The 54,967-nt window shown below is 61.4% G+C and carries 50 protein-coding genes and 4 pseudogenes; 22 read left to right on the top strand and 32 right to left on the bottom strand.

The genetic code is table 11. The features are described from left to right. From XH80_RS05565 to XH80_RS05575, 3 genes and pseudogenes are all read left to right on the top strand, one after another. Positions 1-676, top strand: a pseudogene (locus tag XH80_RS05565) (tyrosine-type recombinase/integrase); the annotation flags it as partial. 113 nt (positions 677-789) lie between these two features. Next, positions 790-942 (top strand): annotated as a pseudogene (locus tag XH80_RS05570) (transposase domain-containing protein); the annotation flags it as partial. Continuing rightward, positions 939-1,541 (top strand): plasmid pRiA4b ORF-3 family protein, encoded by a 603-nt coding sequence (locus XH80_RS05575; protein WP_271597693.1) that lies wholly within the window; start codon positions 939-941, stop codon positions 1,539-1,541. The pseudogene XH80_RS05570 and the gene XH80_RS05575, both read left to right, overlap by 4 nt. 1,173 nt (positions 1,542-2,714) lie before the next feature. On the opposite strand, the gene XH80_RS05580 is transcribed toward XH80_RS05575, so the two are convergent. From XH80_RS05580 to XH80_RS05590, 3 genes are all read right to left on the bottom strand, one after another. After that, entirely contained in the window at positions 2,715-3,089 is a 375-nt protein-coding gene (locus XH80_RS05580) for a helix-turn-helix domain-containing protein (RefSeq protein ID WP_271597694.1), read from the bottom strand. Continuing rightward, the gene (locus tag XH80_RS05585) at positions 3,089-3,400 is read right to left on the bottom strand and encodes a type II toxin-antitoxin system HigB family toxin (RefSeq protein ID WP_130370874.1); all 312 of its coding nucleotides are present in this window, start codon (positions 3,398-3,400) and stop codon (positions 3,089-3,091) included. Before XH80_RS05585 ends, XH80_RS05580 begins: the two co-directional genes overlap by 1 nt. 467 nt (positions 3,401-3,867) lie before the next feature. Further along, complete coding sequence (locus XH80_RS05590; protein WP_271597695.1) at positions 3,868-5,046, bottom strand: branched-chain amino acid ABC transporter substrate-binding protein; 1,179 nt, start codon at positions 5,044-5,046, stop codon at positions 3,868-3,870. Positions 5,047-5,224: 178 nt separating this feature from the next. On the opposite strand from XH80_RS05590, the gene XH80_RS05595 reads away from it, so the two are divergent. From XH80_RS05595 to XH80_RS05605, 3 genes and pseudogenes are all read left to right on the top strand, one after another. Next, on the top strand, positions 5,225-5,884 hold the full coding sequence (locus XH80_RS05595) for a CGNR zinc finger domain-containing protein (protein ID WP_271597696.1): 660 nt from the start codon (positions 5,225-5,227) through the stop codon (positions 5,882-5,884). Between the two features lie 196 nt (positions 5,885-6,080). Next, positions 6,081-6,281, top strand: a pseudogene (locus tag XH80_RS05600) (ATP-binding protein); the annotation flags it as partial. Positions 6,282-6,753: 472 nt separating this feature from the next. Then, on the top strand, positions 6,754-7,605 hold the full coding sequence (locus tag XH80_RS05605; RefSeq protein ID WP_271597697.1) for an alpha/beta fold hydrolase: 852 nt from the start codon (positions 6,754-6,756) through the stop codon (positions 7,603-7,605). 514 nt (positions 7,606-8,119) lie between these two features. Here XH80_RS05605 and XH80_RS05610 read toward each other — a convergent pair. The 12 genes from XH80_RS05610 to XH80_RS05665 form a co-directional block, all read right to left on the bottom strand. Continuing rightward, positions 8,120-9,097, bottom strand: a complete 978-nt coding sequence (locus tag XH80_RS05610) for an MBL fold metallo-hydrolase (RefSeq protein WP_271597698.1) — start codon at positions 9,095-9,097, stop codon at positions 8,120-8,122. Positions 9,098-9,193: 96 nt separating this feature from the next. After that, positions 9,194-10,867: an N-acyl-D-amino-acid deacylase family protein gene (locus XH80_RS05615; protein WP_271597699.1), complete on the bottom strand. Its 1,674-nt coding sequence runs from the start codon at positions 10,865-10,867 to the stop codon at positions 9,194-9,196. 57 nt (positions 10,868-10,924) lie between these two features. Beyond that, on the bottom strand, positions 10,925-11,632 hold the full coding sequence (locus XH80_RS05620) for a TetR/AcrR family transcriptional regulator (RefSeq protein ID WP_271597700.1): 708 nt from the start codon (positions 11,630-11,632) through the stop codon (positions 10,925-10,927). Between the two features lie 234 nt (positions 11,633-11,866). Next, the gene (locus tag XH80_RS05625) at positions 11,867-12,691 is read right to left on the bottom strand and encodes an MBL fold metallo-hydrolase (protein ID WP_271597701.1); all 825 of its coding nucleotides are present in this window, start codon (positions 12,689-12,691) and stop codon (positions 11,867-11,869) included. Positions 12,692-12,694: 3 nt separating this feature from the next. Continuing rightward, positions 12,695-13,495 (bottom strand): creatininase family protein, encoded by an 801-nt coding sequence (locus tag XH80_RS05630; RefSeq protein ID WP_271597702.1) that lies wholly within the window; start codon positions 13,493-13,495, stop codon positions 12,695-12,697. Between the two features lie 21 nt (positions 13,496-13,516). Further along, positions 13,517-14,569, bottom strand: a complete 1,053-nt coding sequence (locus XH80_RS05635; RefSeq protein WP_271597703.1) for a dipeptidase — start codon at positions 14,567-14,569, stop codon at positions 13,517-13,519. Positions 14,570-14,611: 42 nt separating this feature from the next. After that, positions 14,612-15,580, bottom strand: a complete 969-nt coding sequence (locus XH80_RS05640) for an ABC transporter ATP-binding protein (protein ID WP_271597704.1) — start codon at positions 15,578-15,580, stop codon at positions 14,612-14,614. Between the two features lie 7 nt (positions 15,581-15,587). Beyond that, entirely contained in the window at positions 15,588-16,598 is a 1,011-nt protein-coding gene (locus XH80_RS05645) for an ABC transporter ATP-binding protein (RefSeq protein ID WP_271597705.1), read from the bottom strand. 5 nt (positions 16,599-16,603) lie between these two features. Beyond that, entirely contained in the window at positions 16,604-17,473 is an 870-nt protein-coding gene (locus XH80_RS05650) for an ABC transporter permease (RefSeq protein ID WP_271597706.1), read from the bottom strand. Further along, positions 17,460-18,413, bottom strand: coding sequence for an ABC transporter permease (locus tag XH80_RS05655; RefSeq protein WP_271597707.1), 954 nt, complete (start codon positions 18,411-18,413; stop codon positions 17,460-17,462). The genes XH80_RS05650 and XH80_RS05655 overlap by 14 nt, the downstream gene beginning before the upstream one ends. A gap of 28 nt (positions 18,414-18,441) precedes the next feature. After that, a complete protein-coding gene (locus XH80_RS05660) occupies positions 18,442-20,046 on the bottom strand; it encodes an ABC transporter substrate-binding protein (RefSeq protein WP_271597708.1) in 1,605 nt (534 codons plus the stop codon). A 350-nt stretch (positions 20,047-20,396) separates the two neighbouring features. Next, positions 20,397-21,329, bottom strand: coding sequence for a LysR family transcriptional regulator (locus tag XH80_RS05665; protein ID WP_271597709.1), 933 nt, complete (start codon positions 21,327-21,329; stop codon positions 20,397-20,399). A 72-nt stretch (positions 21,330-21,401) separates the two neighbouring features. Between XH80_RS05665 and XH80_RS05670 the strand changes: the two genes are divergently transcribed. After that, positions 21,402-22,412, top strand: a complete 1,011-nt coding sequence (locus tag XH80_RS05670) for a zinc-binding alcohol dehydrogenase family protein (protein ID WP_271597739.1) — start codon at positions 21,402-21,404, stop codon at positions 22,410-22,412. Between the two features lie 81 nt (positions 22,413-22,493). Beyond that, positions 22,494-22,937, top strand: coding sequence for a GlcG/HbpS family heme-binding protein (locus tag XH80_RS05675; protein ID WP_271597710.1), 444 nt, complete (start codon positions 22,494-22,496; stop codon positions 22,935-22,937). A gap of 249 nt (positions 22,938-23,186) precedes the next feature. Here the strand turns inward: XH80_RS05675 and XH80_RS05680 are convergent, their stop codons facing one another. The 4 genes from XH80_RS05680 to XH80_RS05700 form a co-directional block, all read right to left on the bottom strand. Then, positions 23,187-23,906, bottom strand: a complete 720-nt coding sequence (locus tag XH80_RS05680; protein WP_271597711.1) for an SDR family NAD(P)-dependent oxidoreductase — start codon at positions 23,904-23,906, stop codon at positions 23,187-23,189. Positions 23,907-23,916: 10 nt separating this feature from the next. Further along, positions 23,917-25,161 carry an acyl-CoA dehydrogenase family protein gene (locus tag XH80_RS05685; protein ID WP_271597712.1) on the bottom strand — a complete coding sequence of 415 codons (1,245 nt, stop codon included), beginning with the start codon at positions 25,159-25,161 and terminating at the stop codon, positions 23,917-23,919. A 111-nt stretch (positions 25,162-25,272) separates the two neighbouring features. After that, the gene (locus tag XH80_RS05690) at positions 25,273-26,211 is read right to left on the bottom strand and encodes a helix-turn-helix domain-containing protein (protein WP_271597713.1); all 939 of its coding nucleotides are present in this window, start codon (positions 26,209-26,211) and stop codon (positions 25,273-25,275) included. A 704-nt stretch (positions 26,212-26,915) separates the two neighbouring features. Further along, a complete protein-coding gene (locus tag XH80_RS05700) occupies positions 26,916-27,467 on the bottom strand; it encodes a TetR/AcrR family transcriptional regulator (protein WP_271597714.1) in 552 nt (183 codons plus the stop codon). A gap of 73 nt (positions 27,468-27,540) precedes the next feature. Between XH80_RS05700 and XH80_RS05705 the strand changes: the two genes are divergently transcribed. The 3 genes from XH80_RS05705 to XH80_RS05715 all read left to right on the top strand — a co-directional run bounded on the left by XH80_RS05705 (position 27,541) and on the right by XH80_RS05715 (position 30,948). Next, on the top strand, positions 27,541-28,518 hold the full coding sequence (locus tag XH80_RS05705; protein WP_271597715.1) for an SDR family NAD(P)-dependent oxidoreductase: 978 nt from the start codon (positions 27,541-27,543) through the stop codon (positions 28,516-28,518). A 118-nt stretch (positions 28,519-28,636) separates the two neighbouring features. Then, positions 28,637-30,019: an MATE family efflux transporter gene (locus XH80_RS05710; RefSeq protein WP_271597716.1), complete on the top strand. Its 1,383-nt coding sequence runs from the start codon at positions 28,637-28,639 to the stop codon at positions 30,017-30,019. Positions 30,020-30,081: 62 nt separating this feature from the next. Then, positions 30,082-30,948, top strand: a complete 867-nt coding sequence (locus XH80_RS05715; protein ID WP_271597717.1) for an SDR family oxidoreductase — start codon at positions 30,082-30,084, stop codon at positions 30,946-30,948. Between the two features lie 21 nt (positions 30,949-30,969). On the opposite strand, the gene XH80_RS05720 is transcribed toward XH80_RS05715, so the two are convergent. The 11 genes from XH80_RS05720 to XH80_RS05770 form a co-directional block, all read right to left on the bottom strand. Continuing rightward, the gene (locus tag XH80_RS05720) at positions 30,970-31,671 is read right to left on the bottom strand and encodes an SDR family NAD(P)-dependent oxidoreductase (protein ID WP_271597718.1); all 702 of its coding nucleotides are present in this window, start codon (positions 31,669-31,671) and stop codon (positions 30,970-30,972) included. Positions 31,672-31,718: 47 nt separating this feature from the next. Beyond that, entirely contained in the window at positions 31,719-32,525 is an 807-nt protein-coding gene (locus tag XH80_RS05725) for a glutathione S-transferase family protein (RefSeq protein WP_271597719.1), read from the bottom strand. 53 nt (positions 32,526-32,578) lie between these two features. After that, on the bottom strand, positions 32,579-33,778 hold the full coding sequence (locus XH80_RS05730) for an ABC transporter substrate-binding protein (protein ID WP_271597720.1): 1,200 nt from the start codon (positions 33,776-33,778) through the stop codon (positions 32,579-32,581). Between the two features lie 72 nt (positions 33,779-33,850). Then, on the bottom strand, positions 33,851-35,011 hold the full coding sequence (locus XH80_RS05735; protein ID WP_271597721.1) for an iron-containing alcohol dehydrogenase: 1,161 nt from the start codon (positions 35,009-35,011) through the stop codon (positions 33,851-33,853). Between the two features lie 98 nt (positions 35,012-35,109). After that, positions 35,110-36,120: an NAD(P)H-dependent flavin oxidoreductase gene (locus XH80_RS05740; RefSeq protein WP_271597722.1), complete on the bottom strand. Its 1,011-nt coding sequence runs from the start codon at positions 36,118-36,120 to the stop codon at positions 35,110-35,112. Positions 36,121-36,139: 19 nt separating this feature from the next. Beyond that, positions 36,140-37,327, bottom strand: a complete 1,188-nt coding sequence (locus XH80_RS05745) for an acetyl-CoA C-acyltransferase (protein ID WP_271597723.1) — start codon at positions 37,325-37,327, stop codon at positions 36,140-36,142. Positions 37,328-37,340: 13 nt separating this feature from the next. After that, entirely contained in the window at positions 37,341-38,471 is a 1,131-nt protein-coding gene (locus tag XH80_RS05750; protein ID WP_271597724.1) for an acyl-CoA dehydrogenase family protein, read from the bottom strand. A 24-nt stretch (positions 38,472-38,495) separates the two neighbouring features. Further along, positions 38,496-39,677: an acyl-CoA dehydrogenase family protein gene (locus XH80_RS05755; RefSeq protein WP_271597725.1), complete on the bottom strand. Its 1,182-nt coding sequence runs from the start codon at positions 39,675-39,677 to the stop codon at positions 38,496-38,498. Positions 39,678-39,688: 11 nt separating this feature from the next. Beyond that, positions 39,689-40,426 (bottom strand): SDR family oxidoreductase, encoded by a 738-nt coding sequence (locus XH80_RS05760; protein ID WP_271597726.1) that lies wholly within the window; start codon positions 40,424-40,426, stop codon positions 39,689-39,691. A 45-nt stretch (positions 40,427-40,471) separates the two neighbouring features. Next, a complete protein-coding gene (locus tag XH80_RS05765; protein ID WP_333968647.1) occupies positions 40,472-42,016 on the bottom strand; it encodes a class I adenylate-forming enzyme family protein in 1,545 nt (514 codons plus the stop codon). Positions 42,017-42,078: 62 nt separating this feature from the next. Beyond that, entirely contained in the window at positions 42,079-42,717 is a 639-nt protein-coding gene (locus XH80_RS05770) for a 2-hydroxychromene-2-carboxylate isomerase (RefSeq protein WP_271597727.1), read from the bottom strand. Between XH80_RS05770 and XH80_RS05775 the strand changes: the two genes are divergently transcribed. From XH80_RS05775 to XH80_RS05820, 10 genes and pseudogenes are all read left to right on the top strand, one after another. After that, positions 42,716-42,880 carry a hypothetical protein gene (locus tag XH80_RS05775; protein ID WP_271597728.1) on the top strand — a complete coding sequence of 55 codons (165 nt, stop codon included), beginning with the start codon at positions 42,716-42,718 and terminating at the stop codon, positions 42,878-42,880. The genes XH80_RS05770 and XH80_RS05775 overlap by 2 nt on opposite strands. 41 nt (positions 42,881-42,921) lie before the next feature. After that, positions 42,922-43,404, top strand: coding sequence for a winged helix-turn-helix transcriptional regulator (locus XH80_RS05780; protein WP_271597729.1), 483 nt, complete (start codon positions 42,922-42,924; stop codon positions 43,402-43,404). A gap of 83 nt (positions 43,405-43,487) precedes the next feature. Continuing rightward, positions 43,488-44,006 (top strand): annotated as a pseudogene (locus tag XH80_RS05785) (helix-turn-helix domain-containing protein); the annotation flags it as partial. A gap of 232 nt (positions 44,007-44,238) precedes the next feature. Continuing rightward, entirely contained in the window at positions 44,239-45,216 is a 978-nt protein-coding gene (locus XH80_RS05790; RefSeq protein WP_271597730.1) for an NADPH:quinone oxidoreductase family protein, read from the top strand. Positions 45,217-45,284: 68 nt separating this feature from the next. Beyond that, positions 45,285-46,037 carry a hypothetical protein gene (locus XH80_RS05795; protein ID WP_271597731.1) on the top strand — a complete coding sequence of 251 codons (753 nt, stop codon included), beginning with the start codon at positions 45,285-45,287 and terminating at the stop codon, positions 46,035-46,037. Between the two features lie 198 nt (positions 46,038-46,235). Continuing rightward, positions 46,236-46,532, top strand: coding sequence for a hypothetical protein (locus tag XH80_RS05800; RefSeq protein ID WP_271597732.1), 297 nt, complete (start codon positions 46,236-46,238; stop codon positions 46,530-46,532). A gap of 250 nt (positions 46,533-46,782) precedes the next feature. Continuing rightward, complete coding sequence (locus XH80_RS05805) at positions 46,783-48,156, top strand: hypothetical protein (RefSeq protein WP_271597733.1); 1,374 nt, start codon at positions 46,783-46,785, stop codon at positions 48,154-48,156. Between the two features lie 261 nt (positions 48,157-48,417). Beyond that, on the top strand, positions 48,418-48,876 hold the full coding sequence (locus tag XH80_RS05810; protein WP_271597734.1) for a hypothetical protein: 459 nt from the start codon (positions 48,418-48,420) through the stop codon (positions 48,874-48,876). Between the two features lie 142 nt (positions 48,877-49,018). Continuing rightward, the gene (locus tag XH80_RS05815; RefSeq protein WP_271597741.1) at positions 49,019-50,755 is read left to right on the top strand and encodes a type I secretion system permease/ATPase; all 1,737 of its coding nucleotides are present in this window, start codon (positions 49,019-49,021) and stop codon (positions 50,753-50,755) included. Positions 50,756-50,805: 50 nt separating this feature from the next. Further along, a complete protein-coding gene (locus XH80_RS05820; RefSeq protein WP_271597735.1) occupies positions 50,806-52,224 on the top strand; it encodes an HlyD family type I secretion periplasmic adaptor subunit in 1,419 nt (472 codons plus the stop codon). Here XH80_RS05820 and XH80_RS05825 read toward each other — a convergent pair. Continuing rightward, positions 52,221-53,114: a response regulator transcription factor gene (locus XH80_RS05825; protein ID WP_271597736.1), complete on the bottom strand. Its 894-nt coding sequence runs from the start codon at positions 53,112-53,114 to the stop codon at positions 52,221-52,223. The genes XH80_RS05820 and XH80_RS05825 overlap by 4 nt on opposite strands. Before the next feature lie 260 nt (positions 53,115-53,374). Between XH80_RS05825 and XH80_RS05830 the strand changes: the two genes are divergently transcribed. Next, entirely contained in the window at positions 53,375-53,926 is a 552-nt protein-coding gene (locus XH80_RS05830) for a hypothetical protein (RefSeq protein ID WP_271597737.1), read from the top strand. 410 nt (positions 53,927-54,336) lie between these two features. On the opposite strand, the gene XH80_RS05835 is transcribed toward XH80_RS05830, so the two are convergent. Beyond that, positions 54,337-54,967: hypothetical protein (locus tag XH80_RS05835; RefSeq protein WP_271597738.1), on the bottom strand; the 631-nt coding region annotated here is incomplete at its 5' end.

Genomic DNA, 54,967 nt, shown 5'->3' on the forward strand with positions numbered 1-54,967 from the left:
CGCGTGCTTGCCATACCGAGCAAGCGCCATGACAAGCGACAGGTGCACTTCCTGACGCGCCCTGAGATCGAGGCCGTTCTCGCAGCGCCCGATCGAACGACGTGGCTTGGTCGCCGCGATCACACCTTGCTGTTGGTCGCGGCCCAGACGGGCTTGCGCCTCTCAGAGCTGACTGGCCTTGACCGGGATGCCGTCCACCTCGGGTCTGGTGCACACGTACGATGCGTCGGCAAAGGGCGGAAGGAGCGGACCACTCCGCTGACCACACTCGCTCGGTGTGCGCTCCAGGCATGGCTCAAGGAACCGTTGCGGAAAGGAGCAACAGCGTTGTTCCCGAACGTGCACGGGGGTCGGCTCAGTGCCGACAGCGTCCAGTCCCTGCTGGGAAAGCATGTTCGTGTCGCTCACAAAAGTTGCCCGTCTTTGAAGGCCAAGAGCGTGTCGCCGCACGTGCTGAGGCACAGCGCTGCGATGGAACTGTTGCAAGCCGGCGTCGACTGTTCCGTGATCGCGCTGTGGCTCGGTCATGAATCGGTCGAGACGACGCAGGCGTACCTGCACGCCCACCTCGCCCTCAAGGAAGCTGCCCTGGCGAAGCTCAAGCCGTACGAGCGCGGCAAGCGAACCCCGCTTCCAGCCGAACGACCGCCTACTCGCCTTCCTCGAGACGCTCTGAATGACCAGACTATGCCGAATGGAATGGGGCTGCCCTGCACGCGATCGACGGCGCCAGTGTGACAACGGCGTGCCATACCAAATCCGTTCGGCATAGTTCGGCGGGCGGCATAAACCTGTAAGCTCAATGGCGTCAGTGCCGAGCACTGGCTCGCTGATGTTCTCGCGAAGCTCGTTAATGGCTGGCCTGCGGCGCGACTGGACGAACTGCTTCCCTGGGTATCGACCTATACGATGCATGCGCTCGATCCGAGACTGGCAGCATGAGCCTTAACACGACCGCCGTCCGGATCAGGGTAACCCTCAAGGACGTGAAACCGGAGGTGATGCGGTGTCTTGTCGTACCCATCACCCTGCGCCTTGATCGGCTGCATCTGACGCTTCAGGCGGCGTTTGGCTGGACGAATAGCCATCTCTTAGAGTTCCTAGCCGGCGACGGCCGTTGGGGTATCCCTGATCCCGATGGAGATTTTGACCCTCAGCCCATCGATGCCCGCAAGACGCGGCTCTCCAATATCGTTCAAGAGACCGGCGCCAAGACGATCCATTATCTCTACGACTTCGGCGACAGCTGGGATCACGTGATCAAGCTTGAAAAGTGGTTCGACAACACGACAACGGAGGGACTTCCCCTCCTGCTCGAGGCCGCCGGCCGTTGTCCTCCGGAAGATGTCGGTGGTGCGTCAGGCTATGCCGAATACCTCGACGCCATCAGCGACCCCACCCATCCGGAGCACGAACAAATGCGCCTCTGGGGCCCCGAGCAGTTCGATCCCAACGTCGTCGACCGGAAGGCGCTCGAGGCCGCCGTCAATGCATTGTCGGAAATATGGAAGCCTCGGCGACGCACTACGCGCTCAAAATAGGCGTCAAGCGCCGTTCAAAAGGGCCGCAGAACTACGCTTACGGTGATGAGATACTTGGTCATGTAACACACTCCGTCGGATGAGAGAGAATGCGGACAAAAAAAATGCCCTCCGCAGGATGGGAGGGCTCGGGTCCGCTATCCGATCGGCGCGCGCGCCTTCAATCCCTCCGGCAGATATCCTGCGGGCGGGGCATTCGCGTCCAGAATTTGGTCACGGCGAACGTCATCGGGTTTCCTAGCGTACTACCATCGTATCTAGCGCGACGAATGGCGAGGAACAAGGCCTTCGCGGCGGCGGCCGTAGGGAAGTGCTTTAGCAGAACTGGTTGCCGGACCGACCTGTGCAGATTGGGGAGTGTTTGTCGTCGTCGCTTGAGATCCAGTGGGCGCTGCCACCACGTCGGCTCCTAGGCTTCAACCTTCCTTGGATACTATAAAGGCCCGTGACGTGGGCCCGGATACCGGCGCGCTGCGCAGGCAAGTTCGCCGCAAACGCCGCCGTGTCAAAGGCCGACATCCTGGAAGGCACGGTAAGATCATTCAGTGTGCTCTACCAGCGCTCAATCTCAGATTCGATTTTCGCCGGCCGCAACCAAAAACATTGGCTCGATCGCCTTCGCCCTTGTCATCATCATCATCGATGCCGTCGATCACGTGAAGATCGAGCAAATGCTCCAGCGTCCGCTCATATAGGAATTTCTGTACCTCCTTGTTAAGTCTCATCGGCAAGGACGCGAATCCGACACTTGAATACATTAAGCAAGGCAACGAACGTTCTTGGCTACAAGCTAGCTCTTGTGCCGAAAGATCGGAGCGCTCGCGCGTCGGCAATTGGCCGTCTAAGCGGTCAGCGCGCTACCGTCGAAGCGAAGAAGCGCGCTTGAGCGGAGAAGCCGGCCCCAGTCAGATAGGCCGCATCGAGCTGTGGTGCCGCGGCTACCCACGGCGACAGCAGACTCCGATCGAAGCAGACAGACTCAAATCGAACGAGTGTCGTTTCTGGTTCAATCGGAGTCTCGGAGCGAGAAAGACCCAGTAGTTTCAGTACGCGGATTATGACCCTTCAGAGTCCATTCTGGTTCCACTTGAGTCGGTTGGCCAGAACTGGAGTTCCATCAGAGTCTGCTCCTTGCCGGCAAATTCAACTCAGGCCGTCACGGTCCCGCTTGACCTAAGCAGCAACACTTCCACTCGCTGAAATCAGCAAATCCGCCGGAATATGGAAACGCTCGCGCAGACGCTTCACCATCGTCATGCTCAATTCGCGCTTGCCGGACATGATCTCACTAACGCGACTCGCAGTGCCCAGAAGCGGAACAAGATCAGCGCGCGTCAAACCATGTTGCTCAACCAAATAGGTCAGCAAATCGGGCAACGGCAGCGCTTTGCGCGGCCAACGCGCGCGTTCATACGCCTCGATAAGGCGAGCCTGCGCGACCATGCGCGCTCGATCGGCAACCTCGTTTGATTGCATCAGCTTGCCGACAAGCGCCTTAGCCGCCTCATGATCGGCCTGGTTCTGGATAATTATCAATGTTGCCTTCATCACACCGTCTCCGCGTTGACCTTGTCATAGTCTTCATGACTGCCGAAGAAGCGGATCATCAACACACCATCACGATATTGAACTATGGCGATCAGGCGGTAGTCATTTGCCTTGATGTTGAACACCACACGTCCGCCTTTTAGGATGCTCGCCTTGGGATGCGATCGCTTCACCTGTTGCGGCGTCCGCCAGTCCGAACTCTCCGCAATCGCAAGCCATGCCCTGTATTGAGCGCGCGCCGCATCGATGCCCCGATGACCAGAGCGCTCGGCAAAATAGCGCTCCACAATGTCCGTGCCGATCACCAGCATGAAAGGATACTACCGTGGAGTTCCCAAAAATGGAAGAGGCAATTCCATTTTTGGGAAGTTTTGTCGTGCGACCGAACGCGAGCTGCGGGCCGTCCCTGTAGGAAGAAGAAATTGGACCTTCGGCCGCCACCGCGGGCAGCGCCATGACGGCATCCGAAAAGATTGGCTTGAGTGTTGCCAGCCCAGATCATAGGAGACTGTCATTACCTCGCGTGGATCGAAAAAGCTCTTTGAGCGCCATGGCTTAGGCGCCCAAAGTTCAACCGCTGGATCGGCCCGACAGACTCCAATTGAACGCGAATGACTCAGATCGAACAGGAAACGACAACGAGAAAGGACAACACACCGGACTTCTTCGGAGATGCCTCCTTATGCGAATATCGCAGGGGGAGCCGGCCCGATCCTGCTCCCTGCGGAGTTCGTCACCCAGGTTCGCCAGATCAGGGACCACGGCGCGGCAACGATCCCTATTCGCGGATCTGATCGATCGGCTTGAAATAGTCGCCCTCGACCGCATTGACGAAGATCACGGCGGACTTGTTGTCGCCCTTCTCGGTCCACTGCACCGGCCTCGCATAGGCGATGCCCTGGAAAGTCAGCTTGCGAAGCGCCGCCACGACATCGGCGCGCGTCGGCACACCTTCCTTCGCCTTGGCGGCATCAGCGATCGCAACCATCAGCACGCGCGCCGAATCGTAGGAGCTTGCCGCATAGTTGTTGATCGGCCCGTACTTCGCCGTGTATTTCGCGCCGAATTCGGCGCTGCCGGGAACGGTCCCGATCGCGGGCGCGGCGGAGAGAACGCGAACACCTTCTGCTTTCGTGGCGGCGCCTTCGGATGCCTGAATGAACGCCTTGGTGTCCCAGCAGCCGTCCCCGCAGGTGAACAGTTGCGTCAGTCCTTCTGCGCGCATCTCTTTCAGGATCAGCGCGCCTTCGCGAATGCCAGCAAAGAACACCACGTCGAAATCCTTCGGCCACGACTTGACGAAATCGGCAAAATCCTTCTCGCCCACCTTCACTGATTTGCGCGCCACCACCGTGCCGCCGCTGCCAAAACCGGCGACGAACTGATCGGCCAGTCCGACACCATAGGACGTGCCGTCGTCGACCACGAGCGCGCGCTTCTTGCCCATCTTCTCGATCAGATAGCGCGCCAGACCCGGCCCCTTCCTGTCGTCGCGGTTGGTCAGGCGGAAGATGGTGGCAAAGCCACTCTCGGTCACTTTCGGGTTCGACGCCATCGGCGTGATCACCGCAAGCGAGCAGTCCGCGTAAATCTGCCCCGTCGCGATGGCAACGCCGCTGTTGACGTGGCCGACCACGCCCAGAATGGCCGGATCATCGCAAAAGCCCTTGGCCACCGCCTTTCCAGCCTCGGGGTCGGCCTTGTCGTCGACCGCCACGGCCAAAACCCTGGCGCCGGCGATGCCGCCGACCGTGTTGCGCTCATCGACGGCGAGGTCGACGGCCTGTTTCATCTCGACGCCGAAACCGGCCGAGGTCGTCGTCAGCGGCCCGCCAATGCCGATCTTGACCTCCTTGCCGGCCATTTGCGCGGCGGCGGGGGCCGCGACCGCCAAGGCGACGACAGACACAACAAGAACGGACACAAGCAGGGGGAGAGCGCCGCGACAACGGGTCATCGTAACCTCCAAATGACGTTTTGCAGGAACAGGCTGTCACGCACCTCGCTTCCAGTCAATCATCGATAGATGGTTACGATTCCCCCCTTGCGCCGCCGCGCGAAAACGCCTGAGATGGACCGCTTTCGTCGCGCGGTGGATCAGCGCTGGCTCCCAACACGCAGTTTGATGGTTACACATGAGCGCCCAAAGCCGGACCAGAACCGCCCTCCCGCCCTCACGTGCCGGCAGCCTCGATCTGGTCGGCGGGGAACTGGCGTGGGATTTCACCAACACGTCGTCGGCGCGCGGCTTGGCAGCCCACCAGGAGCACTTGAGGGATTTCGACACGCTGATGCAGTGGGTCGAGCACGCCCGCGTCATGCCGCCTTCCGACTGCGCCTACATACGTTCCACGCTGTCAGGCCATCCGCGTCGGGCGCGCCGCATCTTCGAACGCGCGATCGAGATTCGCGAGCTGATCTGGACGATCGGCACCGCGCTTGCCGAGCAACGTCCGGTCTCGGCCAGACTGCTCGACCTGCTCTCAGCCGCGCACGCTGCGAATCTGCGCCACGCCGAGATGCGGATGCGTCTCGGCAGCTACATCTGGGTCTTTGATCCGCGTCGCGACATCGAAGCGGCGATCCTGGGTCCGATCACGCTGTCGGCCCTGACACTGCTCATGGAAAAGGACCTCTTGCGCACCAGGCGCTGCGCAGGCCAGGAATGCGGCTGGCTATTCTTCGACACCACCAAGAACAACGGCCGCCGCTGGTGCGAAATGCGCGTCTGCGGCAATCGTGCCAAGGTGCGTGCCGCCCGCGACAGGCAGAGACGCACGCCGCGGCAAGATTGATAGAGTTCACAAAGTGTCTGGCTGGACTTGACGCGTCGGCGGGTCATCTTCACGGCACGCTGGTTCTCAAACGATTGGTGCAAACTATGCGTAACCTACCCCAACGGCAGCGTCGAGCCGTTGAACGCGCAATATTGGACCTTCGGCCTCCGGAATACCCGGTCCGGGACTCCTCAAGACAATCCCGGGCGAATCTTCGACCAAAGCAAGCGGTCTCGGGATGGGGTTGTCGATCTGCCGCTCCATCGTCGAGGCGCATGGTGGACGGCTCTGGGCAGCACCGAACAAGCTCCGCGGGCTATCTTTCGTATCGTCCTGCGGCCACGCTCGAAAACACTGTAACGCCATGGTCGGCGACAAGACCAGAGCTATCCGGACACGGCGCCAAGCCCCGTGATGAGCCTGAAAAGCACGACCTTCGTGTTGGCCGCTTATGCGCGGTCAACGGGCCACTCGCGACGTTGCTCTCCGAACAGTATTGAACTTCGCACGTCCGCACGCGGTCCAGCTCAGCGACGACCGCGATTGAAGACGTTCTGTCTCGACACTTCGGAAGGCTGACCATCTGGATAGGCAAGCCAAAGCCGGGCTTAATGTGCCGTACGAGACCATCAGGAGATGTGCGACATGATCCGAAAAGCAAACGCAATTTGGCGCGGCGCGGGTCGCTCCGGCCGCTAGGCCGCGGGCGCACCTGATGAAGTTCGAGCTGATCCCACTCGGCCCATTGATGCCACTTCGGCAACTGCTAGGGCCCCACTAAAGAGCAGCGGACACAGATGGATTCTCCATCTCGGTTCGCACGCAAATCCCCATCAACCGCCAGCTGCATCGCGCGTAAATCGGCTCGAACTCATAGGAGAAATCAGATGCTCAGCGTAAGCAGACCCGAACCCAAGCTTCTCAACTTGTCGGGCACGCTCAGCATGCGTTACCAAGAAACTGGCGGCGGCCCGCCGTTGCTCCTCATACGTACCATTCGGACCCAGCTCGAATATTTTCGCAGTCTGGCGCCCCTCCTCGCCAAGTCGTACACGGTGTATACCATCGACCTTCCGGGTCATGGACACTCACCGATAGATCCGGCCGCAAGCTATGACGAGCCCTATTTCAGGCGGGCCGTTATCCGCTTCATCGAAGACCTCAATCTCTCGGACCTCACACTCGTCGGCGAGTCGATCGGCGGCGCTTTGGCCCTCACAGTGGCCGGATCGATTCCGCAACTGATCAAACGGGTCTATGCGATCAATGCCTACGATTACGAGACCCGCTATGGAGACGGTATTCGACGTGGCAACTGGTTTGCGAATTTCATCATGGGAAGTTTGCAGATCCCAGTGCTCGGCGCGATCAATGCGTCGCTCGAAAACAAGGTAGTTCTCGGCAAGATCATGGGCGGCGGCTATCATGATCCTCGCAAACTCCCTGATGATCTACTTACAGAGTTTGACAAAGTCGCTCATCGCCCTGGATACAAGAAAGTTGCGCGCAAAGTGCTGGCCGGATGGCGATCCTGGAGCAAGGCGCGCGACTATCATCAATCGATCGCGGCCCCCGTCACCCTCATATACGGCGACAGCGACTGGTCCCGGCCAAATGAACGCGAACGCACCCGGTCGCTGATTCCGGGCGCTCAGATGGTAACCTTCAAGAATACTGGCCACTTCTCGGCGGTCGAGAACCCGTCAGAGCTGGCACGCGTGATATTAGGGCCAGCATGATTGGGATGACTGAGCCTATCTGAGCTGTCACGGGTTTTGTCTCCTGGCTGGCACCCGAAGACCTGATTCGTTAGCAAACAACAATCGACGCAAAGCCAAACCGGTCGGATCGAAGAAACTCCCCTCGCGACAACGCCCGGCTGGCCGATAGTCTCGCAATCCCGCAGACCTCCGCGAGATTCGGTGGGAATGGGGGCGGCGCGCGCTCAAGCAGGCACGACAGATCGTAGGTGAACAGACAATCGTTGCGTTCGATAGGAGGTAATACGATTCAAGCGCGGACACACGACGACTACAGCCATGGCCGCGCCGACATCACGATACAGGCCGCCCCCAACGTCGCAAACGATCATTTGCACAGCGGCATCATGGGCAGCTGCCGAGGCCTTCATAATCGCCAATCGTCAGAGAGGCGGAACCAGCGTGGCTGATTGCATGGTGACCGGTTGCGGCATTCGAGTGGCTTGGGCTCAACGCCCGTTTCGGGACCGAAGCTCGGATTGGCCGCGTCTTCTCAAGGTCTCGCCTCATATGGCGCCGGAACCCACTTGAAACCACTGCCAGCCGCACTGACATGACCAATCCCTGGGAACGAAAGATGGGCGCCTCCCACCAAATAGGCATTGGTGGCTGCGTCTGTGAGGACGCGCTTTCGGGTAGCAGCCGCTTCTCTGGGATCGACATCGTAGTCGATCGTGATTGACGGGTCGGCGAACTGCGCCTCGGTTGCGTGAATGATGTCCCCCCACAGAAGAAGGCGTTGCCCCTTGCTCTCGATCATGTAGCCTGTCATGCCGGGAGTATGACCATATTCTGAGAGACTGCTGATGCCGGGAAACAACTCGGTCGGCCCATCGAAGGTCTTGAGACGTTCCGCTTTCACGTAGGGATCTACCGTCTTGTGCGACTGCTCAAAGGTCGTTCGGCGGTTTGCCGGCGCTTTTGCCTCCTCTTCCGCACTCAACCAGTAAGCAGTATCTCGCCTGTCGATATACACTGTGGCTCGCGAGAAAACCGGCCTGCCCTCCACGCTCAGGCCGCCGGAGTGATCGCCATGAATATGGGTGAGCAGGATGGCGTCCACATCCGCAGGGACGTAGCCGGCAGCGCGGAGATTGGCGACGATGTCTCCCGATGTCGATCCGAATAGCTCGCCCGTGCCGGTGTCGACCAGAATGCGCTTTGTTCCAGTGTCGATCAGGTACGCATTGATCGACAATTCCACTGGAAGCATCTGGTGCGCGTCGACGAAGCTCGCTCGGACGACATCCGGGTTGCTCATGATTTTGGGGAGATCGCGTGGAGCCGTACCATCGGAAAGAACCGTGATGCGGAAATCGCCCAAGCGGAAGCGATAGAAGCCCGGCGACTGCGTCGCAACCCATCCCGAGGAAGCAGCCGGACGCGGCTCGTCCGCCGACGCGATGGTCGGCAGGACCGCGGCGGCGCTGGCGACAACGGATGCGATAATTGCGGCGGGAACAACACGCATAGTGGATTACCTTTCGTGCGGAAGTGAATGTCGAACAAGACGCCACGCAACGAGCCAGGATCAGTGTGGCAGACTGCAAGAGAAGGTCGGGCAACGCTATTGGGGGCACGTTCCCACAGATGGCGTGTGCTTGAGAGCTCGTCCAGCAGCGAGGCCGGTCAGTTTGCCGTCTTGGACAGACACTGCACCGTTGACCAGCAACGTTCGCACGCCGACGCTCAGCTCTCGCGGGTGTACATAATCCGCCCTCGGAGCATAGCGCTCAGGATCGAACACGGCGATATCGGCAAAGTAACCGGGCCGCAGATAGCCGCGGTGGTCCAGCTTAAAGATGTCAGCCGAAAGGCCTGCCGATCGGCGAACAAATGTTTGCAGATCGATAACATGTCGCTCCTGCACGTAAACGGCATACTTTCGGGAGAAGGTTGCGTATTGGCGAGGATGGCCATCGTTGCCATCAGAACCGGTGACCACCCATGGCTGCTTCATGACGAGATCCACATCGCTGTCGATCATGTTGAAGGAGGCAATAGTGTCCCTAACATTGGTCCGAAGGATCCTCACCGCGGCATCGACGGCCTCAACCTTCCATGTCTCTGCCATTTCCGAAAGCCGTTTGCCTGTCCATGCTCGCCCGACGCTTGTCAGCAAAATCGATTCCGCACCGCCGCGGCGCCGCAGGTTTTCGATCATCTCAAGGCGGATCTTGGCCATCGCCCCGGGATCGTCGAAGCGCTTGATCATGGCCGGATAGCCGCCGTCGACTGCCCAGCGCGGCACAAGCGCAGCGTCGAGGCTGGTGCTAGACGCCAACCATGGATATTGGTCGGCTGTCACGTCAAGGCCATCGGCCCGCGCCGCCTCAATGAGACGTATCACTTCCGGGATCTGCCCCTGCAGATCGACGCCGAGTGCCTTTAGATGCGCGAAATGGACCGGAATCCGGGCCTCGCGCCCAATCTGCAAGACCTCCTTGACCGAGTTCATCAGGCCGATGGAGTAGGAGCTCTCGTCGCGTTGATGGGTATCGTAGACGCCGCCGCGCCGCGCAGCCTCCTTTGCCAGAGCAACCACCTCATCGGTTTTCGCAAAACTCTGCGGCGCGTAGAACAGTCCGGTGGAAAGACCTAAAGCGCCCTCGCACATGCCTTGGGCGACGAGCTGCTTCATGCGTTCGAGTTCCGGCCCATCGGGGGCGCGAGCATCTTTGCCCAGCACCAACTCGCGTACGGCGCCGAAGCCGACATAGCTGGCGACGTTTGTACCGATTTTTTGGGACTCAAGCCGGGCGTGATCGGCGGCAACCGCAGGCTCGCCGAAGCCGTCGACGCCGGTGAAAACGGTCGTGACACCCTGCAGGAGCCATGGAGCGTTCAGACGCTCGGTCGCGACGGACGATCGGACGTAGCTTTCGGGGTGTGTGTGGACATCGATGAAACCCGGCGCAACGATCATGCCTTGGGCGGCGATGTTGTTTGTCGCGGCTGGCGCGCCAGCAGAAGAGCCGACATAAACGATCTTGTCCGCCGTGACCGCGATGTCGCCGACAAACGGCGTCTCGTCGCCACCCGTGTAGATCGTGCCACCCCGAACAGCAAGATCGGCGGTCTGCGCCGAGGCAGTGTCATTGCTCAAGATGACTCCAGCCGTTAACGCAACAACCAAGACAGCAATGTTTTTCATCCACGGACTTTCCAGCATGCAATCGGTAGGGATCGCGCCAAGAATAATAGACTGGACAGTAAAGTCAAATACGCTATCAAATTTCACGGCGCCTCCATCGCCGTGGCTTCAACCAAGGCCGTCGTCTGAAACGAGTGACGAACCTCAGGATCTGCGGTAACGCGCCAAAAACATCGTGATCGCCTCCCCGACCACCAATTTGTTTGGCGGGAGATCGCGCAGACCCTCACCGATCGCCATCACCTTGGGCCAGATGATGAATTCTTGCACCAAACCCATGAATTGATGGGCTGCCAACTCCGGGTCCTTGCAAGACAGGCGCCCCTTTTTGGTCATCGCGGCGAGTGCTTTGGCAAATGTTTTGAGGACCGGTTCCTTGCCCGCGCGATAGAATTCAGCAGCGATCCAAGGAAGGCGTCGCGACTCCGCAATCACCAGGCGGGTAAATGCGATCTGGTCCGTTTCGTCGACGAACCGGAGCAACGCTTCCGCGAACCTTGCCAGCATCGCACCGGCGTCGTCGTCCGGATCGCTCGTGGATTGAAATACCGACTCGGTTTCAGTGCGAATTGTAGCCCAATGCCGTCGGACGACCTCCCTGAACACGGCATCCTTACTTCCGAACTGGTTGTAGACCGTCTGGCGGGAGGTACCGGCCGCCTTCGCGACCTGGTCCAGATTGACTCCATCGAATCCCCTTTGAAGAAACAGGGTACGCGCAGCATCCAGGATGGCGACCGAACTCGCAGATGCATAACGAGCCGCGGAGGAGCTAAAGGCAGGCTCGCTTGGCGCTGCGCGCCTTTTTCGTCCCGCGCCCGCAACCTTGGTTGATCCGACGTTTGTCTTCACTCGCGTCTCCTGAAGCCTACAATTTGCGTCACATCCGGCAGGATTAAGGGCGAAGGCCGAACAACGCAGCAGGGACGTCCCCCGAATCATGCTTACAACGCAGGAAATACACCATTCGTGGATGGACGTCCCGGCTCCGAGCACATCCCCCTCGGATTGCGCGCCGGCCCCACACCACATGGTCCACAACGAAAGGCACGCCAGCGCAACGACGACCGACGTCAGCGGGTGAGATCAAACGAAATTCCAGGCGAAACCGCAATTCGATCGTGTCACCTTGCCCACGGATGAGCCAGGGAAATGCGAGCTGAAATAGAGGGCACGGTGATCAGCCGCAAATGCGAGGATCTTCATCCTGGATGCATACGCGGCCTCCGCGTCCGCACAAAAGACGGAGTTCAGGTGGGGGTGCTGAACCTGAACCGGATGATGCATGATGTCGCCGGCGAAAAGCCCCATGCGCTCGGGAGTGCGGAGGATGATCGAACAATGATCGCGCGAATGCCCGGGCGTGGAAATATACGTAAATCCCTGTAGCGGCTCTACGTCCGGCTCGATCAGGATCGCTTGGCCGGAATCAATAACCGGCTTGATGCTGTCGACGTAGAGTGGCGTTAGCGGATCCTTATCCGTTCTTTCGAGATGATCGATGCTGGCTCGGGGCATGATGTACGTCGCGTTCGAAAAGGTCGGGAGCCAGCGGCCGTTCTCCTGAACGGTATTCCAGCCGACGTGATCTCCGTGAAGGTGCGTGAGCAGAACGTGCGTCACATCTCTCCTCCCGAAGCCTGCGCGTTCGAGCCGTTCGAGGAAATCCGAGTTCTGGTCGTTGAAGACAGCTTGGGCCCGCAGCTTGTGGTTTCCGATGCCAGTATCAACAATGATCCTCGCGCCTGTCGTTTCGATGAGCCAGGAATGGACGCTCACCGTGAGATCGCCGGCACCGGCGTAGCTGGCTTCAGCATCTGGCAGAAGCTTCGCCGTCGGGAAGGCGAGCGTCTTTTCGGTGATCCTTCGCACATGAAAATCGCCCAGCGCTTTGGCGGAATGGTCTGTCATCCGTCACCCCTTTGCCGATGTCAGCCAGGGCTCACCTGAAAGAAGCCTGCGCGCGAGAGCCGATGCAGCTGCCTCGAGGATGGCTGCTCCTTTGGCCTCGGACGCCCTTTTCGCCGTGCCGGCGACGCCGGATGTCGTCAAGTCACGGAAATCGCGGGAAATTTTCAAGGACGGTGTGAGTGACTCAACAATGTCGAAGTGAGCTCCGCAAGCCTCGTCGAGGCGGGTGCCATCCACGAGATCATTTTCGATGGCCATCATCATTGAGGTCTCGCCTTCGCAGGCGTGCATGATGCAATCCTGATCATCGAGGATCGCGGCAATTTCAGGAAGGCACTCCATAAAATAGGTTGTTGTCGCGACTTCCACACCCAGCTCGCGCGTGAGCTCCTGCTGCAATGCGCTCAAGCCACCCATGTTTCCTCCATGACCATTGACGACGACAATCCTGCGGAATCCAGCATCGACAATCGACCGGCAGAGATCGTGCAATAGGGCATGGAAGGTAGAAAGGCGCAACGAGAAGGTGCCGCCAAACGAGACATGATGATCCGCGAGGCCGCACCATACGGTGGGCGCGACGACGATCGGCTGCCTTGTTAGGATCATCTGCGCTGTTCGTCGACAGACCTCAGTACTCAAGAAGTTGTCGACGCCGGTCGGAAGATGCGGGCCGTGCTGCTCGGTCGAGCCGACGGGCAGAAGGACGATGGCCTCTCGCTCAGCAAGTTTGCCCAACCGCTCGGCGCTGAGCTTGTTCCAGAAAACTTCGTCGGTGGTGTCAAGGCCGGCGCTGTCCGACATGTGTCACGCTCCTTTCGAGCCTTAACCGATGGTCTGCTGCAGGACGCGAAGCCAATTCGAAAAGGCGATCTTTTCGATCAGGCCATCATCGAACCCCTTGGCCCTCAAGGCCGAGAAAATCGCCTGACTCCCGGCGACGGATCCGATCGCCTTCGGCACGACGGCACCGTCGAAGTCCGACCCGAGCGCGACGCGCGTCTCACCCAGGTGTTCGACCAGGGCTTCAACGTGTTGAACTACGACTTCGATCGAAGTGTCCTCGTCCATCTGCCCGTCGGACCTCAGAAAGCATGTTGCCAGGTTCAAGCCGACGATCCCGTCACTGTCCCTGATCGCGTCGAGTTGACGGCGCGTCAGGTTACGTGATGACGGCGACAGGTCGTGGACATTCGAGTGCGTGGCGACGAGCGGCGCATTCGTCAGGCGTGCGACGTCCCAGAATCCTCGCTCCGTCAGATGAGACAGATCGATCATGATCCGCAGGTCATTACAGGCCCGGACCAGTCGCTTTCCGGCGTCCGTAAGCCCTGCCCCGGCATCGGGCGAGCTTGGAAAGCGCATGGGAACACCGTGGCCGAAGATGTTGTTTCGGCTCCAGACCGGCCCGATCGATCGCAAGCCAGCGGCGTGGAGGACGTCGAGCATGTCGAGATCTGCATCGATGGCCTCAGCGCCCTCCATATGCAGGACGATTGCAAGAGCGCCGCGCTGACGTGCGTCGCGAATGTCAGCCACTGTCCTGCAGAGCGAGACGGATCCATTCGAAGCCGCGACCGAACGCAACAGTATCGCGATCTGTCGCATCATGATCCGACTGGCGTCGGCGAGCGGCACTTCCGGCGGCAATGGACAATCGTAGCTCTTGCCTTTGAAGATATTGAGATCGAGTCCGCTCTTCGAAGGCGCGTATAGCGCAAAGATGCCGCCAACCATCTTGCCCTCCCGGGCGCGAGGCAGGTCGATATGTCCGTCCAGGCGGCCGTTAAGGAAAAGCAGGTGGGGGTCGGCGCCCTGACTTTCCGAGAGCCGAAACAGAGCATCATTGTGCCCGTCAAAAAATGGAACTTGTGGCATTTGACCCTCGTCTCGTTACGTGGCGGCGCGCCTGGGCAGAAATCAGTCGTTGAGGTGGCAGGCGGCCAATTGGCCCCCTTTCCGGGGAGTTAGCTCGGGCCTTTCGACCCGGCACCGGTCGAAAGCGAATGGGCAACGGGAATGGAAGGCGCAGCCTGCGGGTGGATTGTCGTGCGAAGGGATCTCTCCCTCGAGCAGGACACGTTCGCGACGTAGCGCGGGATCGATGACGGGAGCGGCCGCGATCAGCGATCGCGTATAGGGATGGGCCGGTTGATCGAAAACAGCCTTCTTTTGCCCGATCTCGACGATCCGGCCGAAGTACATCACGGCGACCCTGTGGGCGATGTGTTCGACGACACCGAGATCGTGTGAAATGAAAAGGTAGGCGACGCCCAGCTCCTGCTGCAGATCCATCAGCAGATTGATCACCTGTGCCTGGACAGATACGTCAAGGGCCGACACTGGCTCGTCCGCGACGATCAGTTCCGGTGAAAGCACAAGAGCACGCGCAATGCCCAGGCGCTGCCGCTGTCCACCCGAGAATTCGAATGGAAACTTCTGCATCGCTTCGCGCTGAAGCCCTACCTTACCAAAGAGGTCGGCAATGATAGAATCGAGCTCCTTGGCCGGACGCCAGTCGAAGTTTTCGAGCGGCTCGCGGACGATTGCACCGGCCCGCATGCGACCGTTGAGCGAGGCGTAGGGGTCCTGAAAGACCATCTGGACTCTGCGGCGCAACTGCCGCAACGGCTCGCCATGCGCGTGGGTAATGTCCGAGCCGTCGATGCGGATCATGCCTCCGGTCGGGTCGGAAAGACGCATGATCAATTTCCCGACGGTCGACTTGCCGCATCCGGATTCGCCGACGAGTCCGAGCGTCTCGCCAGAATAAACGCTGAAGCTCACGCCATCGACGGCCTTCACCCTAGTGCCGGGATGACCGAAAGCACCCTTGGGGGCGCCGTAGTGTTTCTTTAGATCGCGTACTTCAAGTAAGGCGGTGCTCATCACGTGGTTACCTTGCGGCAGTCGCCAGTTCGACATGGTGGCAAGCGACGAGATGCCGCTCGTTTGCAGACCTCAGCTCGGGGCGCTCAACGCGGCATCGCTCGGTTGCGAGCCCGCAGCGAGGAGCGAACGCGCACCCACGGATCACTTCGCGAGGCGAAGGCACGGTTCCAGGAATTTCGACCAACCTATGTCCTTGCCGTTGGGTGCCGACCTGAGGTTTCGACGCAAGCAGGCCCTGCGTATATGGGTGCTTCGGCCGTTGAAAGAGCTCGCTCACACGCGATTCCTCCACTTTCCGTCCGGCGTACATAACGATCACGCGATCGCAGGTCTCCGCGACCACGCCGAGATCGTGCGTGATGAGGATGATCGCGGTGCCGGTGCTACGTCTCAGATCCAGCATGAGCTTGAGTATCTGCGCCTGGATCGTCACATCAAGTGCCGTGGTCGGCTCGTCCGCAATGAGCAATTTGGGTCGGCAGGCCAAAGCCATCGCGATCATCACCCGCTGGCGCATGCCGCCGGAAAACTGATGCGGATAGTCGTTCAGGCGGCGTTCGGGGTCGGAGACGCGTACGAGACGAAGCATCTCGATAGCTCTCTCTCGCGCAGCCTTCCTCGGAAGGTTCTCGTGCAGGAGCAGAGCTTCCATGATCTGATCGCCGATCGTCAGCACCGGGTTGAGCGACGTCATCGGCTCCTGAAAGATCATCGAGATCTGTCCGCCGCGCAGTTTGCGCAACTCTCGGTCGTTGAGACCGAAGAGGTCGAGGCCGGCGTATCGGGCAGTCCCTCCGACTACGCGGGCGCTCTTAGCGGGCAAAAGGCCCAGTATCGAGAAGGAAGTCATGCTCTTTCCGCAACCCGACTCGCCGACGACGCCGAGCATTTCGCCGGGCATCACGTCGAACGATACGCCGTTGACCACGCGAGCTTCGCCGTTCTCATTGAAAATCGACGTCCGCAGGTCCCGGACGGAGAGGATCGGCTCTTGAACCACGGAAGAACTGTCCATAATCGTCACATCCGACGGGAGAGGCGAGGATCGAGGTGATCCCTCAATCCGTCGCCGATCAGGTTGATGGCCAAAACGGTCAGCGCCAGTTCAAGACCGGGGCCGAAGATGGTCCACGGCGCTTTGGCAAGATACAGGCGGTTTGAGGCGATCATATTGCCCCATGTCGGAATGGACGGCGGCGTGCCGGCTCCCAGAAAGGACAACGCCGCCTCGATCAGGATGGCAGACGCGCAGATGTAGCTTGCCTGAACGATCAGCGGAGCGATCGTGGACGGCATTATATGCCTGATGATCACCCTCGGCGTCCTGGCGCCACCAGCAATCGCAGCTTGCACGAAGGGCTGTTCGCGCACCGACAAAACGACCGCGCGCACCAAACGCACGACGCGCGGGATTTCGGGAATGGCAATCGCGGCGATCACGGTGACCACGCTCGCTTGCGTCAGAGCGACCAAGGCGATCGCGAGCATGATCGCCGGGATCGACATCAGCGCATCCATGATCCGCATCAGCGGCGCATTGGCCCGGCGGAGGTAACCCGCAATCAAACCCAGGGTGAGCCCGATCAGAACCGAGATCGCGGCAACGCAGATGCCGACCGTCAGCGAAACCCGGGCGCCATAGATGGTTCGCGCGAACACATCCCTGCCGAGAGGATCGGTGCCGAGAGGGTAACCTGGCCCGGCCGGAAGGAGGCGCCGGCTTGGCATCATCGCGTAGGGATCTCCGACCAGCCAGGGCGCGAAGATCGCGGACATAAGGATGATCGCCAGCAGGAGGATGCCCAGGACCAGCATGGGATTCCGCTTGATGAAGCGGCCGGCCTTTGAACGGCGGAAGGGTGTCGCAGCACATGCATCAAGCGTGCTCATTGCGTCCAATCCTCGGATCGATGAGACCGTAGCTGAGATCCACCATCAGATTGATGAAGACGTAAACGGCCGAGAAAACCAGCGTGACACCCTGAATGATCGGATAGTCCCGCTTCGAGATGGCATCGACGACGAGACGCCCGACTCCCGGAATGTTGAACACCGATTCGGTGATCACGACGCCGCCGATGAGCAGGGCGACCCCGATACCGACGACGGTCACGATCGGAATGCCGGCATTGCGGAGCGCGTGCTTGATCAGGACCCGATCCGGAGCGACGCCCTTGGCTTTTGCGGTTCGGATGTAGTCTTCGGCGAGCACGTCCAGCATGGCGGTCCGCGTGATCCGGGCAATGAGCGCCACGTAGGCGAGGCCGAGGGACAGTGCGGGCAGGATCAGATGTTGCAGCCAATCTAGAATGCCGGCTGATAGCGATGCGTAACCCTGCACCGGGAGCCATTTGAGCTGGATTGCGAAGACGTAGATCAGGACGTAGCCGACCACGAAGATCGGGGCTGAGAAGCCGAGAATTGAGAGCGCCATGACGGCGCGGTCGATCCAGGAGCCGGCATTCGCCGCCGCAAGCACGCCGGCGGTTACCGCAATCACCAATGCGATGATGATCGTGATGAGCGTCAATGAGAGAGTCGGCTCGAGACGTTCGCAAATGAGCCCGAATACGGGTACGCCCGAGAAGATCGATAATCCCAAGTCGCCCCGGCTTGCGGCGAAGACCCAGTTGAAGAATTGCAGGGGTAGCGGGTCGCGGAGGCCTAACCGCTCGCGAATGGACGCGATCTGCTCACTCGTCGCATTGTCGCCAGCAATGATCGCCGCGGGATCGCCCGGAGCCATATGGATCAGGGAGAAGACCATCACAGCGACGAGCAACATGACGATGGCAATCGACCCGATGCGGTTGACGATGACGCGCAGCATCGCTTGGCTTCCTCTTTGCGATCCGGAGTCAGGCCTTCTCGACGTTCCAGAACGGAATGAGATCGGGGATGCGCAGAAAGCCTCTGACGTTGGCTCGATACGCGACCGGTGCCACGAATTGCCCGGTCAATATCTCCGGTACAAAGTTCCAGCCGTTCGCCTGCATTTTCTTTGCGATCTCCTGACGTTCGGAGAGGGTCTCGGCACGCGTCCACGCGCGACGCGAGGCCTCCCATTCGGCGTTTTCCGGCCAGCCGATAAATCCCTTCGTGCCATTTGCTGCGTGTCCTGGAAACGATACTGGACTGGCGAAGGTCGAAGTCGGATTCCAGGTTGCGAAGATATTCCAGCCGCCCTGTTCTGGGGCCGCCTGTACGGCACGTCTCGCCACGACGCCGCCCCAATCGGACGCGGCAAGCTGGGCATTGACACCTGCCTGCTTCAGCCATTCCGCCAGCAACTGAGCCGTGGTGTTCAACAGCGCCAGGTTCGTCGGCTGCAGGATCACGACGGGGCGGCCGTCATAGCCCGACTCCTTGAACAATGCTGCTGCCTTCTTTAGATCCTGCCCGTGATCGGACCAGCCGACATTCTCGTGATTTTCCATGTTCGTCCCGCAACCGAAGAGCGAGTTGCAGGTCCGGAAGTATTTCTCGTTGCCGAAAGCCGCCTTCATGACGTCGGTCTGATTGACGACGTACAGCATCGCCTCCCGGGCCTTCTGATTGTTGAAAGGAGGGTGTAGCCAGTTCAGGCGAATGAACCCGACGTTGCCGAGCTTGTTGAGGACTTCGGTCTTGATGCCGTGATCGGATTCGAGCTGGTCGATGAATTCGATCGGCGGAGTTTCGTAGAAATCGATCTCGCCCGCTTGTAACGCGGCAATCGCCGTCTGCTCGTCCGCCATGTTCTCCCAGACGATCCGATCCAGTTTCGCGATTTTCGCGCCAGCCGTTCCGGACGGAGCGCCGTCGCGCGGCCTGTAGCTATCGTTCCGATCGTAGACGTAGGTCGCGCCCATCTTCGTGGCGTTACGATTGAAGACGTAGGGTCCTGAGCCCACGATTTCGGAGATTTGCTGGGTCGGGTCGGTATCGGCCTCCTTCTTGCGCATGATCCAGAGGGAGTTGCTGGTCTTGCCCAGGGTATCGAGCACGAGCCCGTAGCGCTCCCTCAGGACAATCTGGAAGGTTCTCTCGTCCTTTGCCGGCGTGTCCGCGACACTCTGGAACAGGACCTGCCCGGCCAAATCGCGCGCGGCCCAGCGCCGCATCGATGCAATGCAGTCCGCGGAAGTCACTGGCGAGCCGTCGGAAAACCTTAGACCATCGCGAAGCTCGAAAGTGTAGGTCAGCTTGTCGTCCGATAAACCATATCGGCCCACCATTTGGGGCTGGGGGGTCTGCTGCTCATCGAGTCCGAAAAGCGTGTCGTAGACAAGAGCGGCATGGCTTCCGGTGATAGTTGCGGTCGTCCAGACCGGATCGAAGGAGCGCAAGTCCGCTTGCATGACGGCTTTGAGCGTTCCCTTGTTCCTTGCCGATGATTGAGCGCGGACGCGGTCCGGGCCCGAACGTAGCAGGACGGCGGCGGCCGCCGCACCCTGAAGGAAATGTCGCCGTGAGGCACTCATGGCCCTCTCCTCGCTCATATCGATGCAGATCAAAATCTCGTTGCCGAATTGCCGCAATATTAACTTAGACTGTACTGTAAAGTCAAGTCCGGATTCGCGGGTTTCTCCTGCGCGGGCATAGACTATTAAGCGCGGCCACCAAGGGACCTTGGTTTGGAGGCCCGATCCTCCCGAATCCGGGCAGAGGTCCTGGTGTCTCGAATACCTGTCGGCGTCGCGTGCCGAGGCTTGGCAGGATGAAGATCGCTGGCGCGCGTTGTTTGAAGCGCTGATGGCACTATTCGTGCGCGCCTGTAGTGACGCAGCGGTGCCCGCTCAAACGCTTTGACTCGGACTGCCGGGCGCCTTCCTCAGTGCTCCGTGTTTGATCGCCGGAGTTCAGCAAAGCGCCCAGCGATGAAGTCCAGAAACGCGCGAACGCGATTGGGGACGAAGCGCCCGCTAGGTAAGAGAGCATGCAACGGATACGGATCTGTCTCCCATTCGGTCAGTAGTCGCACCAGATTGCCGCTTTGCAGATCCCGCCGTTGTTCGATCTCCGTCATGAAGATGATTCCGGCTCCCGAAACAGCCCATTCGCGTGCCAACGAGGCGTCATCCACGATCCGGTCGCCACTGACCCTTACCATGGTCCATTGGCCGTTCTGACCGAAGCGCCATGAGTTGGACGTGCGACCGCCGCGAATGAATGAGATGCAGTTGTGGTCCACCAGGTCTGTCGGCGTATGTGGCGTGCCATGACGACTCAAATAGTCGGGAGAAGCGCTGACGACAGGGCGCGCAAGCGAAAGTGGACGAGCCACGAGGCGAGAGTCGCTCAACTCACCGTACCGAATAGCCAGGTCCACCTCATCTCGCAGCACGTCGAGCACGCGGTCGCCAACATTGAGCGCCAGTTTTACTCCGGGATGAAGGTGCAAGAACTCATCAAGCATTGGCATTAGGACGGTCCGAGCAAGGTCCGACGGCGCCGAGACACGCACGGTGCCCACCAGCGCGCCGCGTTCGGCATCAAGCTGGGATTCTCCCTCTGCAAGCAACTCGAACGCGCGCTGGGCGTACTCCAGAAGAATTTGACCCGACGGCGTCAGCCGCATTGCACGGGTGGAGCGCTCGAACAGCCGCGTGCCGAGCTGAGTCTCGAGCCGCTTGAGCGTTGCGCTGGCCGCCGCTGGCGTCATGCCAAGTGCCCGGGCAGCTGCAGTCAATGACCCTCCGCTGACCGTGTGCAGCAGCACCTGGAGGTCGCCCACATTTTCAATTCTTGTTTGAAACTGAAACATCTGGAGGCCGTATTATCAATTATTGGCATATCCTCTACATGGCCTTCCATCGACATGGAAGGAGAGATTGCCATGAAAGCTGTCGGTTATCGCAAGAACCTGCCCATCAACGCCCCCGGGGCGCTCGAGGACGTGGAACTTCCCGCACCGGTGCCCGGTCCGCGCGATCTGCTCGTGCGCGTGCAGGCGGTCTCGGTCAATCCGGTCGACACCAAGGTCCGCGCTGGTAGCGCGCCGGCCACCGGCGAGGTCAAGATGCTCGGCTGGGATGCCGTCGGCGTTGTCGAGGCCGTTGGCCCGCAGGCCAGTGGCTTTGCGGTCGGCGACCGCGTCTGGTATGCCGGCTCGATCAAGCGCCCGGGCGCCAACAGCGAGCTGCATGCCGTGGACGCTCGCATCGTCTCGAAGGCGCCCAAGTCGCTTTCGGATGCGCAAGCCGCGGCGCTGCCGCTGACGGCCATCACCGCCTGGGAGCTGCTGTTTGATCGGCTACGCATCGCCCAAGGCGATGGCGATGGTCAGACGCTGATGGTCGTGGGCGGCGCCGGCGGCGTGGGCTCGATCCTGATCCAGCTCGCCCGGCAGCTGACCAAGCTGCGCGTCATCGCGACGGCGTCGCGTCCGGAGTCGCGTGAATGGTGCCTGGAGCTGGGCGCGCACGCGGTCATCGATCATTCCAAGCCGCTGTCGCAGGCGCTGCGCTCGGCCGGCATCGAACATGTCGACTACGTGGCCTCGCTCACGAAGACCGGGACGCACTACCAAGAGATCATCCAAAGCCTGAGGCCGCAGGGCGCGCTCGCCGTCATCGACGACATGGAAGGGTTGGATCCGATCGCGCTCAAGAGCAAGTCGCTGTCGCTGCACTGGGAGCTGATGTTCACGCGCTCAATGTTCGAGACGCCCGACATGCAAGAGCAGGGCGTTCTGCTGGCGCGCGTGGCTGACCTGGTCGACTCCGGCCGCGTCAAGACGACCGCCAACGCCGTCTTCGGCCGCATCAACGCGAAAAACCTGACCCGTGCGCATGCGCTGATCGAAAGCGGCAAGGCCGTAGGCAAGGTCGTGCTCGAAGGCTTCTGATTTCGGACGCACCTCATACAAGCCACCCAGGCGCACAACTTCAATTCTCCGCCTCCTAACTTCACCTCAAGGAAATTCATCATGGCTCAAAGCAACGCTACTCAAACCCAAACCAAGGCTTCCATCACGCGCGACAGCGCGCTGGCGCTGGCCATCACTGCGCGCGACGCGGCCACCAGGATCGGCCTGAATCTGGCCATTGCGATCACCGACGACGGCGGCCACCTGATCGCCTTCGAGCGCGCCGACGCCACGCCGTTCCTGGCCGCCGAAGTGGCCATCAACAAGGCTTGGACTGCTGCCTCCTTCGGTCTGGACACGATGATCTGGAACCAGGTCGTCGCTCAGCCGGCCACCGCTCCGCTGGCCAACCATCCGCGCGTCATGCCGGTTGGCGGCGGTGTTCCCATCGTGGTGGGCGGCCGTGTGGTCGGTGGCATCGGCATCTCTGGTGGCACCGCCCAGCAAGACCACGACGTGGCTGCCGCTGCGCTCAAGACCGCTGGCTTCGAGGCCGCCAAGTGAACGCAACCATCTTTCGGCGACGCCGGCGTCGCGTTGACTACGGCGGTCGCTGATGCGTGAGTGGAGTTGAAACGCAAGTTCCGAGAGGCCCCCACTAGTCTAGATGCTCGTGCAATCAAATTTTGCGCGCCCGGGGGGGATGCTAGGCGTGGCGATACGGATCAAAAAGATAACTCGGCCTTGGGAATCGCTCGGCGCCACAACGCAATCGATATGTGGAAGACGCATTGTAGCAGAGGCCGCGCCTGCCTAGGTGCGGTGGTGGCCGGCGGCCTGCCCTCCATCGACATGGACAATCTCGCCTGTCACAAACCCAGCGCCATCGAGGTACAGCACCGCATCGACAACGTCGGATATCTCTCCCATCCGGCCCATGGGATGGAGTGCAGCCAAAGCCTGATGCGCCTCCGGTGGATGCATCGGCGTTTTGATGATGCCGGGCGAGACGGCGTTGACGCGGACGCCAGTGCTCGCATACTCGATCGCGAGCGCCCTAGTGGCCGCATTCAAGGCGCCTTTGGTAAGCGACGCCAAGGCGGCCGGGACGCTATTCATCGGCTGGTCGACAAGACTCGTCGTGATCGTGACGACATGGCCGTGCCCTTGCTTGCCCATGATGTCGAGCGCGCGTTGGGTCATGTTAAAGAAGCCGGTCACGTTCGTCGAGACGTAGGCCTCATAATCGGCCCGCGAGTAAGCGGTGAACGGCTTCGCCATGAACATGCCGGCGTTGTTGACCAGCGTGTCGACCCGGCCGAAATGGTCGATCGCCGCGCTGAATGCCCGCTGCGCCGTTTGGGGATCGCCGACGTCACCCGGCACGACCAGCATGTCGGCATCTGCTCCCGACTTGATTGATCGCGAGGTCGCGACGACCCCGTAGTTTCGCTGCCGAAAGGCCTCGGCAATCCCGGCGCCGATGCCCTGAGATGCTCCCGTGACGATGGCGACTTTCCGTTCTGTGCCCATGACCATCTCCTCAAGCCCCGCCGCTTGCCGCAAGTGGATCGTAGCCGCCTTGCCGAAACATCATGTGCAGTTGCCGTCGCCTGACGCCCATATTGCCGCCGTCGAAGATTGGCAGTGCCAGCGCGTCCTGGAGCAGACGAGCGAAGGGCGCTTCGTGATCGTAGCTGTCGACGCCCACCACCCGCATGAGATCGGTGATCACGCGCACCGCGGCCTCCGAGCCAAAGATCTTGGCCTCGATGGCCAGCTCATCGGCCCCCGGGGACTGGGTATCGACCGCGTGACAGGCGCGCCAGCTGAGATAGCGCGCGGCCTCGATCGTGGTCTTGGCATCGGCCAGCGCGTATCCGACCGCCTGATGCTCGATGATCGGGTGAACGCCACCGCGCCTTTCGGTCTGGGCAAAATGCAGCGCGAACTCGAAAGCCGCGCGCATCAGCGCCACGCCGAAGATGCCGACGAGCGCCGCGGTCCCCGTGAAGGCGGCCGCTGTCAGGGCGAGCCCCGTCCCTTCCTGGCCCAGCAGATTACGGTGCGGTGTAGCAACATTCTGCAATCCGAACTGCGGGACGAGATGCGCGCGATGGCCGATCGTGTCGATGGCGCGCTCGAACACAAGGCCCTTGACCGGTCCCTCGACAGCAATGATCGAGATCGCTTCACTGGGGGGCGCTGCGGAATCGGTTCGGCACACGACGCACAGAACGTCGGCGCCCTCGCGATTCCAGCCGGTGGCTGAGGACACCCATTTCTTGCGGCCGTTGATGACCCAATTGTCGCCCTCCCGTCTCGCAGTGGTGCGAACCCCTTCGCCCGGCGGAGGCGAGCCGGAATTGGCGCTGCCGCCTGGTTCGCTGGAGCAGAATCCGGCGAGCGGGGCGCCACTCGTCCTCAGGAACGGCACCAGCAGGCGCTTGCACTGGTCCGGCGTGCCGCCGAGCAGAATCGGGAGCAAGCCGAGCACGGTGCCGAGCATCGTCAGCGTCACGCTGGCGTTCACACTGTAGAATTCCTCGGCCAGGATCGCCATGTCGATCAAGCCTGAATTTTCGCCACCCGCCGGCGACGGAATGCATTTGCGCAAATAGCCGGCCGCGACCATCGCTTCATAGGTGGGCCGGGTCGCGCGAAAGCGTTCTTCCGGTGTCGCCAGCAGCTCGGCGCGCCGGGCCTCGCCGAGCACCTCCCTGGCGAACTTGCGCGACGCGCGCTGAAGATCCCGCTGTTGTGTCGAAAGCGTGAAATCGATCGCCATGGCGATGTCCTCTGATCCGGGATGTCAGCCGTCACGGATGGCTATCCCTGCCTCGGAAGGAAATCTTGGACGGCAGCGTCCAATTTCTTGGCGTGGAGTGAACCGGATCAGTCAGCGTGCGCTGCTCGCGCGCCGGAACTCGCGCGGGGCCAAACCGTGGCTGCGTTTGAACAGGCGGTTGAAATGCGAGAGGTCGCGGAAGCCCGCGGCAAAGGCGATTTCGGCAATGGTCCGGTGATCAGATTGGGGATCCAGCAGCATACGCGTGCAGACGGCGATCCGCCGGTCATTGACGTGCTCGCCGACAGAGCGATCGGTCATGGCAAAGAGACGATGGACGTAGCGCTCGGAGCAACGGAACTTCGCGGCAAGCGCCGCCGCGCCAAGTTCGAAATTCTCGCTGTGACGCTCGATATGGTCGATCATCATGGACAGCAGGACCGGGACGTGCACGCGCTCAGCGGACAGATCGCTCAGCACGTCGGGCGCGTTTGCGATCAGATCGACCACATGCGCACCCACCTGGGCCGAGTTCATTGAACGCCGATGGTCCGCCAGGCAGATTTCGGCATAGCCGGCGAGCGTCTTTGACAAAGCCCGGCCCGTCTCCGTGCGAGACAGGTTGAGCTGTGGACGAACGAGCAGCCCGCTCGGCAGCAGCCGTCGCGGTACAGCAAAGCAGAAGAGCTTGAAGTTGTGGCAGTTGGCGATCTCGAACGGCTCAGTCGTATCCGCAACCGCGAGGTCACCGGGCGCGCAGGTTTGCTCGTGGTCGCGTTGCCTGGTGCGCCCAAGCCCTTCGAGCTGGAGGTTGACGAAACAAAGATCGTCGGTGCTTCCGGAAATATGTGAGGCAAGGCGGACTACCGTATGCCGCGTCGCCGTCACCAGGGAGACCTGGATTGGCGCAGCGTCAGCTCTGGAAATGGCGCCTTCAAACGGCTCGTCCACAATCCTGCGCGGCTCAAGACGAACAAATGCCGCGGCGAGGTCGTCCGCCCAGCTTCCAAAGGGTTGATCCGCGCGTCGCGGCCTGGTCGACCATTCCATGAGCACCCCATACAAATTGCAAGGGTCCCGGTCGGCACAGGATATCGCCCGCGCAATGTGCGGTCAAATTCCGGGCACTGGCAAGTTCGGGGTCACACGTGCCCGGCAAGAGTTGGGCCAGCAGCGGCTGATCCCTGTCGAAAGCGATCCGCACCGGAATTCGTTGGACGACCTTCGTGAAATTGCCGGTCGCGTTGTCTGGGGCGGTCCCAAGCCTGCTGTTTGCCGTCGTATCTCATGCCATCCCGTTCGCCAGAAACTGCGAAAGGTTGATGGCGTTGAGCATCGTCTATGGACTATTGCTGGGCACGTTTGTGCCGGCGACATTCATGATCATCTTCCGGCCATGTTGCGCTCAGGTCAGTTCCGGGTCCCAGATGCCACCTTCACGACGCTATTCCGCTCAGCGCTCGGAAGCGGACAATTCGGGCACCAAGAGCACAGGTCAGCCACGGAAGGTTCGATCATGAGGCGGCAGGCAATCAATTTGCTACCGGAGAACTCTTCTGGAACGGCATCTAGCTCCTCATCGATTATTCGTTCGGCGGCAGTATCAAAGGCTTGATCGGGGCGGCCGAAGCCAACGTCGACGCTGTAGTAGCGCTACGATTCGTCATTCCGGGCCGCGGTCATCCGGTGAGCAACAGGGCGTACGCCAGCATTGGCCTACCGGGCGCACTCTGCGGTTTCTAAATCGCAATGCGCTATTTTCTCTGCCTCGCGCTCTCAAGTAGCGTCATGCAGGCCTCGAGACAGGCTTCGGCGATGGTCCGACCATGAGCACTCGGCTTCCTGTTTAATAGCCGGTGCATCACCACGCCATGCAACATCATCATGACCGGATAAGCGACGCGGGCGGCCTTGCCTGCCTCGACACCGGCGCGCACCAGATGGGCAGTGTATCGCTCGATTTCACCGGCCTGCGCATCGGCTGTGACACGCTCCATCCAGCCGCGCCCGTACAGCAATTCATAATCGCGGGGATGGTTGGTGCCAAAAGCGAGATGTCGCTCGCAAGTGTCCCGGAAGTCGCGTGATTTCGCCAGGTAGGCCGAGAAGCGCTGAAAGGCGAGCGTGCGCAAACCCATCAGCAGCGTCTCGCGATCCGCGTAGTAACTGTAGACCGTCGGGGTTGTGGTCCCCGCTTCCGCCGCCACGCCACGGATCGTGACGGCCTCTTCGCCGCCGGACTGCCAAAGGGCGTCCGCGGCCTTCAATATCCTGTGAGGCAGTTCGGGATCGGCACTTCGCGGCATTCCGCCCTCTTGCTTTTACATCGTATAAGTTTTACGTCGTCTAAATAATAACTCTGTTCCCAGGAGCAAAGCAATGGCCGCCCTTTCCGCGAAAACAGAACCAGCGAACATGACGACGACATATGAGCATACCATCCTCGTGACCGGAGCAGCCGGCGCTGTAGGCGGCATCGGCCGCAACGTCACCCAGATGTTACTGGACCGCGGCCACAAGGTTCGCGCCCTGGTGCGACAAGAAGATGCGCGCGCGGAGGCCCTTCGGCGCCTCGGCGCCGAGGTCGTCGCAGGCGACCTTACCGACCTCACCGCGGTGCATCGCGCCGTCGATGGGTGCAAACGCATCTACTTCGGTATGTCGGTCTCGGCGGCCTATCTCGAAGCGACTGTCAACTTCGCAGCGGTTGCGCGCCACCTCGGCGTCGAAGCCGTTGTGAACATGTCGCAGATGACGGTCTCGCAAATGAGCATCACCGAGACAACCAACAGCCCGCAACACAAACTGCACTGGCTGGCGGAGCAGGCACTTGCATGGTCCGGCTTACCGGTCGTCACGATGCGGCCGACCGTGTTCCTAGAAGGCTTCTTCCAGGCGGCCGCTGCAGCGGTCGTGCGCGACAACGATGCGCTCATGCTGCCTCTTGGCCGCGGCCGCACCTCACCCATCTCCGCGATGGACGTGGCACGCGCCGTCGCCTTGGTGCTGGACGAGCCGGCTCCGCACATCGGCCGCATCTACGACCTCACCGGACCGGAGTCGGCCGACCTGACGCACTTCGCGAAAGTCTTCTCTGAGGTGCTCGGGCGCACGATCATCTACCGTGACGTGCCGATCGACGCCTGGATCGGCAGGATGCGCGAGGTCGGCCTTCCGGAGCACCTGCTGGCGCACCTCAAGGCGATGGCACAGCTACATCAGCAAGGCCGTTACGACCGCATGACGGACGACTTCCTGCGGCTGACGGGCCATGCGCCGACAAGCATGCGCGAGTTCGTGCAGGCGCACGCCGCGGAGTTCACACGACCTGCCACGACTGCTGAACCACACGTCTGATCATCCGTGGCCTCGGTGGGGCCGGACCTTTTGTGGCCTGCAACCTGAAGGGCTTCCGTGCGGCACTGTCATCGCCCGGACGGTCGGGCAGCCTCCTTTTCTTAAGTCAGGAAAAAACATGTCCGCTACTCTCGTCGATGACGCCAAGGAGATTTTCACACCTCCTGACAACTTGCCGGCCGACAAACTGATCCACGGTCCGTTGTTGCCACAACTGATCCGACTGGCCTTGCCGACGGCTGCTGTGCTGTTCATGACGACGTTGCTCAGCGTTGCCGAAACCTATTTCGTAAGCGCGCTGGGCGTGCATGCGATCGCCGCCGCATCTTTGGTGGTTCCGGCAATGCTGCTGATGACCACGGTAGCGAGTGCCGGCATCGGCGGCGGCGTATCCTCTGCTATCGCTCGCGCCATCGGCGCCCGCCGCCAGGACGAGGCGGAAAGCCTAACATGGCACGCGGTGGTCATCGGTGCAGTAGGAGGCGGACTGTTCTCCCTAATAGCGCTGATGGCCGGGCCCGCGCTGTATCGCAGCCTCGGCGGTCGCGGAGCGTCGCTGGACCTTGCGGTTCTCTATTCCAACATCCTGTTCGGGGGTGCGATCTCGTTCTGGATCCTGCTGCTACTGCAGGCGGCACTGCGCGGGGCCGGCAATGTCAAGGTCCCAGCGATGACCATAATGGGCAGCGTGGTCGTCGGGCTGATCGTGTCACCGGTGTTGATCAACGGCTGGCTGGGTGCTCCGCGCCTGGGCGTCGCTGGCGCCGGTGTAACCCAAGTATTGTGCAGTATCGCCGCGCTGGTCGTCGTGGTCGTCTACATGCGTTCGCCGTCCTCGACGCTGCGCCTGCGCCGTTATCCGCTGCGGCGCCAGCATTTCAGTGCGATCCTTGGCGTCGGCTTACTGTCGTCGATCAACGTTGTCATGTTGGCCATGTCAGTCACCGCCCTGACCGCGGCGGCCGGGGCAGTGAGCGTCGCCGCCATCGCTGGCTACGGCATTGCCTCCCGCCTCGAGATGCTGCTGTCTCCGGTGATGTTCGGCTGCGGAACCGCAGCGATCGCGCTGGTCGGCACAAACCTGGGCGCAGGCAACATAGCTCGTGCCCGGCAGGTAGCGATCGTGAACGTACTGTTTGTCGCCGGCGTGGTCGGGCTCGTTGGATGGTTCGTTTCACTCTTCCCGCAACTCTGGCTCGGTCTGTTTACGAACGATCAAGCAATTATGGCGGTCGGCGCGCAATACCTGCATATGGTAGCGCCTTTCTACGCAGGGATTGGCGTCATTTTCGAGCTCTACTTTGTAGGGCAAGGCGCACAACGCATCCTCTGGCCAATGACCGCCAGCGTAGTGCGTTGCGCATTTGCGCTCGCCGCCATGATGCTGGTCCTGCGAGGCGATGCGAGTCTGCACACTGCATTCGAACTGGTAGCCGTTAGCGTCGTCGTGGCAGCGACCATCAGTCTGTTTGGCTTCCTGCGAGCTCGCTGGGATCGTTAGACACCGGCCTTCTCTTTGTTGAGGGCTTAGTGAGTGAACCTACCATGAGAGGAGCTTCCGGTATGAGCGCCGCAATTCTGGTGATTGGAGCTACAGGAACAACCGGCAAGGAATTGGCAAAAATTCTGGCGAAGGGCGGTCACAAAACCCGCGCTACCGTTCGATCGACAAGCAACAAACGCGCACTGCAGGCATTGGAAGTTGAATTGGTTCAAGCCGATCTAAACGATGTCGGCTCTCTGGAAAAAGCTATGGACGGAATCCAGAAAGTATATTTTGCCACTCCTCTTGTACCGAACATGGCTGAACTCTCTTCATCAATCATCACCGCGGCTAAAAGCGCAGGCGTGAAACATCTTGTGAAATTGTCGGGAGGTGGGGCCGATAGCGATCTGGACACAATGGCCAAGTGGCATAGAGCGGTTGAAAGGGAAATTGAGCAGTCCGGCATTGCTCACACCTTCTTGCGGTCAAATTCCTTTATGCAGAACTTTAGCAATTTCAACTCGCACACGATTCGTGATCATGGAGCCTTTTACGGGCCGCATGGCGACGGAAAGACGGCTTACGTTGATGCCCGCGATATAGCCAAAGTTGCTTATCAGGTCTTGACGGAAGATGGTCATGAGAACAAGGCATATTACTTATCAGGGCCAGAGGCACTTTCTGGTGCCGAAGTTGCGGATATTCTTTCTGCGGCAACCGGAAAAGCAATCAGGTATATCGATGTGCCGGTTGAAGCCGCTCGCGCTTCCATGCTAGGCGCAGGCATGCCTGCTGTAATCGTTGAGGGCTTGTTGGAGCATTATCGGACGATGAAGTTAGGATTCACCGCACGGGTTTCTAGTTCGGTGGAAGAAATAACCGGACGAAAGGCAACCCACTTCGCGGCGTTTGCTCAAGAAGAGAGAGAAGTATTTGTCGGGTGAAGCGCCCCTGACACTCCTCGACTACCAGCTTTCTCCGAACGGTCGGAGTTCAACATTGAACGACCAAGCGCTGCGGTCCTGGTGAGCAACGTGCCAGATCTCGCTCGCGATCGCCTGCGGTTTGATGAAGAAATCGTCCGGCCGCTCGGGCCACCGCTTTCGCGTCCATTCGAGGTCGATCACGGCATCGATCACGACATAGGCGACGTGGATTCCCTGAGGACCGAGATCCCGGGCCATGGACTCCGCCAGGATCCGCTGAGCTGCCTTGGTCGGCGCGAAGCCGGCAAAGCCTGCTTTGCCGCGCAGTGCCGAGGTATTGCCGGTCGCGATGATGGCGCCCGCACCGGACGCGATCATCGCCGGGGTTAATCGCCGAGCCAGGTACAACAGCCCCATCGTGTTGACCTGAAAATTGCGGTTGAGGATCGCCGGATCGATCTCCCGAAAGGTGCCGAACGCACCTCCGACGGCGTTGTGGATGATGACCGTGGGATGGCCGAGATCGCGCTCCACAGCGGATGCCACCGCATCCACCTGCGTGGGGTCCGACACGTCGCAACGAAATCCCTTCGCGCCCGGCAATTGTGCTTCGAGCGCTGCAAGGCGCTCCTCATTGCGCGCGAGCAGCGCCACGCGATAGCCGCCTTCAGCGAATCTCCTGGCAAGGGCCGAGCCCGTACCGGGGCCAACACCCGAGATCAGGCAAACTGGCGCGGTCATGCGATCAGACCTCCTTGTTGCGGCCGCCGGCCTTCATGCCGCGGCCTCTACGCTGCAATCTTGGACAGCAGCTTATCGACATAGGGCGCGAGATCAGGACGAAAGTGCTCATGCGCGAGGAGCCGGTCGAAATGAGCAAGGCACAGAGGATACTCGCTGCCGACGCCAGCGTGCAGGATCTTGTCGAGACCCAGGCTGGTCAACTGATCAGCCCGCGCATACTCGTTCATGAACAGCGCAAGTTCAGCGGCAAAGCAGATGTCCGCCAGCGTGATCCCATTCCCGACCAGCGTATTTCGGCGTGGCGATAAGGCCTGCTCGATCCCCGACATATAAATCGCGAACGCCTCCTTCGCGCGGGCGTGGATGGTCGCGTCGACCGCACCACCTGACAGCGCGAGGAGATAGATCTGCGCATCCCTCGCAAACACCAGGCTGACATCGAGAAAGCCGTCGATCCTCGAGGCTTCATAGGCGTCTCGCCCGTAGAGCTGGTGCGTGGCTGCGCCCAGGCGCGCCACTGCGCGCATGATGCTGTTGGACTCGAAGATCCCGACCTCTCCGCCAGGCCCGAAGGCAGCCGGCACATGGCCGAACGGCTGCGCCGCAAGAAAGGCATCGGTCTTGAAGAGCTGCGCCCCGGTGAGCCCGACCCGCCCCGTGCGTGCGAGGGATGACAGCGATTGGCGTTCATCCTCGGCTAAAGGACGGGCATCGTAGTCCCACAGCCAGTCTTTCAGTTCCTTCGGAGGCGCGCCCCTGACCTCGATATCCAAGCCGCAGAAACGTGCAGCAATAGTTGCCTTCCAGACACGCGGGTTCGGCAAATATGAGAAGATGCGCAAATCGGCCATCGTGATTTCTCCTGATGAACTTCGCCCCCGCAATAAACGTCAGAGCAGATCCACTACTCGGATCTTGCATCGAGAATGTCGCCGAATTGCTCCCAGCGTGAGCCGTTCCAGCGCTGGAGCTGAAGTTGCGTCCAGATCATGTTGTTGCTCTCGCTGGTATTGATCCTGACGCCGGGCAGCGCGGTCGGCAGATCAAGGTTCTTCAGCGACTTTGCCTGCTTGATGATGTTCTCGCGCGACAGATCGTCGCCGCATTGCTTGAGGATCTGCTCGAGCACCATGCCCTGCTGGTACCCGGTCAGGTAGCTCGTGTTGGTGATGTCGGAGCCGGCAAGATACCGCTCGAAGAAGGCGCGATAAGCCTTGACCGCCTCATCGTCCGTCCATTTCTGGTCGTTCGGATCCTTGTTCGGGGTGCCGACAATGACGCCGATCGAATTCTCGAGGCCCGCAGGCCTCAGCGTGCCCGCGACAGACGACGACGGGAAGTTGATCACGATCGTTGCTTTCCACCCGGTCTCGGCCGCGCGGCGGATGGCCTGCGCCGCAAATTTCGGCGTCCCGGCCACGAACAGCGCCTGCGCGCCGGAGCTCTTGAGCGCAACCACCTGCGAGTCGACCGTCGGTTCGGTGACCTCGTAGCTCGCGGTGACGACCCGCTTGTCGAAATCCGCGCCAAGCACCGACTTGAACGCGTTGACGTAATCGCGACCGAGATCATCGTTCTGGTAGAGGATTGCGTATTTCGCCGCGGGGAGCGCCCGCGTGAGATATTTTGCGTAGATCTTGCCTTCGGTGTCGTAGCTGACGAGACCCGTGGTCGTCAGCGGGTACTCCTTGACGTTGGTGAACTTGCTCGCACCGGTGACGATCGCGATAGCTGGCACGCGCTTCGCGGCGAGATATTTGGCGACCGCGGAGTTGCCCGCCGTGCCGAGCTGGCTGAACATGAACGCGACCTCGTCGCTTTCCACTAGCCTTCGCGCGTGCTCGAACGCCTTGGGCGGGCTATACGCGTCATCCATCATGACATAGTCGATCTTGCGGCCGTTGATGCCGCCGCGATCGTTGATCGATTGTACATAGGCCAGCACGCCCTGCCCGGTCTGACCGATCGAGGACGCCGGTCCGCTCAACGGAAATATGCCGCCGATCTTGATCTTCGTCGACGTGACGCCTGGCGTGTCACCTGCCCAGCAGGGCGTAGATGTTGCAATCACCAGTGCGCAAGCCAGTCTCATGCACCAGGACATCGCAGATTCCCTCCATTGTTGTTTATGCATGCCCTGCCGGCGGCGAGGCGTGATAGACTTCCGGCGGCCGCGTCAGGCGGCCAGCTTGAGTATCTTGACGATGTCACCGGACTCACGGATCGGCTGCGGATTGGCCCGCGTGAAGATCGACAGCATGGCGTTCTTGCCGATCAGCTCGAAGCGGTCCTCGGCCACGCCGACGTCGGCGAGCCGCCGCGGCAGGCCGAGCTCCGCGATGAAGGCCGCGAAGGCTTCGCCGGCATCGCGGCCGGGCGCGCCGAGCGCGGCGGCGACCGACTTCTGAGCCACTTGCGTGGCCGGCAGATTGTAGTGCAGCACGCTCGGCATCATCACGGCCGTGCAGAAGTAATGCGGCACGTCACAGGTCCCGCCGAGGACATGGCCGATGGCATGGCTGGCGCCCATCGGAACGCGCGACTGCAGGCCGAAGGCGGACATCCAGGACCCCAGTTGGCAGCTCAGCCGCGCCGCCTCGTCGTTCGGATTGTCCTTGGTGCGACGGAGCCCGTCGGACAAATAGCGCAAGCCCTGCTGGCACACGGCATCGACGAGCACATTGGGACGGCTGGAGCAGATCGCCTCGATGCCGTGATCCATTGCGCGCGTGCCTGATCCGAGCCAGAGCTTCTCCGGCGTGTATCTGGTGATTGCCGGATCGAGGATGATGCTTCGCGGCATCATCATCGGATGATTGAAAATCTGCTTCAGCTTGCGGCTGGTGTCGGTGACCAGCGCGCCCGAATTGTATTCGCCGCCGGAGAGCGTGCTCGGGATGGCGACCATCCGCACTTTCGGGGTTCGGAATGGCCCGAAGCGGCGGTCCGGCGTGGTCTCGAACCCATCGAGCCCTTTTGGCTCGAAGATTTCGTGCTCCATGCACATCAGCACGATCTTTGCCGCATCGACCACCGAGCCGCCGCCGATCGCAACGACCAGGTCGGCCTCCGCATCCCTGGCCTGCCGGGCAATCTGCGTCACCACGTCCCGGGTCGTGTGCTGCGGCACCCCGTCAAAGGTCGCAGCATGGCGCGCGCCGAGCGCGGTCCGGATCTTCTCGATCTCGTCCGTCGTGGTGTTGAGCGTGCGGCTCGCGATCAGATAGACGCGCCTGGCGCCCAGCCGCTCGGCCTCCTCCCGCAGCGCCTCCGCCGCCGGCTTGCCGTAGATCACGGATTCCATGGTGGGATATTGATGGCTACCGACGACGGGCATGCTCTTCCTCCCCTATGTTTTCTTGCCGTAGCGCTGCGGCGTCTGCATCGTGACGCCGTCAGCCATCCCGGTCTTGACGCACTCGCATCCGCCGCATCTCAGGCGACCGCGCGTGCCCGCTGCGCTTCGACCGTTCCGTCGAGGAAGCCGGTCAAGCGCTGGCGGATGATCGCTTCCGCCTCCGCCATGATGCGATCGATCAGCTCCTTGACCGTCGGGATGTCGTGGATCAGCCCGACCACCATGCCGCAGCTCCACGCCCCGGCATCCATCTGGCCATCGACCATCACCTTCGGATAGACGCCGGCCACCTGGTCGATGATGTCGTCGATCTTCAGGCTTGCGCCCTTCTCGCGCTCGATCTCGAGCAACTCGTCGACGCCCTTGTTCCTGAGCACGCGCTCGGTGTTGCGCAGCGCGCGCATCACCAGAACGGTGTCAAGCTCGGTCGCCTTGACCAGCGCCTGCTTCACATTGTCATGGACCGGGGCTTCCTTGGTGGCGATGAAGCGCGTGCCCATGTTCATGCCGGAAGCACCCATCGCGAGCGCACCGACAAGGCTGCGTCCATCTGCCATGCCGCCGGAGGCCACGAACGGGATCTTCAGCTCATCCGCCGCCCGCGGTAGCAGGATCATGTTCGGGATGTCGTCCTCGCCGGGATGACCGCCGCACTCGAAACCGTCGACGCTGACGGCGTCGCAGCCGATCTTTTCCGCTTTCAGCGAATGCCGCACCGAGGTGCATTTGTGGATCACCTTGATGCCCGCCGCCTTCAGTGCCGGCATGTAGGCCTCCGGGCTGCGGCCCGCAGTCTCGACCGCCTTGATGCCGCCTTCACGGATCGCGGCGATATATTCCGGATAAGGCGGATCCGACAGCGTCGGCAGGAAGGTCAGGTTCACGCCGAACGGCTTGTCGGTCATGTCGCGGCAGCGCGCGATCTCCTTGGCGAGGAGCTCTGGCGTTTTCTGGGTGAGGCCCGTGATGATGCCGAGACCGCCGGCATTCGACACGGCCGCAGCCATCTCGGCGAAGCCGACATAGTGCATGCCGCCCTGGATGATCGGATGCTGGATGCCGAACAGTTCGGTGATTGCTGTCTTCACATGAAAACTCCGTTTCCGATCAGTGGACGATTTCAAACAGGCCCGCGGCACCCATGCCGCCGCCGACGCACATGGTCACCACGCCGTACTTGGCCTTGCGCCGCCGGCCTTCGAGCAGGATATGCCCCGTAAGCCGCGCTCCGGTCATGCCATAGGGATGACCGATCGCGATCGAGCCGCCGTTGACGTTGAGCTTGTTCGGATCGATGCCGAGCTTGTCGCGGCAATAGATCACCTGCACCGCGTAGGCCTCGTTGAGCTCCCACAGATCGATGTCATCGATCTTGAGGTTGTGACGCTTGAGGAGCCGCGGGATTGCAGCGACCGGCCCGACACCCATTTCGTCCGGCTCGACGCCAGCGGCGACGAAGCCGCGGAAGATGCCGAGCGGCGTCAAGCCCTTCTGAGCGGCGATCTTGTCGCTCATGATCACGCAGGCCGAGGCGCCATCCGAGAGCTGGCTAGCATTGCCGGCGCTGATGGTCTTGCCTTCGAACACCGGCTTGATCTTGGCGAGGCCGTCAGCCGTGGTATCCGGCCGCGGGCCTTCATCCCGGCTCAGCGTGACCTGCTGATAACTGACCTGCTTGGTATCCTTGTCGACCAACGCCATCTTGGTCGTGATAGGCACGATCTCGTCATTGAAGCGACCGCCCTGAAGCGCGGCACCGACACGGCGCTGGCATTCGAGCGAGTATTCGTCCTGCTGGTCGCGCCCAATCTTGTAGCGCTCGGCGACCACTTCGGCGGTCTCGAGCATCGACATGTACATCTCCGGCTTCATCGCCATGAGATCCTGGTCGACGGCATGAAATTTGTTCATGTGATCGTTCTGCACCAGGCTGATCGACTCGATGCCGCCGCCGATTGCGATCTCGACGCCGTCGAGCATCACCGAGCGCGCGGCGACCGCGATCGCCTGCAAGCCGGAGGCGCATTGCCGGTCGATCGTCGTGCCGGCCACCGTCACGGGAAGACCGGCACGGATCGCTCCCTTGCGGGCGACGTTCATCACCATGGTGCCCTGCTGCATGGCGCAGCCCATCACCACATCTTCGACTTCGGCCGGCGCGATGCCTGCGCGCTTCACCGCCTCGGCCATCACGTGGCCGGCCAGCGTCGGACCATCGGTATTGTTGAGCGCGCCGCGATAGGCCTTGCCGACACCGGTACGCGCGGTGGATACGATTACTGCTTCGGTCGTCATGTCTGCCTCTCTGCTAGGCGGCCGCATCGAGCTGCGCGTAGCGCAACAGGTGGAAGGCAGGATCGCCGAACTGGATGTTGATGGAGGAAATCCGCTTGAAATAATGCCCGATGCTCAATTCGTCGGTCATGCCCATGCCACCGTGCAGCTGCACGGCCTGGTCGGCGATGAATCTGCCGGCATAGCCGATCTTGGACTTGGCACCAGACGCCAGCCGCGAGATGCCAGCCTCGCCTGCATCGAGGCTGAGCGTGAGATGCTGCATCAATGAGAGCGCTTCCTGATGCGCGATGAACATGTCGACCATCCGATGCTGCAGCACCTGGAACGAGCCGATCGTCGTCCCGAACTGCTTGCGGGTCTTGGAATAGTCCAGCGTCGCCGCATTCAGCTCGGACATCGCACCGACCGCCTCGGCGCAGAGCGCGCCGATGGCACGGTCGCGGCAGGCTTCCAGCGCGGCTATCCCCTCGCCTTCCTGACCCAGCAATTGGCCGGTGACGCCACGCAGGCTGATCTCCGCCGCGCGACGGCCATCAATGGTCTTGAAGCTCTGCAGATCGAGGTTGGCGGAGCGGCGATCGACCACGAACAGGCTGACGCCCCCGCGATCGCGCTGCTGGCCGGAGGTGCGCGCCGAAACGATCAGATAGTCAGCCCAGGGCGCGGCAATGACCGCGGCCTTCTGGCCGGTCAAAACATAGCCGTTGCCCCCGCGTCGCGCCGTGGTGGTGACATTGGTGAGATCGAAGCGCGAGCCGTTCTCCGTCCAGGCCAGCGCCCAGATCTTGTTGCCGGCGATGATGTCGGCGATGAAGCCTTGTTTCTGTTCGACGGAGCCTAACTGCTCGAGGAGACTGCCAGCGAGAACCACCGTCTCGACGAAAGGCTCGACCACAAGATGCCGGCCGAACTCCTGCATGATGATCATGGTCGAGAGCGGACCGCCACCGAGCCCGTCGACCTCCTCGGAGAACGGCGCGCCCAGGAGGCCGAGTTCCGCGAAGGCCTGCCACCGCTGGCGGCTGTAGCCCTCCTCGCTCGCGACGATCTTGCGGCGCGCGTCGAAATCATACTGGTCGCGCAGCAGGCGCTGGACGCTGGATCGGAGTAGCTCTTGCTCTTCCATGAATTGGATATCCATCCGGTTCCTCCGTGCTGCTGTTCGCTAGAGACCGAGCACGGCCTTGGCGATGATGTTGCGCTGGATCTCGTTGGATCCGCCGTAGATGGAGAGCTTGCGCGAGTTCAGATACTTCTCCGATGCGGTGTGAGCGTAATCCGGTCCCGGCATAAAGTGATTGGCGCTGACGGGATGCTCGCGGATAGCCAGCCCGTAGTTGCCGATTGAGCGATGCGTCAACTCGGTGATGTCCTGGAAGATCTCGGTGCCGCGGATCTTGAACAGCGAGGCCGCCGGCCCCGGATCGATGCCACGAGCCATTTGCGCTACGACGCGCAGCTCGGTTGCCTCCAGCGCCAGCACGTCGAGCTCGACGCGGGCGATGTCCCTGAGGAATTCGAGGTGGGCTGGATCGTCCTCCGGGATCTCCGCCTTGACGATCGCTTTCAACTTCGCGATGTAGCGCGTTGAGCGGCCGATGCCGGCCATGCTGGTACGCTCATTGCCGAGCAGGAATTTGGCGTAGGTCCAGCCCTTATTCTCCTCGCCGATCAGGTTTTCGACGGACACACGGACATTTTCGAGGAAGACGTCGTTGACCTCGCGCGAACCGTCGATGGTGATGATCGGCCGCACGCTGACGCCCGGCGACTTCATGTCGATCAGGAGAAACGAGATGCCGGATTGCGGCTTTGCGGCCGGATCGGTCCGCACCAGGCAGAAGATCCAGTCGGCGTGCTGCGCCAGCGTCGTCCAGGTCTTGTGACCGTTGACGACGTAATGATCGCCGTCGCGCACCGCCTTGGTGCGAACTGTGGCAAGGTCCGAACCCGATCCAGGCTCCGAGTAGCCCTGGCACCACCAGTCCTCGCCCGAGAGGATCCGCGGCAGAAACTTTTGCTTCTGGGCATCATTGCCAAACGTGTAGATCACCGGTCCGACCATGGTCACGCTGAATGCCAAAGGCGGCATGGTGCCGGCGCGCGTGGTCTCCTGCTCGAAAATGAAGCGACGGGTGATGGACCAGCCGGGGCCGCCATATTCCTTGGGCCAGAGCGGCGCGATCCAGCCCTTCTTGTGGAGGATGCGATGCCACAGCAGCATCTGCTCCTTGGAGAGATCGGTCTCCGGATTGGGAACGCGCATTTCGGCCGGATAATTGTCCTTAATGAAGGCGCGGACTTCGTCGCGAAACACCGCGTCTTCCGGGGATAGCGCGAGCTCCATCGGGGCGCTCCCTACCACTTCTCGCCGAAGGGACGGATCTCAAGCTCGAACGTCCAGGCGCTTTTGGGCTGCTGGTAGAGCTGCCAATAGGACGTCGCCACCGAGGCGGGTGGCATCAGCAGGTCCGGATTGTCCAATGCATTGGGGCCGAGCGCTTCGAGCCGGCGCTGCCGTACCCATTCGGTATCGACGCCGGAATCGATGATGAGATGCGCGACATGGATGTTCTTCGGCCCGAGTTCACGGGCCATCGCCTGCGCGACGGCCCGGAGGCCGAACTTCGCGCTGGCGAACGCGGCATAGCCGGAACCGCCACGCAAGGACGCGGTCGCGCCGGTGAAGAAGATGTTACCGCCCCCGCGCGCCAGCATCAGCCGCGCAGCCTCGCGGCCTGCAAGGAATCCGGAGTAGCAGGCCATCTCCCAGACTTTTCGGAACACCCGCTCGGTGGTCTCGAGGATCGGGAAGTTGACGTTGGCACCGATGTTGAAGATGCAGACCTCGAGCGGCGCGTGCTTGTCGGCGTCGTTCAGGAACGAGATGATCTCCTCCTCCTTGCGTGCATCGAGCGAGCGCGCATGAATCTCGCCGCCGGCGGCTTCGATGTCCTTGACCAACGGCGCGAGCTTGTCGCCATTGCGGCGACCGGCGAACACCGTGAAGCCCTCGGAGGCGAATTTCTTGGCAATTTCGCCGCCGATAAAATCACCGGCGCCGATCACTGCAACCGTCCTGTTTCTCTTCTGCATGGGACTTCTCCAGCCTGGTGACTTGTTGAAGCGATCTCGCGCGCGTCAGTTGCGCAGCGATTCCGCCAGCTTGTGTTTCAGCAGCTTTCCGGTCGACGTGGCCGGCAGCGCGTCCATGAGGATGATCTCCGACGGCCGCTTGTAGGACGTGAGCTCGGGCGCGACATGCGCCATCAAATCCTGCGCGGTTGCCGACGAGCCCTTGAGGAGCTGGACGAACGCCACGATCTCTTCATTGCCCGGGACCTGCCGTCCGACCACGGCGCACTGCACGACGTCGCGATGGGTGCTCAGCACCGCCTCGATCTCGGCCGGATAGACGTTGAAGCCGGACCGGATGATCATCTCCTTGGTGCGTCCGACGATGAACATCGCCTCGCCCTCGAAGCGCGCCAGGTCGCCCGTGTTGAACCACCCATCCGGGTCGATCGCCTTTGCCGTGAGGTCCGGCGCGCGGTAATAGCCGAGCATCACGTTCGGTCCACGGACATGCAGTTCACCGATATCGCCGTTGGTCACGATAGTGCCGTCTCGGGCCACGATTCGAGCCTCGATACCCGGCACGAGAGTGCCAACCGAATTGTCGTTGCGCGGCGCCTCCGCCCGAACGCCGGAAATGCCAGGCGAGCATTCGGTGATGCCGAAGGCGTTGCCGAGAGGAAGACCAAGCTCCTTCTCGACCCGCGCTTTGAGCTCCAAATCGAGCGGCGCACCAGCGACGCTCATCAGCCGCAGCGACCCGCGCTCCAGCCTCTGCAGGCCCGCCGTCTGCTTGTATTCGAGCAGCCGCTGGTAGGTCGCAGGCACGCCGTTCAGGAGCGTGATGCCCTCCTCTGCGAGTGCCTTGGCAAGCGCGGCGGGATTGTATTTGGTGACCAGCCGGGTGACCGCACCGACCATGAGCGTCATCGTTAGAAGCGAGATGCCGACAATGTGCGAGATCGGCAGCACGCAATACTGCACGTCGTCTGCGGTCATGCTGCGCAAAGTTGCGGTGGTCCGGGCCGAGAACAGCAGGTTCCGGTGCGTGAGCATGACGCCCTTCGGCGCTCCGGTGGTTCCGGACGTGTAGATGAGCACCGCCACCTGGCGTGCGCCGTCGGCCTCGACCGGCTCGGCCTTGGTTTCCCGGTTCAGCCCGGACACGCCGATGCTGTCGAACGGTCCGACATCCCGCAGCGGAGCCTCATAACGCGTCGCGTGTGCGGCCGCCTCTTCCGAGACCTTTGCCGTGAAGAACATCCGCCGGGCGCCGCTGTGATCCCTGATCTGGTCGAGCTCGCGCGGCGACAGGCGCGGGTTGGCGACGATCGCCCAGGCATCGAGCCGGCTTGCGGCGAGCAGGAGACAGGCCAGCGGGATCGAGTTCTCGCTGACGAGCATGATGCGATCCCCGGCCCGGATGTCGAGCGCGCGTAGCGCGTCCGCGGTGGCACCGACCGCACGGTCGAGCTCAAGATAGGTCAGTTTGGCGTTGTCATCGATCAGCGCTGTCCGATCAGGCGTGGTGGCAACATACGGGTCCATCACCTCATGGATGCGGCGCGGCAATACATCTAGAATCTCGTCTGCAGCCTGCTGCCAATTCACCAACGACACCTCCCGTTGCTGGGCCCTCTCCGGGCTCGATTTATCTGAAAGCTGATGCGCCATCAGGCGGTCTTGCGTTTCCCCGAGCTCAGTTGCATGAGGATTTCGTCCTCGACGTCGCGCAGGCTGTCCTTGCCAAAATAGATCTCATTACCGACGAAGAAGGTCGGGGAGCCAAAAGTGCCGCGGGCGACGGCGCTGCTGGTATTCTCGATCAGCTTCTTCTTGACATCATCCTGCTGGGCGCGCGCGATGATGCGATCGACGTCCAACCCTGAGGACTGGAACGCTTCGCGAAAGACCTGTGTGTCGTCCATCTTCTTGGGCTCGACCCACATGTGATGATAGGCCGCGCGGAAGTAGGACTCGAACATTCCCTCGAACTCGGCCGCGACCGCGCCGCGCATCAACGCGAGTGTGTTGACCGGGAAGAACGGGTTCATCCTGAACTTCGTGATATTGTGCCGGCGCAGGAAGCGCTCGGTCTCGCGCGCGTTGTATTCCGGCTTGTTCTTGATCCCGCGCAGCGACTCGGCGGGCGACATGTTTCCGGTCGCCTTGTAGACGCCGCCGAGCAGCACCGGCACGTAATCGAACTTCACCCCCGTACGCTGCTCGATGGCGGGCAGCGCGAGTTCGGCGAGGTAGGCGTTGGGGCTGCCGAAATCGAAGTGAAACTCGACCTTGAGCGGAGCTGCCATGGAACGCCCTTCCCTTCGATGGCGGCTACTGCCTGCCGCGCGATTGATCGTTGCGCGATTTCTATGGTTCTATTTTAGAACTGTCAATATGATCTTCATCATTCAATGGCGGATTTCCGCCGAAATTGGCGATCATATTGAAATGGCGCAAGTTCTGATTTAGAATTTATATTGATTGATGCCGCAGATGGACTGGAGACGTTGATGAAATGGGATGCCCTTGAGGAGGAGCCGTGCTCGCTGGCCCGCACCGTGGCCGTCATCGGTGATCGCTGGAGCCTGCTCATTCTGCGCGAATGTTTTCTCCGCATCCGCAGATTCGACGAATTCCAGTCGTCGCTTGGCGTGACCCGCCACCTGCTGGCCGACCGGCTGAAGAAGCTGGTGCGCTTCGGCGTGCTGCGCAGGATTCCCTATCAGGACGCGCCCAAGCGCTACGAATATATCCTGACGCAGAAAGGTCTCGACCTCTATCCGATCATCATGTCAATCGTGCATTGGGGCAATGTCCACATGGTCGACTCGCGCGGACGGCCACTGCTGCACGAGCACAAGAACTGCCACAAGATGTTTGATCCCGTCATGGTCTGCTCGGAGTGCGGCGAGCCGCTGACGGCGAAGGCGGTTCACGTCCATCCGGGCCCCGGCGCGCGGAAACCCACACGCACCGGCGCCGCCGCACGATAATCGCGAGTGCCATTCACCACTGACGCGGCCCAGCCGGTCGTTGACGATGCGCAATGGCATGTGAGCTCGGCGGCGCCACCTCAACCAATCTGCTGGAGCGAACGGCGCATCCCGATCCCAATACATCCCGATTGCTCCTGACCGCGGCCGGCGCCATGGACGGCAATGTCAGCCTGGATACACTATTCAGGCAGCAGCTGATGGACCTCGTGGCCACGCGCCTGCTGGCAGCGCATGTCGGTGTGCCGACCACGTCCCAGCCGACTCTGGGCGGCCTCTCACCGATGATGTTGCGCCGCGCAATCGAGCGCCTGCGTTCGGACAGCGACGCCGACGTATCGCTTGCGGCGCTCGCGTCTGATGCAGGTCTTTCGAGATTCCCCTTCTGCCGCGCCTTCAAGGAAAGCACCGGGCTGTCCCCACATGCATGGCGTCGCCACCAACGGCTGGAGGAAGCCAAAAATATGCTGCGCGACACCGACGCGTCCGTGCTCTCGATCGCGGTCGCGCTGGGCTATTCTTCCCAAGCCGCGTTCGGCGCGGCCTTCAGGAAGCTGACCGGAGCGACTCCGAGCACTTGGCGGCGCCATGCAGGTTCATAGCAATGGCCCGAACTCTCCATGACCGAGAGCTCCAGTTGCAAGCGGCAGAGCGCTAGTGCCAGAGGCGATCGATGGGATCTTGATTTCGTGGGTGTGGAGAACCCGCCGCTCTGCGCAGGCAAGATCGAATTTGTCGCCCAAGAAGCCGAGTGGCTTCCGCAGTTGGTTTGAACGTACAATGTAGTCAAGAGGACATATAGAATGGAGTCGGTCGCTTGTCCGGGAGGCGAGAATGCGTGCTGTACTTTGCTCGGCGTTCGATGGGATCAAATCGCTGACTGTTGGCGATGCGGCGGAGCCACAGCCTAGGCCTGACGAAGTCCTGATTGAGGTGCATGCGGCCTCGGTGAGCTACATGGACTATCTGATGGTCTCTGGTGGCTACCAAATGCGGCCGCCCCTTCCCTATGTGCCGGGAACGGACGCTGCCGGAGTGGTGGTCGCGGTGGGCAGCGAGGTCGATCGGTTTCGCCCAGGCGACCGCGTGACCTGCGAAAACTGGTATGGCGGCTTCGCAGAACGAATGACCGCGAAGGCCAGCCGAACAAGCCGGCTGCCCGACAACGTTGATTTTGGCGTGGGTTCGACCGTATTACATATTTATCTGACGGCTTATTATACGCTAGTGGATCGCGCCCGCCTTGAACCGGGCGAGACTGTTTTGGTGACGGGTGCGGCCGGTGGCGTGGGTCTTGCCTGCGTTGAGCTGGCCCACATGCTCGGCGCCCGCGTCATCGGTGCCGTCGGCGCCGCCGCCAAGACAGCGATCGTCCGCGACTACGGCGCCGAAGCAGTCATCAACTATTCCAGCGAGGACGTGCGTGACCGGATCAAGGCGCTTACCGCAGGTGAAGGAATCGACGTCTGTGTGGACAATGTAGGTGGCGCCTTGTTCCAGACACTGGCTCGCCTCATACGATGGAACGGAAGGCTGTTGCCGATCGGCTTCGCTGGCGGAGAGGTGCCCTCTCTCCCGATGAATCTTCCCCTCCTGAAGAATTATTCCGTCGTCGGCGTGTTCACCGGCGCTTGGGCGGACCGCTTTCCAGATGAGAGCTCACGCGCCGCCGACAAGATCTTGCAATGGATCAGTGAAGGTAAGCTGCGCCCTCACGTCGATCGTGTGCTGCCCTTGGAGCGAGCGGCCGAGGCGATGAGCGCCATCGAAAGCCGATCGGTCGCAGGTAGAATTGTACTTCAGGTGAGATGATCCTATGACGATCGATGTTAACTTGAGGTCATCAGCGGCCCATTCGTGATCCGGGAAGGTGGATTGATATGCAGACGCTGACAATCCCTCGCCGCTTTCGTGGTCCGCCAAATTCCGGCAACGGCGGCTATGTGTGTGGGATGCTGGCGCGCCAGATCGCCGGTGCCGCGGAAGTAACGCTACGCGCTCCGCCTCCCTTGGAGACAGAGCTGGATATTGTGGAGCTCGAGACAGGCGCGTGGGAGCTGCGCCAAGGCACGGCGGCAATAGCAAGCGGCCGGGCCGTGACGCTCGACGTCAGCCGCCTTGAGGGCGCGACCTACGCTGAGGCCCTTGACGCTGAAAAGCAAACTCCACTAAAGCCGCATGAGCATCTGTTACCTATGTGCTTCGTTTGCGGACCGGAGCGAGCGCCCGGCGACGGGTTACGGCTTTTCGCAGGGCCGCTGCGACGACAAGGCCGCAGCGGCGTGTTTGCTGTACCTTGGAGGCCTGACGCCTCTCTCGCCGCCGACGATGGGCTGGTTGCGCCTGAGTTCGTGTGGTCTGCGCTGGACTGTCCGACTGGCTATGTATCTCAGTTCGATTCCGAAACCGGGAACTTCACGGTCTTACCGATCTTGCTCGGCCGCCTTTCTGTGCGCATCGATCGCCGGCCGCGACCGGGTGAACGATGCGTGGTGACGTCCTGGAAGATTGGCAGCGAAGGCCGCCGTCTCATCGCCGAAGCTGCGCTCTTTGGTGAAGAGGAGAACCTGCTCGCAGTCGGCCGTGCCATCTGGATTGTCGTTGATCGGCAGGTTCAGCTCGGGATGAAATAGAGAGCCGCGGCTGCCGCAGGCTGGACCACGGCACGCGGCGACACATGCGGGCAATACCGATGTCAGCTTTGAGCCAAGAGCTGCCCCTCCCGCGAGGTTCCAGTTTGACCTAGCGGAGATTTGCCCAGCGACAAGCTCCCATAATCTGCTACTTTCCGGGCATGGCGGCTCCCGCGGGGAGGCAACGGTCTCGCGCAAATGCCTGGCGCATTCGTCATCGGACGCGGTACGGCGTTTACCTACAGGAACAAGCAGATCGAGCCAAGGACGCTTGGGAAGGATCTCGGCATCCGATGGGCAGTACAGGGCGCAGTGCGGCGCAATGGCAATCAAGTCCGCGTCAATGTGTCCCTCACGGATCTTCAGACCGGGCGAGACGTCTGGTCGGATTGTTTCGATGGCGACCGCGCAAGCCTCGCCACCTTGCAAGATCAGATCACCGCGCGCTTCGGTGCATTTCACGCCCAAAAGTACCCTTTGGCCCAGCCGCTGTAGAAGAGCCCAGCCCTGCGCAAGGTCAGGTTGGCCCACCGCTGATAACGGTCTGGTTGCAGGTTCGAGTCCAGCCAGGCCCGCCGAGGAAATCAGGGGCTTTACCCGAACGGATGTAGCCGATGTTACGGCTGCTAGACGAAGCGCCATATCCGAACTGACGACTGGGCTTTCGACCTTCCCGGGATGACATTCTGTCTGAAGTGTAGAACCCGTCCGATTGCGTGGAGCGATTGCGATGAGGGAGGCTACGATGGATTTTTCGCGGATGTCGGATGGGATCCGGCTGCATCACGCGCCTCATCGGCACGATGGGTACGCTGGTGACGATGAGGCGGGTCCGGCACCGAGCCCCCCCTTCCTGACCGACGCGGTCGGCGGTCCCGACCCGTTTGCAAGTCAATCTGCTGGTCCTGCAGCGGCCCCCGCGAGCCCGAATACCCAGGACACGGGCGGCCACGCCGGTAACCACGCTGCGGCGAGCCTGGATGTTTCGTCCACCATGCCCGCCTCCGGCGCATCACATTCGGGGATGGGAATTGCTACAGCCGAGAGCGGAGCCAACACGGCCGGGAACGGCGGCGATGGCTACTTTTACGGAAGTATCATTCACGCGTCCCTGTTGATCTATGAACCGATCAACATCTCGGTGAGTTTGGGATACGGCTCGGTCGCCCTGGCCGACCAGTCCAACAATTTGAATGTCGATCAATCCGCCTTTCAAATGGCCGGCGTCGGCGGCCATGGCGGCAATGGCAACATTGCATTGGGAGGGAGCATAGGTACGTCCTCAAGCTCCGGCGTGATCGCGAGCGGCGACAACGGCGCCGGAAATGGGGGCAGCGGTTATTTCTCGGGTGCATTGGTGGACGCTCCCGTGGTGATCTACCATCCGATCAATATTGGCGTGGCGGGCTCGGGCGGCACTGCGCAGGCAAGCCAATCGAACACGGTCCACATCGATCAATCGGCCACTCAGATCGCGGGCATCGGCGGAAGCGGCGGAAATGCCAACGTGGCCGCCGGCGGCAGCGTCATGACGCTCGACCCCAGTTGGGGATCAAGCAACGGAGGGGGCGTCCCGGACGTTCACACCGGCGGAAGTCAGGCCGGCAATGGTGGTGACGGCGCATTCTACGGCGGCCTCGTTCATTCCTCCGTCGTGGTTTACGACCCGATCAACATCGCAGTCGCGGGCTATGGCTCCAACACTCATTCGGTCCAGACCAACGACGCCTACGTGGATCAATCCATCATTCAGATCGCCGGCATTGGCGGGCACGGCGGCAACGGCAACGCCGCGACGGGCGGCCATGCAAGCCTGCTTTCCCATGGCCTGTGGGGCGGCTCCGACACGATCGCGACCGGTTCGAACGGCGCAGGCAATGGCGGCAACGGATATTTTGCCGGCAGCCTGGTCGATGTCAGCGTCGCGATCTATGCACCCATCAATATCGCAATTGCAGGTCCCCATTCGACGGCCGTGGCCGATCAGGTCAACAACGTGCACATCGACCAGAGTGCGGTCCAGATCGCCGGTGTTGGCGGGGACGGCGGCCACGGCAATCTCGCGCTGGGTGGCGATCTTTCCGCACATCTTCTGTCGGATCTTCACCTGATGGGTTAGCGAAACATCACGCCGCTCGCACAGGTCCGATCGCGAACTGCGTCGATGCTCTGCGCATGCAAGCTCGCCCTGCGGGCCCTCCTGGATGCTTCGAGCTCCGATGGTGCGCGACGAATGTTATACTTTCGTACGTAGGTCGACCAAGCCGGATGGTGTCCGATTTGGCATCTATCGCCACCGCGCGTGGGCGGATCAGACTTGCCGCGCGCGTCCGCCTGATCGGGATGGATGATGCACGAAAGCCAACAGAGGGAGGCACACATGATGCCCAAAGCGATCCACATTTCGGACTCGATCGAATTCAAATCGATCAGCACCGGTGGTCAGAACGTCGGAAATGGCGGTGACGGCAGCTTCAAGGGAGCTATCATCAGCAAGCCGACGCTCAACTTCGATCCGACCAACAAGGCGGTCGGTGCCGACGTGCACGTGAACACCGGCGATCACGTCAAGCAGACGGCAGATTGGGACGCCGGCGGCGCCAAGGCGACGGCCTCGTGGTTTTCGAAGGCCCATGGCGGAGACGCCGAGTCGAACGGAAGCCAGAAGTCCTACAGCGGTTACGATACCTCCAAGGTATACGCCAATACGGATGCGACCCAGATCAACAAGGTCTCGGTGGACCAGCACCAGGAAGTCGTGGCCGGCATCGGCGGAAATGGTGGAGACGGCAACGCCGCGCTGGGCGGAGAAGTGAGCTTCCACCTCGATACGTTCTGACCACCGGCTCGTCCGACTGTGCAGGATCGGTGGCCACCGCCACCGGTCCTGAAGTTCGAGCTAATACCCCGCTGATACCGTTGGCAGATGGCGTTGGCCATCGGTCAACTACGCCGGACCTCGATTTCAGGCGGTGACGATCATGCTGATGCCGCCCATTCGGCTGCCTATCCTGCCGCAGATCGGGACGCCACTGCACGCGGCCCTCCGGTCCTGCGCCGGACCTCTCGGTCTCGTATTCGCATATAGCTGCAGCTACAACCTGCTTCTGTTTGCGCCCTCCATCTATCTTCTCCAGATCTACGACCGGGTGTTGTCGAGCCGGAGCGGCGACACCTTGCTCCTGCTCACACTCATTGTCGCGATCACGGTGGTCGTCGGCAGCGTGTTCGATGCATTGCGGCGCGCCGTCCTTGGACGCCTTGGCGCCTGGCTCGACGATCGCCTTCGTCCTTGCGTGCTTTCGGCAGGCCTCGAATCGGCGCTCCGCAGCGATTGGACGCGAGCGTCTGGCGCGTATCGGGATCTCACCGTGCTGCGCCAGTTCGTCGAGTCCGGCGCATGTCCGATGCTGTTCGATGCGCTCTGGGCGCCCTTGTTCCTCCTTGTCCTGTTTCTGATCCATCCCCTGCTTGGCGTGGTGGGCGCCTGCTCCGTCGCCTTCCTGTTCGCGCTCGCGGTTGCCGGAGAGCTGGTCACGGAAGACGTTCTGCTCAGATCCGGTGCCGCGCTGTCCAGAAGCTGCGGCCGCCTTCAGACTGCAGCGAGCAACATCCACATGATCCGTGCCATGGGAATGCTCGATAGCGCTGCGCGCATGATCCACCGTGACGCGCAGCACGCCCGCAGAGAGCACGATGTGGCACTCCGTCGAGGCGAGATCGTCTCACTGGCCACCAAGCCGGTTCGTGCGCTGTCGCAGGTCCTGATCATGGGGGCTGCCGCGTGGCTCGTCCTCGATCACGGGAAGAGCCCGGCAATCATCTTTGCTGCTACGCTGATGTTCAGCCGGGCGCTCGCGCCGACCGAAAGTGCGGTCGCAGGCTGGAAATCACTCGTGACGGCGGTGAGCGCCTGTCAGCGGCTCGGCGAACTTCTCGCCGCATTCCCCGTAGCGCGGCAAGAGAGCGCCGTGGCTTTCCCGCCGCAGGCGCGAAGCGGCCTCGTCGTTGATAATGTCAGCGTGTGGCTTGCGGGGACCAACCATCTTCTGCTGAACAGCGTCTCGTTCAGCCTCATGCCCGGAGAATGCCTTGGCATTATCGGTCCGTCCGGGTCAGGCAAGTCCTTGCTCGGCCAAGTGATCGCTGGGCTGTCAATGCCGACGCATGGCCGTGTCCTCCTCGACAATACCGACGTCCCGCTGCTTCGCGAGGGCCGAAACGGCGACCGCCTCGGATATCTCCCACAGGACATCAACCTGATCGGCGACACCATCAACGACATCATCGCACGCCTTGAAGATGCCGACCGGCGGACGGTCGTCGAAGCGGCCAAGCTCGCCGGAATCCATGGGGCGATCATGCGCCTACCGGAGGGTTACGACACGGTGGTTCAGAGCGAAGCAACCTTCTCGCGCGGGTATCGGCAGCGCCTCGGTCTTGCCCGCGCCTTCTTCGGCAGTCCGCGCCTCATCGTTCTCGACGAACCCAACGCCAGCCTCGACTACGGGGGCGAGCGAATGCTCCTTGATGCCATCGAGCGCATGAAGCTCGCAGGCGTCATCCTTGTCGTCATCACTCACCGGATGGGTCTTCTCGCCGCTACGGACAAGATTGCCATCATGGAGGACGGTGCGGTCGCCGCGTTCGGCGACAGCGAGGACATCTTTGAACGGCACCTGAGCCGACCCCAGGTTACTTCGCAGATTGCGCCATGATCTGGAACTTTCTCACCACCTGGAAGCTTCCCGCCGTCTCGAGGCTTCCCGTGATCTGGGACCAGCTCATGCGAGCGCCGGCGAGCCCCCCGCCCGCCCGGCGATTTGGCGTCGTGGTGACCGCAATCGACGATTTCGAGCCTCTGGAATTTCCGTGGTGCTCGACGCCCACGCCGACCTCTCCGCGCGGAAGGCTTCGCGGTATCACCGTCGCGGGCAATCTGCTGGTGCTCTGCTTCATGCTGGGGCTCGGGACATGGGCGAGCCTCGCGCCGCTCGAGAGCGCCGCGATCGCCTCCGGCGTCGTGGAATCGGAATCGAGCCGCAAGACGATCCAGCATCTGGAAGGCGGTATCATCAGCAAGATCCTGGTTTCGGATGGCGATATCGTGCGCAGCGGCCAAACACTGGTCGCGCTGGAGGACACTAGGGCGAGCTCGGAGGTGCAAAGTCTTCAAGGCCAATTTTGGGATGCAGCTGCTCGTGCCGCTCGGCTTCAAGCCGAGCAGCAGAGATTCGAGAGGATCGCAATTCCGGACGCGCTGGAACAGGACAGCAGGCAGAGCGGCGTGGCCGCCGCTGCGGTGTCGGCGCAGCAGTTCATTTTCCAGGCGCGCCTGCAGGTTCACGAGTCGCAGCTTGCGGTCATTCGCGAACGAAGGCGTCAAGTCGAGAAGGAGATCGAAGGTCTCAAGGCTCAGGAAACCGCCGCCGGGCAGCGGGTCGACATCGTCCGGGAGGAACTGGATATGGTCGCGACCCTCGTCAACAAGGGACTCGAACGGCGGCCGCGGCTCCTGAACCTGCAGCGGGAGCTGGCCGACGTCGAGGGCCGCCGCGGCGAGATCACCGCGCAGATTTCCCGCGCCGGGCAGGTCATCAGCGAACAGCAGGCCACATTGTTCAAGCTCGAGAGCGAGAGACAGAACGAGATCGCTCAGTCGCTTCGTGAAGCACAGAGCCAGATATTCCAGCTCCGCGAGCGGTTGCTTGCGGCCAGGGATCAGCTATCGCGAACGGAGGTCAAGGCGCCCGAGGACGGTGTGATAACCGATCTGCGGGTTCATACAGCCGGCGGCGTCATCGGAGCGGGTGCTCCGCTCATGGACCTGGTGCCCCGGCAAGACCGTCTCATCGTAACCGCGCGCCTGAGGCCCGAGGACATCGATGTAGTTCATCCCGGCCTCAGTGCCGAAGTTAACCTCGTACCGTATAATCAGCGTCGCGTGCCTCGCCTGAAGGGAACCGTCGTGCACGTATCCGCAGACCGGCTCCTCGACAAGCGCACCGACCAGCCATACTACGCGACCAGGATTCGGATCGACGACGGGCAGATCGTCGCGAACGACATCCAGATCATCCCCGGCATGCCGGTTCAAGTGTTCATCACGACAGGACGCGGCACCGTGGCTCTCTACGCGCTCAGGCCCCTGCTCGACAGCTTCCGTGGCGCATTCAGAGAGGACTAAGTCTCATGCATGGGAGCCGCGCCGGGGTCATGATCGCGACTCTGCGCGGGCAACCGGCCACGCCAGCGGAGGACGGCTTCCGTGCGATTGTGCGCAGCACATTTCCTCATGATATGCTGAATGTGCATTTTGACTGTGCTTTCCGAGAGGCCCAATTTGGCGGCGATCAGCTTGTTTGGCAGGCCGAGTTCCAGTTCCGCCAGAACCTGTTGCTCGCGAGGCGTGAGATCGGTCACGCTCCTGTCGATAGCCACTCTGGTTCCCTCGCTCATCAGATATGAGGGCGCAAGCGCGCGCACATCCGGCGGCTCGAAATCCGGTATCCTGTTCATCCCGGCCACGGGCAACGGCCTGTAGGCGCCGCCGACAAGAACAAGGCGCAGGCCAGCTACCGCGATCTCGATGGGCAGCGAGGTGGAAAGAAAGCCACGCACGCCCCGCTGCATCGCGGCCTGCACGGTCGGCTCGTCGTCATGGTTTGACAGGACCACAGTGGCGGCGTTGGGACAACACTCCGCAACGAAGGCGAGATCGTCCTCAACCGAGGGATCGCCGATCGGCTTGTCCGCGATACTCAGCATCACCAGACGAACATCGCGGGCTGACGTGCAGTCCAGACCTTGGACCGTTGCCATGTCAAGGATCTCAACTTCGTCCAACTCCCTCCTGAGGACGTGCAGAATGCATGTACGAGGCAACAGGAGCGGCTCGATGATCACCAGAACCGGCAAGTGAAGCGATTCATTGAGCCGTTTTGAAGTGTTGGTTATGTCGTGCATGATGTCCTCGAGATGAAAAGAATTTCCGCGATATTCCCATTCCGTATTGCGTCTCCCCTGCTGCTGCATTCGTCCCGAATGCACCATCACGAGAGGTAGTGCCGCATCCACTGCTGGATCGCTTGAACACCTGGGTGGAAATTCTTTCCCCTCAAATCATTTTTGCGTATACCGCGCGGTGGCGCAGTCGACGCATCACCTAATTGCAGATATTTCGATACGCAGTTGAGGCCGCCGACCCTGACTTGCCGTCGACGACATATGCTTCATCCTCCTTCACGAGATATAGAAACGGCCTCTCTCCAGTCTCGCCGCCTGACGCGCTTCTTCCTTTCACGCGCCCGCAAATCGTATCCACGCGACGGCCAAGTATGTTCTTTCGCATTGCGCGCTTCACGTCGCTGAGTTCGACCGTTTCCGGATCCCCCAACTGCGTCGCGATCGCAACCTTCGCCTTGTCCAGAGCAGGATCCGACTTTTCCGCGGTCCGCTCCGGTGCCGGGACGCTGATCGTCGTCCGCGGGGACGCCGCTTTGGCAAGGTCGGCCGATCCGCGTTTCTTCGGAGATGAAGTCTTGCCGGGCTTTGCCGACGTTCCGGAATTCGATCTGACAACCGCAGGCTCTTGCGCCAACGCCGTCGGCATTGGTCGCGCGGGCTGGGCGACGGCGACCCTGTCGAAACAGGGTCGTGACGCGCACCCGAGGAAATACCCTCGGGAAGGCGCGAACCAGCCAAAGCCGATCAGGATTCCCGCCAGCACTCCGACAAAAATCAGTCCCATCCGATTCCCCTCCTCGGGAGCTCGGCTCGCATTCGTAACTTGGACTAATTCCGCGCTGGTGATCTATCTGTTGCGCAAAAGCATTAAGCGCCCATTAAGCGCGCGCCGTTGTCCGGCCCATGCCTGGATGGGCGGATGAGATCGGGCTCCAGACCCGGACCGAGGTGACCGCAAAAGGCCAATCGTGAAAGCAATCATGGCCGATTTGGTCCGCCCCTGGACTCTTCTGCAATTTGCGAGTTCATCCGAAGGTTTGCGCTACCAAACGCTGCCGATCGCCGACTCAGGGCCTTCGGGCGGGTTTCGGAGCACCGCACCGGATTCGCACCCATAACGGTCTGGTTGCGTCGGCGTTACTCAGGCCGGACATCGGAGATCAAGAACGGAAAGATCAACCGGTTCAGCCTGAGCATGCTGGTCCGGCTTGCGCAACGCGCCGAGCTGCGCCCCGGGATCAAGCTACAGAAAGCGGCGTAACAGACTGTACGTCGCGGCGCCGGCCTGGTCGCGTGGAAGCTTGACTCTCTTGCCCCGAATGTCATCGCCGGCTCAGGCGCCATACTGCTCCGTCATGTATTTCAGGTAGTTGCCGAGGTGGTGCTGCCAGAAATAGTCCAGCTTCTGGCATCCCGGCGTCCCATCGGTCGGGTTGCCGCCAGGGGTGGCGAATAGCGGCAGCAGCGAGCCGACGTCAGCATAATTCAGCGAGGCCTGAATCTGGTCGAGAATCTGTTGGATCACATCCGAGATCGTTGATCCCGTGATCGGTGCGGCGGATGCCGCGCCGAGATCGGCGGCCTTCAAATGGATGGTCTCGGAGGTCAGTCTCCGGGAAAGAGCTTCGACCCGCTGCTTGAGCCGCTTCGCCGCATCATCGCGAACGCGATTTACCGCACTCTCACCGTCGGCGGCCACCCTGCCGAGCGCGATCGTTCCCTCGGGATTGGGACTGCCGCCGAACCCACGCAGCGGATTTGGCGTGTTGAGGTTTGATATCCACTCCAGGGCAAACGGTGCCTGCGGCACCCAGTCCTGCGTCGACGTCAAACCGTATCCGTCGACGGCGGCAAGCCGCGCGTAATCGTATGCGTAATGGTCGTTGCCGGCCTTGGCGGGCGCGAAGGTATAGGCCCATGCAGCCATGGGCCACGTCAAACCGCGAAGACAACCGTATGCTACC

Origin of the sequence: Bradyrhizobium sp. CCBAU 45384, from assembly GCF_028128665.1 — a bacterium.
GTDB classification, from domain to species: domain Bacteria; phylum Pseudomonadota; class Alphaproteobacteria; order Rhizobiales; family Xanthobacteraceae; genus Bradyrhizobium; species Bradyrhizobium manausense.

What these genes read in the sequence shown, in the direction of transcription:
- XH80_RS05575 (WP_271597693.1), top strand. Translation starts at nt 939, where the DNA reads ATGAGCCTTAACACGACCGCCGTCCGGATCAGGGTAACCCTCAAGGAC.
- XH80_RS05580 (WP_271597694.1), bottom strand. Translation starts at nt 3,089, where the DNA reads ATGAAGGCAACATTGATAATTATCCAGAACCAGGCCGATCATGAGGCG.
- XH80_RS05585 (WP_130370874.1), bottom strand. Translation starts at nt 3,400, where the DNA reads ATGCTGGTGATCGGCACGGACATTGTGGAGCGCTATTTTGCCGAGCGC.
- XH80_RS05590 (WP_271597695.1), bottom strand. Translation starts at nt 5,046, where the DNA reads ATGACCCGTTGTCGCGGCGCTCTCCCCCTGCTTGTGTCCGTTCTTGTT.
- XH80_RS05595 (WP_271597696.1), top strand. Translation starts at nt 5,225, where the DNA reads ATGAGCGCCCAAAGCCGGACCAGAACCGCCCTCCCGCCCTCACGTGCC.
- XH80_RS05605 (WP_271597697.1), top strand. Translation starts at nt 6,754, where the DNA reads ATGCTCAGCGTAAGCAGACCCGAACCCAAGCTTCTCAACTTGTCGGGC.
- XH80_RS05610 (WP_271597698.1), bottom strand. Translation starts at nt 9,097, where the DNA reads ATGCGTGTTGTTCCCGCCGCAATTATCGCATCCGTTGTCGCCAGCGCC.
- XH80_RS05625 (WP_271597701.1), bottom strand. Translation starts at nt 12,691, where the DNA reads ATGACAGACCATTCCGCCAAAGCGCTGGGCGATTTTCATGTGCGAAGG.
- XH80_RS05630 (WP_271597702.1), bottom strand. Translation starts at nt 13,495, where the DNA reads ATGTCGGACAGCGCCGGCCTTGACACCACCGACGAAGTTTTCTGGAAC.
- XH80_RS05635 (WP_271597703.1), bottom strand. Translation starts at nt 14,569, where the DNA reads ATGCCACAAGTTCCATTTTTTGACGGGCACAATGATGCTCTGTTTCGG.
- XH80_RS05640 (WP_271597704.1), bottom strand. Translation starts at nt 15,580, where the DNA reads ATGAGCACCGCCTTACTTGAAGTACGCGATCTAAAGAAACACTACGGC.
- XH80_RS05645 (WP_271597705.1), bottom strand. Translation starts at nt 16,598, where the DNA reads ATGGACAGTTCTTCCGTGGTTCAAGAGCCGATCCTCTCCGTCCGGGAC.
- XH80_RS05650 (WP_271597706.1), bottom strand. Translation starts at nt 17,473, where the DNA reads ATGAGCACGCTTGATGCATGTGCTGCGACACCCTTCCGCCGTTCAAAG.
- XH80_RS05655 (WP_271597707.1), bottom strand. Translation starts at nt 18,413, where the DNA reads ATGCTGCGCGTCATCGTCAACCGCATCGGGTCGATTGCCATCGTCATG.
- XH80_RS05660 (WP_271597708.1), bottom strand. Translation starts at nt 20,046, where the DNA reads ATGAGTGCCTCACGGCGACATTTCCTTCAGGGTGCGGCGGCCGCCGCC.
- XH80_RS05665 (WP_271597709.1), bottom strand. Translation starts at nt 21,329, where the DNA reads ATGTTTCAGTTTCAAACAAGAATTGAAAATGTGGGCGACCTCCAGGTG.
- XH80_RS05670 (WP_271597739.1), top strand. Translation starts at nt 21,402, where the DNA reads ATGAAAGCTGTCGGTTATCGCAAGAACCTGCCCATCAACGCCCCCGGG.
- XH80_RS05675 (WP_271597710.1), top strand. Translation starts at nt 22,494, where the DNA reads ATGGCTCAAAGCAACGCTACTCAAACCCAAACCAAGGCTTCCATCACG.
- XH80_RS05680 (WP_271597711.1), bottom strand. Translation starts at nt 23,906, where the DNA reads ATGGGCACAGAACGGAAAGTCGCCATCGTCACGGGAGCATCTCAGGGC.
- XH80_RS05685 (WP_271597712.1), bottom strand. Translation starts at nt 25,161, where the DNA reads ATGGCGATCGATTTCACGCTTTCGACACAACAGCGGGATCTTCAGCGC.
- XH80_RS05690 (WP_271597713.1), bottom strand. Translation starts at nt 26,211, where the DNA reads ATGGAATGGTCGACCAGGCCGCGACGCGCGGATCAACCCTTTGGAAGC.
- XH80_RS05700 (WP_271597714.1), bottom strand. Translation starts at nt 27,467, where the DNA reads ATGCCGCGAAGTGCCGATCCCGAACTGCCTCACAGGATATTGAAGGCC.
- XH80_RS05705 (WP_271597715.1), top strand. Translation starts at nt 27,541, where the DNA reads ATGGCCGCCCTTTCCGCGAAAACAGAACCAGCGAACATGACGACGACA.
- XH80_RS05710 (WP_271597716.1), top strand. Translation starts at nt 28,637, where the DNA reads ATGTCCGCTACTCTCGTCGATGACGCCAAGGAGATTTTCACACCTCCT.
- XH80_RS05715 (WP_271597717.1), top strand. Translation starts at nt 30,082, where the DNA reads ATGAGCGCCGCAATTCTGGTGATTGGAGCTACAGGAACAACCGGCAAG.
- XH80_RS05720 (WP_271597718.1), bottom strand. Translation starts at nt 31,671, where the DNA reads ATGACCGCGCCAGTTTGCCTGATCTCGGGTGTTGGCCCCGGTACGGGC.
- XH80_RS05725 (WP_271597719.1), bottom strand. Translation starts at nt 32,525, where the DNA reads ATGGCCGATTTGCGCATCTTCTCATATTTGCCGAACCCGCGTGTCTGG.
- XH80_RS05730 (WP_271597720.1), bottom strand. Translation starts at nt 33,778, where the DNA reads ATGTCCTGGTGCATGAGACTGGCTTGCGCACTGGTGATTGCAACATCT.
- XH80_RS05735 (WP_271597721.1), bottom strand. Translation starts at nt 35,011, where the DNA reads ATGCCCGTCGTCGGTAGCCATCAATATCCCACCATGGAATCCGTGATC.
- XH80_RS05745 (WP_271597723.1), bottom strand. Translation starts at nt 37,327, where the DNA reads ATGACGACCGAAGCAGTAATCGTATCCACCGCGCGTACCGGTGTCGGC.
- XH80_RS05750 (WP_271597724.1), bottom strand. Translation starts at nt 38,471, where the DNA reads ATGGATATCCAATTCATGGAAGAGCAAGAGCTACTCCGATCCAGCGTC.
- XH80_RS05755 (WP_271597725.1), bottom strand. Translation starts at nt 39,677, where the DNA reads ATGGAGCTCGCGCTATCCCCGGAAGACGCGGTGTTTCGCGACGAAGTC.
- XH80_RS05760 (WP_271597726.1), bottom strand. Translation starts at nt 40,426, where the DNA reads ATGCAGAAGAGAAACAGGACGGTTGCAGTGATCGGCGCCGGTGATTTT.
- XH80_RS05775 (WP_271597728.1), top strand. Translation starts at nt 42,716, where the DNA reads ATGGAACGCCCTTCCCTTCGATGGCGGCTACTGCCTGCCGCGCGATTG.
- XH80_RS05770 (WP_271597727.1), bottom strand. Translation starts at nt 42,717, where the DNA reads ATGGCAGCTCCGCTCAAGGTCGAGTTTCACTTCGATTTCGGCAGCCCC.
- XH80_RS05780 (WP_271597729.1), top strand. Translation starts at nt 42,922, where the DNA reads ATGAAATGGGATGCCCTTGAGGAGGAGCCGTGCTCGCTGGCCCGCACC.
- XH80_RS05790 (WP_271597730.1), top strand. Translation starts at nt 44,239, where the DNA reads ATGCGTGCTGTACTTTGCTCGGCGTTCGATGGGATCAAATCGCTGACT.
- XH80_RS05795 (WP_271597731.1), top strand. Translation starts at nt 45,285, where the DNA reads ATGCAGACGCTGACAATCCCTCGCCGCTTTCGTGGTCCGCCAAATTCC.
- XH80_RS05800 (WP_271597732.1), top strand. Translation starts at nt 46,236, where the DNA reads ATGCCTGGCGCATTCGTCATCGGACGCGGTACGGCGTTTACCTACAGG.
- XH80_RS05805 (WP_271597733.1), top strand. Translation starts at nt 46,783, where the DNA reads ATGGATTTTTCGCGGATGTCGGATGGGATCCGGCTGCATCACGCGCCT.
- XH80_RS05810 (WP_271597734.1), top strand. Translation starts at nt 48,418, where the DNA reads ATGATGCCCAAAGCGATCCACATTTCGGACTCGATCGAATTCAAATCG.
- XH80_RS05815 (WP_271597741.1), top strand. Translation starts at nt 49,019, where the DNA reads ATGCTGATGCCGCCCATTCGGCTGCCTATCCTGCCGCAGATCGGGACG.
- XH80_RS05830 (WP_271597737.1), top strand. Translation starts at nt 53,375, where the DNA reads ATGTTCTTTCGCATTGCGCGCTTCACGTCGCTGAGTTCGACCGTTTCC.